General features: G+C 67.4%; 42 protein-coding genes, 1 tRNA gene and 2 pseudogenes (2 of these 45 running past the window's edge). 20 read left to right on the top strand and 25 right to left on the bottom strand.

Features of this window, described 5'->3' with window-relative positions:
- The 12 genes from ACFVT1_RS17030 to ACFVT1_RS16975 form a co-directional block, all read left to right on the top strand.
- On the top strand, positions 1 to 501 hold the 3' end of the coding sequence (locus ACFVT1_RS17030; RefSeq protein ID WP_389795897.1) for a D-alanyl-D-alanine carboxypeptidase family protein. Its footprint begins 2,226 nt before the window's first position; 501 of the gene's 2,727 nt are visible here — the last part of the coding sequence; the start codon falls outside the window, past its left edge; it ends in the stop codon at positions 499 to 501.
- A 473-nt stretch (positions 502 to 974) separates the two neighbouring features.
- Entirely contained in the window at positions 975 to 2,792 is a 1,818-nt protein-coding gene (locus ACFVT1_RS17025; protein ID WP_389795895.1) for an MFS transporter, read from the top strand.
- A 461-nt stretch (positions 2,793 to 3,253) separates the two neighbouring features.
- Positions 3,254 to 3,697 carry a hypothetical protein gene (locus tag ACFVT1_RS17020; RefSeq protein ID WP_389796204.1) on the top strand — a complete coding sequence of 148 codons (444 nt, stop codon included), beginning with the start codon at positions 3,254 to 3,256 and terminating at the stop codon, positions 3,695 to 3,697.
- 71 nt (positions 3,698 to 3,768) lie between these two features.
- Positions 3,769 to 4,707, top strand: coding sequence for an isocitrate lyase/phosphoenolpyruvate mutase family protein (locus tag ACFVT1_RS17015; protein ID WP_389795893.1), 939 nt, complete (start codon positions 3,769 to 3,771; stop codon positions 4,705 to 4,707).
- Positions 4,704 to 4,856: a hypothetical protein gene (locus ACFVT1_RS17010; protein ID WP_389795892.1), complete on the top strand. Its 153-nt coding sequence runs from the start codon at positions 4,704 to 4,706 to the stop codon at positions 4,854 to 4,856. Before ACFVT1_RS17015 ends, ACFVT1_RS17010 begins: the two co-directional genes overlap by 4 nt.
- Positions 4,853 to 5,728: a PaaX family transcriptional regulator C-terminal domain-containing protein gene (locus ACFVT1_RS17005; RefSeq protein ID WP_389795890.1), complete on the top strand. Its 876-nt coding sequence runs from the start codon at positions 4,853 to 4,855 to the stop codon at positions 5,726 to 5,728. Before ACFVT1_RS17010 ends, ACFVT1_RS17005 begins: the two co-directional genes overlap by 4 nt.
- A 568-nt stretch (positions 5,729 to 6,296) precedes the next feature.
- The gene (locus ACFVT1_RS17000) at positions 6,297 to 6,965 is read left to right on the top strand and encodes a Crp/Fnr family transcriptional regulator (protein ID WP_389795889.1); all 669 of its coding nucleotides are present in this window, start codon (positions 6,297 to 6,299) and stop codon (positions 6,963 to 6,965) included.
- Positions 6,966 to 7,099: 134 nt separating this feature from the next.
- Entirely contained in the window at positions 7,100 to 7,864 is a 765-nt protein-coding gene (locus ACFVT1_RS16995; RefSeq protein WP_389795888.1) for a hypothetical protein, read from the top strand.
- Positions 7,857 to 10,133 (top strand): hypothetical protein, encoded by a 2,277-nt coding sequence (locus ACFVT1_RS16990; protein ID WP_389795887.1) that lies wholly within the window; start codon positions 7,857 to 7,859, stop codon positions 10,131 to 10,133. The genes ACFVT1_RS16995 and ACFVT1_RS16990 overlap by 8 nt, the downstream gene beginning before the upstream one ends.
- Entirely contained in the window at positions 10,130 to 11,203 is a 1,074-nt protein-coding gene (locus ACFVT1_RS16985) for a hypothetical protein (protein WP_389795885.1), read from the top strand. The genes ACFVT1_RS16990 and ACFVT1_RS16985 overlap by 4 nt, the downstream gene beginning before the upstream one ends.
- Entirely contained in the window at positions 11,196 to 12,641 is a 1,446-nt protein-coding gene (locus ACFVT1_RS16980) for a DUF4407 domain-containing protein (protein WP_389795883.1), read from the top strand. The genes ACFVT1_RS16985 and ACFVT1_RS16980 overlap by 8 nt, the downstream gene beginning before the upstream one ends.
- Positions 12,642 to 12,727: 86 nt before the next feature.
- Positions 12,728 to 13,267, top strand: coding sequence for a Pycsar system effector family protein (locus ACFVT1_RS16975; RefSeq protein ID WP_389795881.1), 540 nt, complete (start codon positions 12,728 to 12,730; stop codon positions 13,265 to 13,267).
- A gap of 953 nt (positions 13,268 to 14,220) precedes the next feature.
- Here the strand turns inward: ACFVT1_RS16975 and ACFVT1_RS16970 are convergent.
- The 4 genes from ACFVT1_RS16970 to ACFVT1_RS16955 all read right to left on the bottom strand — a co-directional run bounded on the left by ACFVT1_RS16970 (position 14,221) and on the right by ACFVT1_RS16955 (position 18,082).
- Positions 14,221 to 14,296, bottom strand: a tRNA-Arg gene (locus ACFVT1_RS16970).
- A gap of 232 nt (positions 14,297 to 14,528) precedes the next feature.
- Entirely contained in the window at positions 14,529 to 15,974 is a 1,446-nt protein-coding gene (locus ACFVT1_RS16965) for a hypothetical protein (protein WP_389795879.1), read from the bottom strand.
- A gap of 83 nt (positions 15,975 to 16,057) precedes the next feature.
- Positions 16,058 to 16,972 carry a hypothetical protein gene (locus ACFVT1_RS16960; RefSeq protein ID WP_389795877.1) on the bottom strand — a complete coding sequence of 305 codons (915 nt, stop codon included), beginning with the start codon at positions 16,970 to 16,972 and terminating at the stop codon, positions 16,058 to 16,060.
- Between the two features lie 222 nt (positions 16,973 to 17,194).
- Positions 17,195 to 18,082, bottom strand: a complete 888-nt coding sequence (locus ACFVT1_RS16955; protein ID WP_389795876.1) for a hypothetical protein — start codon at positions 18,080 to 18,082, stop codon at positions 17,195 to 17,197.
- A 202-nt stretch (positions 18,083 to 18,284) separates the two neighbouring features.
- On the opposite strand from ACFVT1_RS16955, the gene ACFVT1_RS16950 reads away from it, so the two are divergent.
- On the top strand, positions 18,285 to 18,647 hold the full coding sequence (locus tag ACFVT1_RS16950; RefSeq protein ID WP_389795874.1) for a helix-turn-helix domain-containing protein: 363 nt from the start codon (positions 18,285 to 18,287) through the stop codon (positions 18,645 to 18,647).
- A 227-nt stretch (positions 18,648 to 18,874) separates the two neighbouring features.
- Here the strand turns inward: ACFVT1_RS16950 and ACFVT1_RS16945 are convergent, their stop codons facing one another.
- The 15 genes from ACFVT1_RS16945 to ACFVT1_RS16875 form a co-directional block, all read right to left on the bottom strand.
- A complete protein-coding gene (locus ACFVT1_RS16945; protein WP_389795873.1) occupies positions 18,875 to 19,534 on the bottom strand; it encodes a hypothetical protein in 660 nt (219 codons plus the stop codon).
- A 518-nt stretch (positions 19,535 to 20,052) separates the two neighbouring features.
- A complete protein-coding gene (locus ACFVT1_RS16940; protein WP_389795872.1) occupies positions 20,053 to 20,199 on the bottom strand; it encodes a hypothetical protein in 147 nt (48 codons plus the stop codon).
- A gap of 176 nt (positions 20,200 to 20,375) precedes the next feature.
- On the bottom strand, positions 20,376 to 20,831 hold the full coding sequence (locus ACFVT1_RS16935) for a hypothetical protein (RefSeq protein WP_389795870.1): 456 nt from the start codon (positions 20,829 to 20,831) through the stop codon (positions 20,376 to 20,378).
- A 95-nt stretch (positions 20,832 to 20,926) separates the two neighbouring features.
- Positions 20,927 to 22,750, bottom strand: a complete 1,824-nt coding sequence (locus tag ACFVT1_RS16930) for an alpha/beta hydrolase (protein ID WP_389795868.1) — start codon at positions 22,748 to 22,750, stop codon at positions 20,927 to 20,929.
- Positions 22,751 to 22,759: 9 nt separating this feature from the next.
- Positions 22,760 to 23,227: a hypothetical protein gene (locus ACFVT1_RS16925; RefSeq protein WP_389795867.1), complete on the bottom strand. Its 468-nt coding sequence runs from the start codon at positions 23,225 to 23,227 to the stop codon at positions 22,760 to 22,762.
- 147 nt (positions 23,228 to 23,374) lie between these two features.
- On the bottom strand, positions 23,375 to 24,748 hold the full coding sequence (gene mycP / locus ACFVT1_RS16920) for a type VII secretion-associated serine protease mycosin (protein ID WP_389795865.1): 1,374 nt from the start codon (positions 24,746 to 24,748) through the stop codon (positions 23,375 to 23,377).
- A gap of 1,733 nt (positions 24,749 to 26,481) precedes the next feature.
- Positions 26,482 to 27,063: a hypothetical protein gene (locus ACFVT1_RS16915; RefSeq protein WP_389795863.1), complete on the bottom strand. Its 582-nt coding sequence runs from the start codon at positions 27,061 to 27,063 to the stop codon at positions 26,482 to 26,484.
- A 1,391-nt stretch (positions 27,064 to 28,454) separates the two neighbouring features.
- Positions 28,455 to 28,928: a cyclophane-containing RiPP N-acetyltransferase HaaN gene (haaN, locus tag ACFVT1_RS16910; protein WP_389795861.1), complete on the bottom strand. Its 474-nt coding sequence runs from the start codon at positions 28,926 to 28,928 to the stop codon at positions 28,455 to 28,457.
- 78 nt (positions 28,929 to 29,006) lie between these two features.
- Entirely contained in the window at positions 29,007 to 30,158 is a 1,152-nt protein-coding gene (locus tag ACFVT1_RS16905) for an FxsB family cyclophane-forming radical SAM/SPASM peptide maturase (protein WP_389795860.1), read from the bottom strand.
- Between the two features lie 13 nt (positions 30,159 to 30,171).
- The gene (gene haaA, locus ACFVT1_RS16900) at positions 30,172 to 30,366 is read right to left on the bottom strand and encodes a HaaA family cyclophane-containing RiPP peptide (RefSeq protein WP_389795858.1); all 195 of its coding nucleotides are present in this window, start codon (positions 30,364 to 30,366) and stop codon (positions 30,172 to 30,174) included.
- Between the two features lie 107 nt (positions 30,367 to 30,473).
- Positions 30,474 to 33,248: a cyclophane-containing RiPP biosynthesis TPR protein HaaT gene (gene haaT / locus ACFVT1_RS16895; protein ID WP_389795857.1), complete on the bottom strand. Its 2,775-nt coding sequence runs from the start codon at positions 33,246 to 33,248 to the stop codon at positions 30,474 to 30,476.
- Between the two features lie 400 nt (positions 33,249 to 33,648).
- Positions 33,649 to 34,485, bottom strand: coding sequence for a phosphoadenosine phosphosulfate reductase family protein (locus ACFVT1_RS16890; RefSeq protein ID WP_072487352.1), 837 nt, complete (start codon positions 34,483 to 34,485; stop codon positions 33,649 to 33,651).
- Entirely contained in the window at positions 34,482 to 38,120 is a 3,639-nt protein-coding gene (locus tag ACFVT1_RS16885; protein WP_389795854.1) for an ATP-binding protein, read from the bottom strand. Before ACFVT1_RS16885 ends, ACFVT1_RS16890 begins: the two co-directional genes overlap by 4 nt.
- Complete coding sequence (locus ACFVT1_RS16880) at positions 38,117 to 39,229, bottom strand: DUF4007 family protein (RefSeq protein WP_072487354.1); 1,113 nt, start codon at positions 39,227 to 39,229, stop codon at positions 38,117 to 38,119. The genes ACFVT1_RS16885 and ACFVT1_RS16880 overlap by 4 nt, the downstream gene beginning before the upstream one ends.
- Before the next feature lie 52 nt (positions 39,230 to 39,281).
- Positions 39,282 to 40,457, bottom strand: a complete 1,176-nt coding sequence (locus tag ACFVT1_RS16875) for a cysteine desulfurase family protein (protein ID WP_256260194.1) — start codon at positions 40,455 to 40,457, stop codon at positions 39,282 to 39,284.
- A gap of 459 nt (positions 40,458 to 40,916) precedes the next feature.
- Between ACFVT1_RS16875 and ACFVT1_RS16870 the strand changes: the two genes are divergently transcribed.
- Positions 40,917 to 43,301, top strand: a complete 2,385-nt coding sequence (locus ACFVT1_RS16870) for a DUF262 domain-containing HNH endonuclease family protein (RefSeq protein ID WP_072487356.1) — start codon at positions 40,917 to 40,919, stop codon at positions 43,299 to 43,301.
- 1,593 nt (positions 43,302 to 44,894) lie between these two features.
- On the opposite strand, the gene ACFVT1_RS16865 is transcribed toward ACFVT1_RS16870, so the two are convergent.
- The 5 genes from ACFVT1_RS16865 to ACFVT1_RS16845 all read right to left on the bottom strand — a co-directional run bounded on the left by ACFVT1_RS16865 (position 44,895) and on the right by ACFVT1_RS16845 (position 51,743).
- Complete coding sequence (locus ACFVT1_RS16865; protein WP_389795853.1) at positions 44,895 to 45,536, bottom strand: hypothetical protein; 642 nt, start codon at positions 45,534 to 45,536, stop codon at positions 44,895 to 44,897.
- A gap of 249 nt (positions 45,537 to 45,785) precedes the next feature.
- Complete coding sequence (locus tag ACFVT1_RS16860; protein ID WP_389795851.1) at positions 45,786 to 46,865, bottom strand: serine hydrolase domain-containing protein; 1,080 nt, start codon at positions 46,863 to 46,865, stop codon at positions 45,786 to 45,788.
- 393 nt (positions 46,866 to 47,258) lie between these two features.
- Entirely contained in the window at positions 47,259 to 48,359 is a 1,101-nt protein-coding gene (locus ACFVT1_RS16855) for a serine hydrolase domain-containing protein (RefSeq protein WP_389796201.1), read from the bottom strand.
- Positions 48,360 to 48,606: 247 nt separating this feature from the next.
- Positions 48,607 to 51,024, bottom strand: a complete 2,418-nt coding sequence (locus ACFVT1_RS16850) for an FtsX-like permease family protein (protein ID WP_389795849.1) — start codon at positions 51,022 to 51,024, stop codon at positions 48,607 to 48,609.
- The gene (locus ACFVT1_RS16845; RefSeq protein ID WP_376286722.1) at positions 51,021 to 51,743 is read right to left on the bottom strand and encodes an ABC transporter ATP-binding protein; all 723 of its coding nucleotides are present in this window, start codon (positions 51,741 to 51,743) and stop codon (positions 51,021 to 51,023) included. Before ACFVT1_RS16845 ends, ACFVT1_RS16850 begins: the two co-directional genes overlap by 4 nt.
- A 178-nt stretch (positions 51,744 to 51,921) precedes the next feature.
- Here ACFVT1_RS16845 and ACFVT1_RS16840 point away from each other — a divergent pair, with 178 nt between their 5' ends.
- From ACFVT1_RS16840 to ACFVT1_RS16825, 4 genes are all read left to right on the top strand, one after another.
- Positions 51,922 to 53,154 (top strand): sensor histidine kinase, encoded by a 1,233-nt coding sequence (locus tag ACFVT1_RS16840; RefSeq protein ID WP_389795847.1) that lies wholly within the window; start codon positions 51,922 to 51,924, stop codon positions 53,152 to 53,154.
- A complete protein-coding gene (locus ACFVT1_RS16835) occupies positions 53,142 to 53,777 on the top strand; it encodes a LuxR C-terminal-related transcriptional regulator (protein ID WP_389795845.1) in 636 nt (211 codons plus the stop codon). Before ACFVT1_RS16840 ends, ACFVT1_RS16835 begins: the two co-directional genes overlap by 13 nt.
- A 155-nt stretch (positions 53,778 to 53,932) precedes the next feature.
- Positions 53,933 to 54,100 (top strand): hypothetical protein, encoded by a 168-nt coding sequence (locus ACFVT1_RS16830; protein ID WP_165484671.1) that lies wholly within the window; start codon positions 53,933 to 53,935, stop codon positions 54,098 to 54,100.
- A 203-nt stretch (positions 54,101 to 54,303) separates the two neighbouring features.
- Entirely contained in the window at positions 54,304 to 56,004 is a 1,701-nt protein-coding gene (locus tag ACFVT1_RS16825; RefSeq protein WP_389795843.1) for an amidase, read from the top strand.
- A gap of 15 nt (positions 56,005 to 56,019) precedes the next feature.
- Here ACFVT1_RS16825 and ACFVT1_RS16820 read toward each other — a convergent pair.
- Positions 56,020 to 56,214, bottom strand: a pseudogene (locus ACFVT1_RS16820) (IS5/IS1182 family transposase); the annotation flags it as partial.
- A gap of 223 nt (positions 56,215 to 56,437) precedes the next feature.
- Between ACFVT1_RS16820 and ACFVT1_RS16815 the strand changes: the two are divergent.
- Both ACFVT1_RS16815 and ACFVT1_RS16810 read left to right on the top strand, forming a co-directional pair.
- Positions 56,438 to 57,010: a hypothetical protein gene (locus tag ACFVT1_RS16815; protein ID WP_389795841.1), complete on the top strand. Its 573-nt coding sequence runs from the start codon at positions 56,438 to 56,440 to the stop codon at positions 57,008 to 57,010.
- Positions 57,011 to 57,631: 621 nt separating this feature from the next.
- A pseudogene (locus ACFVT1_RS16810) lies at positions 57,632 to 57,671 on the top strand (macrolide family glycosyltransferase); it runs 1,108 nt beyond the window's last position.

Here is a 57,671-nt window from a genome sequence, read left to right as displayed (position 1 = left end):
CCGGGTGTGAGCGGCATCAAGACCGGCTCGTCCACTCCGGCCGGCGGCAACCTGCTCTGGTCCGCGAACACCGTCGTCGACGGGAAGAAGCTCTGGATCTACGGCGCTGTCATGGGCCAGCAGGCAGGCACCGGCCAGCCGTACGACAGCCTCAAGATGTCGCTGGACAACAGCCTCAAGCTGATCAAGCGCGCCCAGAAGGCCGTCACCTCGGCCACGGTCGTGAAGAAGGGGGACGTGGTCGGGTACGTCGACGACGGACTCGGCGGCCGGACACCGGTGGTCGCGACCCGCGATCTGAAGGCGAAGGGCTGGTCGGGCCTCCAGGTCGAGCTGACCATGTCGGACAACGGCAAGCAGATCCCGCACAGCGCGGCGGCAGGCGCCGAGGTGGGTGTGGTGACCGTGGGTACGGGGCCCGGCAAGGTCAGCGCGCCGGTGGCGCTCCAACAGGATCTGAAGGCTCCGAGCTTTGATCAGAAACTGACCCGAATCGGTTGATCCGGCCCCTCGGCCCGTCGGCCCGTCGGCAGGGCGGCCTGGTGGTCCGGCGGCCTGGCGGTCCGGGCGATCGACTGAAGTACTGAAGACCTGTGCCCCGCAGCGCGACACATGCGCTGCGGGGCACAGGCGTTCCGGGGAAGCGGTCGGCTGGTCCGCCGGACGGCCTGACGGCTGGTCCGCCGGTCGGCCGCAGTGGCTCCCTCCGCTCGTCCACGACTCGTCGCTGCCGAACACGGCGCCGTCTGTGCAGGGGGATTCCACGGCCGTTCGCGAGCTGATGATCTGGAACGGTTCTTGCAGGTCGCTGTGGGGGACATCCCACTTCAAGGAACCTTTCCGGACAGAGAAAAAGGCCGCGTGCTAGCGTCCCGGAAGCAACGTGTGGACCCCGGAACGCGTCTTCCGGCAATGAGGCCCGTGCAGTAAATCGTCGGTTCCGACACGTCCGGGCGAGGACGGGGAGAGTCGCAGTGACCGCTGCTGAGCCCACACGGGCGAAGCCCAGTACAGCCCGTACGGACTCGGCCGAGGGCTCTGCGCGGGTTCCCACGCCGGGCGGCGGCGACCGGTTCGGCCGCTTCAAGGAACTCTGCCACCGCCACCCGGTCCTGTTGACGACCATGGTCGCCGCGGTCACCCACGTGCTCTGGTTCTTCTTCTTCGCGAACAGCGGCGGCGACCTCGCGGCCCAGGACGCCTGGGCCGAGTTCGTCGGCCGGCACCCCGGTACCGCGTACAACCTCGCCTGGTACGGGGGCATGCACCCCGTCTCGTACAGCGTCGTGTCGCCGTATCTGATGTCGGTGCTCGGCGTGCGTACGACGATGATGGTCGCCGGGACCGTGTCGGCGGCGCTGACCGCGCTGATCCTGGTCCGGGTCCGGGCCGTCCGCAATCCGCTCGCCTGCTCGCTCGCCGGGGCCTTCGCGTACTTGTGCAACGCACTGTCCGGGCGGGTGACGTTCGGGCTCGGCATGATGTTCGCGGTGGGCGCGGTGGCCGCGGTGTTCTGCTGGCCGCACCGGTGGCGGTACAAGCGCTGGGCGAAGGCGGCCGTCGCCGCCCCGCTCGCCGGGCTCGCGACGGCGAGCAGCCCCGTGGCCGGACTGTTCCTGGGCGTGGTCGCCGCCGCGCTCTTCCTGAACAAGCGGCGCCCCGGCGCGTACGCGCTGGGGCTGGCCCCGGTCGTGGTCGTGGCGCTGTCCGCGTGGCTGTTCCCGTTCTCCGGCACGCAGCCGATGTCGGTCGCGACGCTGTCGCTGCCGTTCCTCTTCGCGGTCCTCGTCTTCGTCCTTGTACCGCGCGACTGGAAGACGGTCCGTACCGCGGCCGCCGTGTACGGCGTCGGGACGCTGCTGACCTATGTGATCGACTCGCAGATCGGCTCGAACGTCACCCGGATGGCGATGCTGTTCGCCGGTGTGGTGCTGCTCGCCGCGCTGCCGTACACGAAGCCGCGCTCCCGGCGCTGGTACGCGCTGATCCTCGCCTTCGTCGGGCTGAACTTCTGGATCGGCTTCAAGGGCGTCGACGACATCGTCCGTACCGCCCCCGCCGCCTCCTGGACGCGTGAGCTGGCCCCGCTGGTCAATCAGCTCCAGCAGGTCGGCGCGGAGCGCGGCCGGGTCGAGGTCGTGCCCGCGAGCAGCCACCGCGAGGCGTCCGCGCTCGCGCCGTACGTCAACCTGGCCCGTGGCTGGAACCGGCAGGCGGACATGGAGCGCAACCCGCTCTTCTACGACGACACGCTGAACAGCGCCAACTACCGCGAGTGGCTCGACCGCTGGGCGGTGCACTACGTGGTGCTGCCCAGGGGAACACCGGACTCCACCGGCGCGGTGCAGGAGGCGGAGCTGATCGACGACGGGCTGCCGTATCTGAAGCTGGTCTGGTCCGACGCGAACTGGCGGCTCTTCGAGGTCGACGGCCCGATACCGATGGCCGACCCGCCGGCCACGGTGGACCGGGCGGGTGCGGGCGAGCTGACCATCCATGTGAAGAGGCCCGGCCGGATCCTGATCCGTATCCCGTACTCGCGCTGGCTCGCCCTGGTCGACGAGAAGGGCAAGAGCGTCGAGCGGCCGCAGGAGACCGAGGAGTCCAAGCGGCGGGAGGACGAGAACACCCCCCGGACCTTCGTCAACACCAACGGCTGCCTGATCAAGGTCGAGGAGGACGCGGACGGCGACGAGTGGACGGAACTGCTCGCGCCGCGGCCGGGCGTGTACCGGCTGGCCGCGCCCTACCAGCTGTCACCCGGCACACCGTGCCCGGAGGAACTGCGCTGAGCGCCCACCGGCGAGGTACGTGCACGACGCGGACACGTCGCCCGAGGCCTAGGCGGGGCCGGAACGGTTCGGCGGGGACCGAAGCGTTTCGGGCCTAGCGTCGAGCCATGACGGAAACGAAGCACGCACCCGGGGTGGTGGCCGACATGCCCGAGGCGGTCGTAGACGCGGGCGAGGTATGTGGCGAGGTACGTGGCGAGGCGCGTGGCGAGGTACGTGACGTGCCTGATGCAACCGTTGCAACCGATGTGCCTGGCGTGCCTGGCGGTGCTTCGGCAGCCGGTGCTGGCGACGTGCTCGGTGCGCTTGAGGGCGCTCCGGTGACTGATGCCTACGGCGCATTCGACGACGCCTGTGACGTACGTGACGCCAGTGACACCCGTGGCGCCCCCGACGTACTCGATGTACTCGACGACGTCCCGGTGACCGATGCCCGCGACCCCGCGCGGATCCTGGCGGCCATGGTCGACCACGTCCTGGCCCTCGCCGTGACCTGGACCGCTTGGGACGGCCGGCCCGTCGCCGCCGATGACCGCGTCTACACCCCGCACAAGGCGATCCGCCGCGTCGCCGACCACATGGTCGACCATCTCGCGGAGATGGAGGCCCGGCTCGCCGGCGAGGAGACGCAGCCCGACCACTGGCACGCTTCGGCGACCACCACCGCGGCGGATCTCGCCCCGTTCACCGGGGCCGACCTCGACGAGGCGCGCAGCCGGCTCACCCGACTGGGCAGGATCTGGGTGAACCGTCTGGACGCCCTGACGCCGGACCAGCTCGACCGTTCGCCCGGAAAGGGGTGGACGTTCCGCCAACTCGCCTTCCACCTGGAGGAGTCGGTGTACTACGCGGACTCCGTGGGGGATCTGGGAGCGAACGGCCCGACCGGGAGCCCGAAGCCATGAAGCCCGAAGCCATGACGCCCGAAGCTGTGACGCCCGCTGCCGTGACGCCTGAAGCTGCGACGCCCGGTGTCATGGCGCCCGAAGCTGCGACGCCCGACGCAAGGACGCCCGCTGCCGTAACCCCCGATGCCCTGACGACCACTCCCGCCGCCGCCTTCGCCGCCTTCGCCGACCTGCATCGCGCGGGCGCCTCGCCGTTCCTGATCCCCAACGCGTGGGACCACGCCTCGGCGTCCGCCCTCGCCGCGCAGGGCTTCCCGGCCATCGGCACGACCAGCCTCGGCGTGGCGGCCGCGGTGGGGCTGCCGGACGGTGCGGGAGCGACCCGGGCGGAGACGCTGCTGCTGGCCCGGCGGCTCGGGCCGGGCCCGTACCTGCTCTCCGTGGACGCCGAGTCCGGGTTCAGCGACGACCCCGACGAGGTGGCCGGACTGGCCCGCGAGCTGGCGGACGCCGGGGCGGTCGGCATCAACCTGGAGGACGGCCGCCACGACGGCACCCTCGCTCCGGTGGCCCTGCACGCGGCGAAGGTCGCGGCGGTGAAGGCTGCCGTACCGGACCTCTTCGTCAACGCCCGCACGGACACGTACTGGCTGGGCGGCGGCCGGGCGGGGGAGGAGACGGCGCACCGGCTCCACGCGTACGAACAGGCGGGCGCGGACGGTGTGTTCGTGCCGGGGCTGGCCGATCCGGCCGTGATCGCCGCCCTGGTGAAGCGGCTCGCGACACCGCTCAACATTCTCTACACACCGTCCGGCCCCACGGTCCCCCAGCTCGGTGACCTGGGTGTGCGCCGGGTGAGTCTCGGCTCGCTGCTGTTCCGGACGGCACTCGGCGCCGCGACGGAGGCAGCGGCGGACATCCGGGCGGGCCGCCCGGTAGCCGGTCGGGGGCCTACGTACGCGCAGGTGCAGGCTCTGTCCGGTCCGGCGCACGCGGTGCGAAGGCCGCCAGGGAACGGGGTGGCGGCGACTGACACGGCCGCCGGAGGAATCGACGCCGGTCGATGAGGAAGCCGCCGGCGAACAGGGCCCCGGGGCACGGTTTCACCGCGGCGTGCACCGAGCGGACGCCCTACCTGCGCGACCTGCTGGGCTTCTCGGCGGTCACGACCATGTACCGTCCGGTCACGGTGGCGGACGGCCGGGAGGAACGATGAACGCCGGAAGAAGAATCAGGGTGGAGGTTCCGACCCGTCTGCTGGTGCACGCCCTCGTGCGCGAGGACGGAACGGTGGACGCCGGAGAGCTCTACACGGTCGCCGGCCTGCTCGGCATGACCGACCAGCAGGTGAGGCTGTGCGTCAAACGCCTCGCGGCCGAGGGCCGGTTCACCCACGAGGGCCGCGGACGCAAGGCCGTACTGCGGGCCGTCGAGGACGCCACGGGCTCTCTCGCCCCGGACGCCGACTACGTACGTCACGCCTATCGCCAGGACCGGGGACTCGCCCCGTGGGACGGCACCTGGCACCTGTTCGCCTTCGCCGTCCCCGAGGCCAGACGAGCCGCCCGCGACGCCCTCCGCGACCACCTCCTCCGGCTGGGCGCCGCACCCGTCCAGGGCGGCTTCTACGCGAGCGCCAACCCCGTCGAGCCGCTCGTCGAGGCCGCGGCGCGACGCCTTGGCGTCCTGGCCGCCGTCACCTTCCTCACCAGCTCCGACCTGCGCCTGGGTACCGTCCACGAGCCGGGCGACCTGGCGGCGGCCCTCTGGCCGCTGAAGGAGATCGGAGACCGGTACGAACGGCTCGCCGACCTCGCCGAGTCCTGCCTCGCCGAGATCGGCGGCGGCCGGGCGCTGTCCGGCGCCGAGCAACTGACCATGGCCGTCGAACTCGCGGCGGAGTTCAGCCGCGCGATGGAGCCGGACCCCCTGCTGCCGCCCGAACTGCTCCCCCGGCCCTGGCCCGGCAGCCGGGCCCGGGAACTCACCGCCACCTGCTGGACCCGCCTTCTGGAGGCCCAGCTCGAAGGGGACACCTCCGCGCCCATGCCGCGCCTGTTCCGCCTGTACGGGAACGCCCTGGGCTGACCCGGAGAACGCGCACCCCCGCGCGCACAGCTCCCACGCCCTCGCGCGCACAGTTCCCGCGTCCCCGTACGCACAGCTCCCGTGCCTCTGCGCGCACAGCGCCCCCGCCGTCGGCGGGCGCCTGTGCGCGCAAGGCCGTTGGGGGTGCGAGTCCTCAGGACGGCGGACGGGGCGGAGCCGTAGCGTTGGATTGCTCGGCTTGTCAGCGCGGATGATGTCTGCCCTGGTCGGGAGCGTCGGGCTGTCGTGGCTTCGGGAGGTTTCAACAAAGGCCCAGGAAGCACGTCGGCTCCCGGGTGGCTCCCGGTGGCCTCGGTCACCGGCTGTCGAGTTCTCCAGTGTGTTGAGCGCGCGAAAGATCGCGGTGAGACCAATTCTTATTGGGAACGCGTGTTCGGTCAATTCTGGCTGAGAAGCAAGAAAACAGGCCACATCCCGTCCTGCCTGTTTGCCGGCACTCAGCTCGGCGGCAGCATGGTCAGGCTTGCACGGCGCGTTGCGCCGCGGAGTGAGATTATCGGGGGTATTGGTGAATCACGCGTGGCCACCGTCCACATTTCTCGGCCGGTTGAGGGACACGACGCGGGAAGAAATCCTGAGCCAGGGCACGCCGATGACCTATCCGCCGCATCGCGCCCTGCTCCAGCAGGGCGACGAGAGCCGGCATGTCCTGTTGATTACGAGCGGAGTCGTGAAGGTCGTCGCCAGTGCGGAGAGCGGGTACGACATGCTGCTCGCCGTCCGCATAGCGGGCGACCTGGTCGGTGAGATGGCGGCCTTCGAGGAGCGCCCCAGGTCCGGCACGGTGGTCGCGTGCGGTGACGTGACCGCGCGGATCATTCAGATGCGGGCCCTGGAGACCTTCCTCTCCCGCCACCCGGACGCCATGCGGGCCGTCCTCCACATGCTGTGCGCCCGGCTGCGCTGGGCCAACCGGCGCCGGATCGACTTCCAGGCGTACGACTCGCTGACTCGGCTGGCCAGGGTCCTGGCCGAGTTGTGCAAGGCCTACGCCCAGCCCGAGCCGGACAGCGACGGCAAGCGGCGCGACCTCGGCGTGACGCTCACGCAAAAGGAACTCGCCTCGCTGGCCGGCCTGAAGCTCAACACGGCCGAGAAGAACCTGGCCGCGCTGGCGGCTCAAGGGCTGGTGGAACGCAGTTACCGAAACATAACCATCTGTGATGTTCCGAAGTTGCTCGAATTCGCCAAAGTCATGGCTGACAACCCGTACTGATACGGGATCACTTCGCGCACCTTCTCCTAGCCTCTGGACAGCACTTCGTGGGCAGTTTCTGCCCATCACCTGCCCAGAGAGGAAATGATCGGGTGGCTGCGTGGCCTGATTTCTATCCCTGTACCTGCATCGCCGTGGACGCACAGGGCTACGGAAGCAACAACGACCGTAGACAGTCCGAAATCCAGCACGATCTGCCGCGGCTTCTCGACGGTGCCGCCAGGCGTGCCGGCCTGGACCGCGCGGAGTGGCAGATCCAGTACAAGGGCGACGAGCAGCTGGCGGTACGGCCCCTCGACGGCAAGGAACCGCGTCTGGTCGACGACTACATCCGCCAACTCGTCGCCGAGCTGCGCGAGTACAACGCCCAGCGAGTTCCCGAGGCCCGTATGCGGCTGCGGGCCGTCATCCACCAGGGACTGGTGGAGCTGGCCGACAACGGCTTCGCCGGTACGGCCGTAGTGGCCACGGCGCGCCTGCTGAACGCGCGTCCGCTCTACGACGCGCTGGCCGCACACCCCGGGGCCGACCTGGCGCTGCTGTTGTCCGACGAGGTCTTCCGTTCCACGGTGGCGGGGCGTCACACGACCCTGGCTCCCAGGGACTTCACCCGCGTCACCGTCCAGGTGAAGGAGTACGAGGCCACGGCCTGGCTGCGCGTGCCCGAGCCCGGCGCACCGGCCGCCTCACACGAGCCCAGGACCGCGGAGCCGGGGGGTGCCGAGAGCCCGGCGTCGGGGGAGCCCGCCGCGGCCCGGCCCGGTCCGGCCGCCGCGGGCGGAGCCGGCGGGGCGGGGATCAGCAACGAGTACCGGGCAGACGAGATCAACGTCACCAATGTCGCCGGTTCTGTGGACGCCCGAGGCGCCGTCTTCGGCTTCAGGAGTGCCGGTGGCTGACGAACCGGACCCGGGCGAAGGGTCCGCCGTACCGCCCGTACCCGCTCTCGACGAGGGCGTCGCGCCGCCCGCGCCGGACAACGTCGGTGGCGCGCCGGAATCCGGGGAGGACGACCTCGGCCCGGATGCTGGACCGGGTGCGGCTCCCGAGCGGTGTCCGGAGGCGGACGAACGAGAGGAGGACGACCGGGGCTACGACGATCTGCGCCGCGTCCACCAGCTCGTCAACAACAACTTCTACGGCGTCGTCGACGCCTCTGGAGCGGCGTTCGGCTTCGACTCCGTCTCGTCCCCCGGTCTCGCCCCCGGCACCATCGAGCCCCAGGAGGTGGACCGCGCCCTGCGGTTCTACATCCCGCCGCGGCTCTGCTTCGACGAGGCGCTCGGCAAACTCCGCGAAGACGCTTTCGTCGTGCTGACCGGTCAGGACAACTGCGGCCGGGGCGCAGGCTCCCTCGCCCTGCTCAGGGAGATCCTGGGCGAGGAGGCCGGGCTGCGCAGCCTGTCGCCCGCCAACTCCCTCGCCGAGCTGGCCGCGTCGAGGGACCTCAAGCCGGGTCGGGGGTACGTCATCCTCGACTACGTCGGCGAGCTGAATATCGAGGCCGTGCAGGCGTACTCGATCGGGCGGCTGAGCGAGGAACTGCGCCGCAAGGGGTCGTACCTGGTGATCACGGCGGGCGGCGCGACCCATCGGCGACTGGCGCTGCGGGACCACTGTGTGGCGTGGCGGGCCCCTGACCCCGTGGAGCTGTTCGAGCGCTGCAGGGAGCTGCTGCCGCACACCGCCCTGTCGCTGGACACCGAGCACGAGCTGCGGGAACGGGTCGGCGAACAGCGCCGCCCTGCGGACGTTGTCGCCGCAGCCGTGGTCCTGTCCCGGGAGGGCGCGGAAAGGGCGCTGGACACCCTGCGGGACCGGTGCCGGGAGCTGGTCCGGGAGCTGTTCCGCAAGCAGCCGTCCGCGGACGACCTGATCCCGCTCGCGGCCCTGGCCTTTCTGGAGGGTATTCCGGAGCGGACGTTCGAGAAGGAGTGCGCCGCACTCGCCGCCCACGTGCGCAACTGGGAACTCAGCGGTGAGACGCCGGCCGCGGAGCCGGACCACGAGGCCAGGGCGGCGTTGCACGGTGCGGTGGCCCACCAGTCCCGGGCCCGGTGGAAGGAGCGGGCGGTGGGGCTCGTGACCGTCGAGCACCGGTCCGGGCCGAGCCGGAACGCCGGGCGCAGCGAGCGTCATCTGGTCTTCACCGAACCCCGTGTCCGCGAGTTCGTCATCGCGGAACTGCACGACTTGTACGGCTACGAGCTCTGGTACCCGCTGCGCCGGTGGCTGGGTGAGCTGGCCCTGCTGGGCGACCTGGGTACCCGTACGGAGGTGGCCCGCGGAGTCGCGCTCCTGGCCCGGCACGCGCTCGTCGAGGTCGACGAGAACATGTTGAAGGTGTGGTCCGAAGGGCTTACCAATCAGCGAGTGACCGCCGCGCTGACGCTCCAGTTCATGTGCGACGTCGAGCATCTCGCGCCGCAGGCCCTGAACATCGCCCTGAGCTGGACGTTCAACAGCGGTCCGGGCCGGGCCGTGACGGCGGCCATGGCGTTGACGGGCCGCCTGGGCGCCCTCTACCGCCTGGAGGCCCTCAACTGGCTTTGGTTCCTGACGCAGCGCGGGGAGCGGATCGCGTCCTCGGCGCACCGCTCATTGGTCCTGCTGCTGCAGACCGCCGATCAGGACCCCGAGCGCGCGCTGTTCATCCTCCGGTACGTACGGACGGTGATCGCCAAGGCTGCGCCGGGGTCCCGGGAGCGGTCGATCGCGCTGCGGGCCGCCGTTCAGCTCCTGGAAGCCATCCGGCTGGAGGCTCCTGAACCCGTCACCGCGGCACTCCTGCGCTCCGTCCCGGACAGCGCCCGCCATCTCGGGTCCCTGTGGGCGGATGTCCTGCACAGCGGCAACCGGGGCCGGGCGGTCAGCGCGCTGTGCCGGACGCTGGTGCAACTGCGGGACGAACCGTCCGTCACCGACGCCGTACGCGAACTCGGCGAGGCGATACGGAAAGCCATGAGCGAGCGCCGGTGGGCCGCGCTGCGCCACCACCTGTCCATCGCCCTGAAGCACCCCGACTACGCGTCTCCCGGCGCCCTCCAACTGGCGCAGGTGCTCCTCGGATCGCTGCGCGGCCGAGCGCCGGCGGACTCCCGGCGCTCCACCGCGTCCCTCATATCCACCCCTCCCTTCACTTCCGCTCAAGGAGGCCGAAGCAAGTGAACTACCCCGTCATCGCCGAGCACATCCTGGCCACGGTCCAGGGCACCTGGTGGTCTCGGCGTCGCCGTCGCGACGACGTGCCGCAGCTGCCACCCGGTGCGGTCTACGTCTTCAGGGTCGGCGGGAACTACCGCCCGTTCCCCGAGGGCGTGGTGTTCGACCCGTCCCACCCCGACGTGCTCGACGCCTCCTCGGTCAGCATGGTCGACACCCGGGCGCGCCTGGTCGAGGTGGAGCGCACGCTCCCGTCTGTGAGCGAAGCGGACAACTTCACGGTGCGGGCGTCCTTCACCTGCCAGGTGACCGACCCGACCGTCATCGCCCGGCAGGGCATCATCGACGTCACCGTCCCGCTGCGCGCCTACCTGGTGGGCGACGGGGACCTGCCGAGGGTGAGCGCCGGGCACCGCGTGGAGGAGGTCAACGCGGTACGGACCGAAGTCAGTCACCGAATGACCGCCTACAGCGCGATCGTGCCGCCGCGGGTCGCGGGTATGAGCGTGGAGTTCGTCAGCGCCGAAGTGCACGCGTCGGACGACCTGCGGGACTGGGAGCAGAAGCTGCGCGACGAGCGGCGCTCGTGGGAACTGCAGCGGGGGCAGCGCGACTTCGAGACCCAGGACGCACTCCGGATCGCGGAACTGCTCTCCCAGGGATCCGACCACGTGGACGCCTTCGGCATCACACGGAAGGAGATCGACGTCACCGAGGCGGCGGCCCGTATCCATCGGATCACCGAGAAGGAGTCGGCCCGCCGTCACGAGGCCGAGACGTCGGACCGAGCCCACACGCAGGCGCGGGAGACGGCGGAGGCGCAGGTGCGCCGTGACATGCTGCTGACGCTGCTGCGGCAGATGGGCGGCAACGAGTACGTCGACTATCACCAGGTCTTGGAACAGGTCCTGCGGGAGACGGGCGGCCAGGCCGCGCCAGGCGTCGAGACCGCCGCCGGTACGACCCGCATGGTCGAGTCGGGGACGGCGCGCCCCGGCGGCACGGAAACGGGCCGGGCGAACTCGCGCGACCCGCAGGGTGGTTTCGTCAAGGACGAGGACGATCTCGTTGACTGACTTCCTGACGGACCATGTGACGGCCCCAGGCACGGCGGCGGGTGGCCGGGGCACTGGCGATGCTGCTGCTGCGCGTACTGCAAGCGGCCGGACCACCGCCCGCACTACCAAGGATGTGCCCGCCGCCCGCGCCACCGGTCACAGGGCCGTCGCCACGCGCCGCTCCGTCGACTTCGGCGCTGCGCGACGGCTGCGTGCCCTTACCGGCGTCAACGAGGAACTGCTGGCCAGGGTCAGGTACGAGCGGAGCAAGTACACAGCCCTCGGCGGGGTGGTGCTCGGCACCTCCGTCATCGCGGCGTTCTCCATGTGGAACTTCGCGACCGAGGCGCTCGGCAGGGTCTCCATAGTGGCCCTCGTCCCGACGGTCATCTGGATGCTGTTCGTGCTCAACCTCGACCGGTGGCTGGTCACTCCACAGCCCAACGCGCGGCGACGGGTCGGACCCCTCCTCACGCGCGTGCTGATCGCGCTGATGCTCGGCGCGGTGATCGCCGAGCCCCTGGTTCTGCGCATCTTCCAGACGGCCGTCGAACAACACGTCGCCGACGAACGTACGGACACGATCGACCAGTTGCGTACGAACCTGGTCCGCTGCAACCCCGTACCGTCCACGACGCAGACCGTCACGCCGGAGGGCTGCGACGAGACGTACGTCCTCTCCTTCGGCAAGACGCCCGGCGAACGGGTCGAGGAACTGACCGCCCTGCGCTCGGACGCCGCCGCCCTGCAGCAGCGGGTGGACCGGGATACCACCAGGCTGGAGGGCATCGACTCCGATGTACGGGGCGAGTGCCAGCGGCTGATCCGCACAGCGGCCACCGGCTTGTATCAGCGGACGTCCGAGTGCCTGCGTCTGCGCGACAAGGCACAGGACTATCGGACGACCCACCGCACCCATGAGAACGAGAAGCGACTGGCCCGCATGAACAGCCGCATCTCGGGGATCGAGGCCGAGCAGACCGTGTCACGCGGCGCCTTCCTCAAGGCCCGCGCCGACGGCATCGAGCGGCGGCTGGGCCAGGAGCGCGCCAAGCAGAAAGAGATCGGTGTCCTGGAACGGATGCGGGCGCTTGATCAACTCGCGGCCGGGAACCCCGTGCTGTTCGTGGGCATCTGGCTGGTCCGGCTGCTGTTCGTTCTCCTCGATGTACTCCCCGTTCTGGTGAAGTACCTGAGCGGCGAGTCCGCGTACGACCGGATGCTCACCAGCGCGAGCAACAGCGCGGTCAAGATTCACGACGAGGAGGTCCGGCTCGCCGAGCGTCGGGCCGTGGCGAACCTCGAGATCGCCCAGGACACCATCGAACAGGAGGTGCGGCGTCACCGCGCCGAGTCGGAGGCGGCGTTCCGGGAGCACAGGGCATCGATGAACATCCGCGTCCGGCAGGCGGTGAACGCGCTGGAGGACGAGATCCGCCGCTCGACGACGGTCTGACGCACCCGCCTGCACCAGGAACACAGCACCACGGCCGCCCCGCACGCCGGGGCGGCCGCCCGACACCGACGGAACGGAGGGGAAACATGACCACGCCCGGAGACGACGCCGACATGGACCCGGACATCGCCACCGCAGCGGACCGCGGCGCGGAACTCGCCCGGGTCCTGCTGTCCGAGGCCCGTGAGGAGCTCGCGAAGGCCGACAACAAGGCAGGCCTCATGCTGGCGTCCCTGGGCGCGGCCCTGACCGCCCTGCTCGGCGCGATCGGCAGCGGCGTCATCGACCTACGACAGTACGCCGTCGTCCCGCAGCTCCTCCTCTGGGCGGGCTGCGCCGCTTGCGTACCGGCACTCGTTCTGCTGGGCCTGGCCGTGACTCCACGGCTCGGAAGCCCCCGCCGCTCCCGCACTCACTACTTCGGCGACGCGAGGCTCGCGATGTCGGTCGTTCACCTGGAGCGGACAGTCCGCCGCACCGACCTCGTGTCCCGGGACCTGAGCCAACTGGCGATCCTGTCCCAGATCGCCTGGACCAAATACCGCTGCATACGCCACGCACTGGCCTGGGGCACGGCCTTCGTCGCGTTCGCACTGCTGGGCATCGTGACGGAAGCGCTGATCTAGCAGCCCAGCGGATGAGAAATGACGGGCCATCCGATCGCAACGCGCTCGGCGAGATCAGCACGCTGATGACCGCTGAGGTGCTGCCCGACCAGTCGTCCTGTGTGTCGACGAGAAGGACCCGGTCCAGGCACCGGACCGATCCCAGCCTGTGCTGCCGATGATGCCCGGGATGCCCGAGCGGCGCCGCAGACTGACGAGAAGGCGTAGGGCACGCTGGACCTACGTCCAGCGTGCCCTACGCCTCGGTGCCCCAGCTGTATTGCCCTGTGAGGTTGGGGACGCAACCCGCGTCGAAGGACTCACCGACGGCACCGGTCGACAAGTTCTTCGCCGCCACCCCGGTCGGCACGCCCGAGCCGGTGTCGTCCCACTGACCGAGAGCGCTCCACAGCGTGTTGTCCCCACGCGCTTGCGGGTGACGGCGCAGTCCGCGGCGGGGGTGAAGAGGTAGTGCCCCAGGCGAGTGCGCCGTAGGTGGTGTCCTCCTCCGCGCCGGCCACCAGGAGCGGGCCGTCAAGGGATCGGCGTACGCGCCGCGGGTACCGGCGACAGCCGTCCCCGCAGCGGTGTTGATTCCGGCGGTCACGACAAGCGTGACGGTGAGAGCGATACGGCCGAGCGCGCGCTGCCGGCGCGTGCCCGTCTGTTCGGCGGACGAATCACGAAAGAGCTCCTCCCCAAGGTAGGCGACGCAGGGGGGGCGCCCACGGAACTGCCGCTCGTCCCCGTGCGCGGGGGTGGCGGTACCAGGAGGGACCATCACACGACATCCGGTTTCGAACCTGTTCAAAGGCTGACCGCAGTCCGTCCGCGTCGGGCCACTTGCCGGACCCGCGTCGGAGTTACTCGCCGGCGGCGCGGACTTGTCAAGGATGCCGAGGCAGGGCGCTCGTCGAACGCGCGGTGGGTGAAGGTAAAGGCCCCGGACCGTGATCGGTCCGGGGCCTTTCGCCTGGTGCCCCCGGCAGGATTCGAACCTGCGACACCCGCTTTAGGAGAGCGGTGCTCTATCCCCTGAGCTACGAAGGCGGGGATCTGTAGGAAAACGTGTCCAAAACCCGGCCCGAGTGGGCGAAGGGCTTCAGGTCGGTTTGCCGACAGGGTTGCGGTGGCCTGGCCCGTGAAGGCTGGGCCACCGCCGACAGTGTAGCGGGTGGGGTGAGGTCGACACCTCGGGTTCATGACCGCGCGCCTGTGGTGTGCGAGCTGGGGTGCTGCCAGTGGATGAGGTGCAGGGGGTTGGGGCCGGGGATCCGCGGTTTCAGGCGCCGAGGGTCAGGCCGTTTCTGGCGCGGGTGATGGAGTTGTTTAGCCAGGCGTAGCCGATGTAGATGAGGAGAGCTGCTTTGGCTCCGTACGCGGGGACCCTTTCGAGGGGATAGCTCTGGTCGAATCGGGAGTGCGCCGATTCGCTGTCCTGGCGGAATCCCTTGAGACGGCGGCCGGCGGGTGTGTCGGGTGGAACCTGCCGGAGGTGTTCGGTGCGGTTGAAGCGCTTCTTTCGTGTGGTGGGGTCAACCTGGCGGTCGTCTTCGGTCTCGTCGACCCGAATGCGCACTTTGTGCTGTTTAGTGCTGCAGGGGATGGTGATGCGGTGGTAGAAGCGGGTCCGCTCGCCCTTTCGGTATTCGAGTTCCTCGACGGGGAGCGGGGTGTAGTGGGTCTGTCCGTCGACGGTGATGCGGCGTTCGCAAACCCGGGCCTCGGCGACGTAGAGGTCGTGGGTGCAGGGCCCGTCCTGGTAGCGCTCCAGGGATTGGGGTGGGAGTCTCGCGTACTGGGGGGTGAAGACGAGGAGGCCTTCGGCGATAAGCGGGGCTCGGTGGACACCTCGGAGGGCCTTGTCGTAGGTGACGGCCCGCAGACCGGGAGCGTGCTTGAGCAGGTGCTTGATCATCTTGACGAAGGCGTGGCCCTCGGCCCCGCGTTCCGGGTCTTCTTCCTCTGACTTGTGACGGATGGACTCCAGAGCCAGGATCACGCGGCTATGCGGCGTGTTCGCGAGGCGGACGGCGATGGAGAGCAGTTTGTTGCCGTAGACCACCTTGTCGCCGCCTTCGGTGGTGAGTCCCGCGTCCGGGTCGACACGGTGACTGCGGATCTCTCCGGTCTTCTCGTCCACGGTTTCGTGCTCGGTGTGGGAGGAGGGAGGCTCCGCGACGGTGGCATCGCCGTGCACTACGTGGTGACGCTCGGGGTGGATGCGGCTCACCCGCGTGGCTGGCTCTTGCATCATTCCGTGGTCGAGGGCCTGCTGGATCCACAGATCGCGGCTGACGTCTCGTACATGTTCCCAGACGGGCTTGAGGCGCTGATGGAAGTAGTAGTTCCAGTTGGCGCGGGAAGGGCCGATGGGTTTGAGATTGTCGGCGGCTTCCTCCCCCATATGGGTGCGGATGGCGAGCCGTACCTGGTCCCACCACACGGGGTCCTGCAGGTGGCTGGCGGTGGATCTAGCGGATCGGAACAGTGAGATCGAGCAGAGGAAGATCAGGTACACGACTGGCGGGTAGTGGGCGGGTCTGCCGACCTCGCTCGGGCCGGGTAGTAAGGCGGCTGCGGTGTAGAGGTCGGGGTTGTTCAGCAGGTACTCGAACCGCTTGTTCCAGGTGAGCGCGGGTGCTTCGGGGCCTCGTGGCGGCGGTCGGTCGGTCTTTGCTCCGAAGACGTCGTCGGGGATGGCGCCGTAAACGTACCCGGGAGTCATGCCCGAGGGTTTCCCTTTGGCCTTCCGGGGCCTTTTCTGTGGCGCGGGCTTGCAGCCATTCGTGGACTTGTTCGAATTGCCGCTCATTTCGCGCCCTCGCCGTTCTGCCACGCGAGCCCGGCAAGGGCTGCCGCGGAGTCGAGAGACGACAGGCCCAGGCGGCGGGCGACCTCGGATAGTTGTCCGGTTTCGCGAAGGATCTGCCCGGCGACGTAGCGGGTGATGTCCCGCGGTTCGACCTTCCGGCTGTGGGTGGCAAGCCCGGCATTGCGGGCGATGTCGTTGAACCCGGCGCCGACACTGGCTTGGGCGCCGTTCCGTGAGGATCTGGTGCTGGTGACCAGCCGGTGGGGGCCGTTTCCGCCGCACTCCAGGCGGGCGGCGCGCAGGCCCAGGACGTGGACGGCCCACTCGGTGAGTGGGCAGGTCCGGGCGTGAGTGTGGGTTCCGCCGAGGGTGTTCACCTCGGCGGCGGACAGATCGAGATCGGTGGTGTCGGCGGCGGCGGTCTCCGCACTGTTCAAACCAGCCAGCAGCAGTGCGAGGAGGGCGGCGTGCCGTGTTGCGGGCATGCCGCGCTCGGCGTGGAACTGCAGGTTCTCGACGTCCCGCTCCGTCAGGCCGGCTCCCGGCTTGCGGGGGCTGCGCTTGATCGGAGGGGAGTCGAGAAGAGGTGCTGCTTTGGTCAGCCCCAGGGATCGGGCGTGTGCGAACAGCGAGGTGATCGCGGAGCGTCGTTGTCGGCGGGTACTGCCTGCCGGGATCAGCGTGATGGTGTTGCGCCGGTTGAGTCCGGGAGCGGCGATGAACGCCTCGGTCAAGCCCGACGTCACACCGTCCATACGACTGACGCAATGGGCGTCCGCGTAGCGTTCGAATCGCTCGCTGACCTGGATGTAGAGATCGACTGTCTCGATGCTCAACTCACCGGCCGCAGCCTCGTGCAGCCACACGCGGCTGACCTCCAGTAGGGCTTCCCTGATCGACGCCCTAGCCACGGTGGCCTGCCAGGGTGAGCGGGTATCGGGCGGGTGAATCATCAGCATGGGTGTGCGCGATCGCGCTACCGTTGGCAGCGTTCCTCGCATTGTGTGAGGGCATGCCGAAGCCCCTTCCTGCACGGCTGCGCCGCGCGGGTCGATGGGTGACGGTGGGGGTCCGGCGGCGCCAACCCGGGCAAGGGATGAAGGCGCTGCCGGACCGTTCTATGTCCGGGGGTTCTAGACGACAGGGCGGCTCCGGAGTTTCGCGGTGAGTGTGGCCACGGCTCGCAAGTGGCCGTGCAGGGCGAGTACTTCCTCCGCGGTGAGGCGTGTCAGATCCGCCAGCAGTACGGGCGGGAGAAGGAGTGAGAGGAGGTCATCGTCACCGAAGCCGCTCCCGGCCTGTGAGTTGCCAGCAGCCTCGCGGCGCGGAGGTGGGACTCTTGCCTCCTCCGGCCCGTCCCCGTTGCCTGCTCCGCTCGCCGACTCGGAGCCGGACTCGCAGTCGTCCTCCTCCTGCTCGGTCGGCGGTGGCCTGTGGGGCTGGGGATCGCCTTCCGCTCGGTCATCGAAGAGGGTGTCCTGGGGCTGACGTTCGGCTTCTGTCTCCTCCGGAGCAGTGTCGCCCGCATGAGGGGCCGACTTCGCGTTGTGCGCGTAGCAGGGGCCTTCGTACCAGTTCAGGCATCCGTTCCCATCCGGGACGACCATGCCCACAGCCACCAGAAGATCCAGAAGAATATGGGCCTGCGGAATGCGGTTCTCCTTAGCCCGCGCGGCCAGAAGCAGCTTGGCAACCAGACCCTCGCGTGGCATGGGCCCATGTCCCAGCCGCTCGCGCATGGCGCGCCCGAACCACTGCCCTCTCCAACTGCTACGCAGGGCTCCCAGCCCCGCTTCGTCGCTCTTCTTGAACGCCCGGGCAACCGCGCGGCCTTTCGGGCTCGGCAGGTACATCGTTTGTTTGTGCGCCGTGACGAACAGGCCAGTCTTGACCGCGAAGACCGGAACGAGTCCACAGTTCTTCGGGGAGAAACCGGTGGCCTCCGCCAACTGGGCGGCACCCACGGGCACCGTCGACAAACACCCCGCTCTGATCACGGCCACCTGCTGGTCGGCGCGCATCTTGCGGGTAGGCATCAACTTCTCGTCGGGCGCCAGCAGGGAACGTCCCGTACTCACAGCACCTCACCTCCATTTTGCTGAGCAGTCACCTGCGGAACTTTCTGAATGCGGACATAGCTATGACTCGACAACCCTCTTGCTGTTTTAATAGCAGCCCTGGTCGGGGTACGCATGTCGCTGCCCCGTCCGCCACACTGGTCGCGTGGCTGGAGGAACGAGACGTGGAAAGAAGCCGTGGGAGTACGCCATGGCCGGCGACTGGCCGTACGCGGTGATGGACGGCTACCGTCCTGCGCAGGTTGGCCAGGCGATTGCCCGTGCGCTCGCGGAAGCCATGGAGCGCAAGGGGCTGAGCGCGAACGCGCTTGCAGCGGCTTCGGGGGTCAACCGGCAGGTCATTTCCAACGTTCTCGCCGGCTCCACATGGCCCGACCTGCTGACGGTGGCCAGCCTTGAGGACACCCTGGGCGAGATGCTCTGGCCCCGTCACGTGGACTGGCCGCACGACGAGAACGGGGTCCGCCAGCAGCCCCTGCCGCCCCAACTGAACCGCGACGCGGAATAGCCCTCTTCCGCCCTGTGCGTTCCGTGTCGAAGACGAGTATGAAATGAGCATGCCTGTCCGATCTCCCGATAGGGGGAATCTGGCCGGACAGCCCTCATGCGGGCAGGTGTGACCCGCTAACGTGAGGGAAGGCGGCTCAGCCGCGCTGGAGACCGCCGCCCTCACCTAGGCGTTGGCCGCGAATCCTTGGCCGGGTGTGGGGCGGCGGTCGCTCATGTGGGCGCCGTCTAGGCGGCCTCCCATTCGGCAGCCAGCAGGAACGCACAACGTTGGCCACCACCGTCACGCGTCTTGTGCAGAACGTTCCGCTTGGCCAGGGAGTCGAGCAGGGCCCGGGCGCGGTTGTGAGAGTCCTGTTCCTGCGCCTGGTCCAAACCCTCCAGCCGCACAGCGATGTCCTTCGGCGTCCAGCGCCGATCGGGTTCGAGTGTGACGATCCGCATCACCGCGACAGATCGCTCTCCGTGGATACGGATCGGTGCCGTGTCTGGTTCTGGCTCAGTGGCAGCCTGCGGAGCCGCATCATCTGTCGGGTCCTTTGGCGCAGAGGGACACTCCGAGGGAGGGTCTTCCTCGTGATCCGCGGCAGTGCAGGCGTCGTGCGGCCCTGCCTGCGACTCCTCGGATGCCTGGCGCAGGCCGGTTCCCGCTTCCACGGCGGTGCGGAGTGCCTCGAGAACGCGTTCTGCGCCTTCGCGCTTGCCGGCGGCTTCAGCGCGTTCAGCCCTGGTCTGTTCGATCTGCGCCTGGAGCGCTGCGATGCCTGCCGTAAGCCGGGCCAGGTGCTCGTCCTTCGAGGCGACGAGAGCATCGCACTCGCGGAGCATCGCCTCCATGTCCAGGGCGACCCAGTCTGCGGACGGCGTGGGACCGTCGATCAGGCTCATGGCATCACATTAGGGGTGCCGCTATCGTCCCGGCTGACTGTTAGGGGCAGGAGCACACCATCGAGTGGATCCTGATCTCTCCCTGACGACAGCTGACCGGGCTGAAGCATCTGAAGCACCCAGGCCAGCTGGCTCAAGTCGGTTGAGTCAGCTACTCAATGGGGTCCGTGCCAACAACTGTGACAGTCCTCCAGAGCGGATGTGGATGGGGGGGCTTGGAGCACGCCCGTGAGGGCTGCGAAGTCGTATTCAGGTGACGCTTATAGCTTGACGTTCTGCGTAGGAGAGATGGGCTGGATCCCGACTTGGCAACTACAGCAGCTCCTGCAGGGCATCGTATTGCGCACTCACCCGATGGCCATTTGCTGTGGTGCAGCACCGTCCGTACCGTCTTGCCCGCGAGGAACCTGATGACGAACCGGAGTGCTGAGTCGGGCCAGTTCCGGAAGACGATCGACCAGTTCCAATCTGCGTGGCCTTGACGCTGCGAGTGTGTACCCCCACGGCGTGCACGTGGCTCAGATCACGCGCCGCCACTCCTCGTCGCCCTGGAGCAGGACATCCTGGACGGCCACCGGCGAGCTGTTGACTGAACCTTCGCGTTCATCGAACTGCTGCCGGACGGTGCGGCTCGCGTCGGCTCGCGAACGCCTCCTCCCGGTCATCGACCGCACCCGCACTCAGGTCGATCAGTGTCTGAAGCAGGAGATCAGCTACTGGTACGCCCAGGCGGCAAGTTGGAGCAGGACTCGGCTGAGGGTAAGCGGATCTGGCACCAGCCGGAGCACGCGCGGTCGTGGGCTGAGGAACTTGAGATCTGCCGCATATGCCGCGTGCCGCGTCAGTTCGAGAGGGGCGCGTCGCTCGACCAGAACGTCGACTTCACGTTCGGCGCCGGCAACTCCTGCTTCGAGTAGTCGGGACCGTTCGGCTTGCTGGTCGGCGGAGCAACCTCGGACTTCTCCACACACGGGGTGGTGACGCTCACGTGGGCCTGGCCGGTGGTCCCGATCAGAACTTCGAGTTGGAAGCCGTCCTGGGTCTCGAAGTTGGCCGCTAGCCCGTTCGGACTCGTGGCGAGGAGCTTGTAGCCCTTTCCTTTCCAGTGGCGTTCCAGCACGCCGAGGAAGCCCCCACGCCGTTCAGCAGAGATGATCGTCATGACGGAACGCTCGCGGTCCACGTAGCAGTCACCCGGCATGGAGTACCTGTGTGTCCACTGAACGGGGGGCTTGATGGACGCAAACGTCTCGTCCAGAATCGTGTCCGCCCTGTCGGCCGCCTCTTGCATGTTCATCTTTGATTGGCCTCCCTTGGTTGAGGACGCGGTACCTGTCGCGCCGCATCCGGAAAGAAGCAGAGTCAGTACTGCGGCTACTGCAAACCTTTTCCTCATCGCGGCGTCTCCCTCGTGACGTATCCCGGCTGTCCTGCGACAATGGCAGCGATGTTTCGCGCAGAGACCCTGTCCTTCCCTTCTTCTGGAGAGAAGTAATTGCTATGGGCTTCGATATCCAACTTCGAGTCCAGCACGTTGGGGAAGGAAGGCTGAACCACCTCCGGTCCAGGCAAGGTCTCGAATCTGTTGGCGCCGAACGCCTTGCTTGCCGGATCCTTGCCGAACCAGATGTCGTCGTCACCCTGGTCGGCAATTTCTGCCATGAGGTACGCGCCAGGCGGCCCTCCTCCGAGGAGCCCCATGGTTCCGGCCAAAGCTTCCATTTTCGAAGGGAGTTTGGTGACGATGTCGTTCTCGGCCGCTCCCACCCAGACGTGCTCCTTGCCTACGCCCAGGTCTTCCGCCCTGTCGACGCCAACGCCGGGACTTCCGACGAGGATGATGTCGTCAGCCCCCGGAATCCCTCCTGGCTCCTGTGCGGCGGCCCCCACCAGTCGAGAGCCATAGGAATGTCCAATGGCGGTGATATGGGAATCGGTGTTCTCATTGGTTGCCGAAATTCCACTCATGAAACTGTTGTACGCGGGAGCGCCGCGCTCGGCGTCGACCGTAGTCATCACATCGATCGATTGGGGGGCATCGTAACCTAGCCATACGATCGCGGATGAGGAGGGGTCAATATCCTGGGCGCCCGTTGCTGTTTCGAAGGCGCGTTTCACTGTGCCGTCGGCAAAATCGGCGTTGAATTTAGTGCCCAAGCCGGGCACATAAGCCGAGACGTTCTTTGAGGTGTCAGGGTTTCCGAAGGCGACGATCGCCCTCCCGTTTCCTTCGAGACCAATTCCGAGGAGGAACATCGGCGGCTGGCTTCCCGAGTTGAGCTTGTTCTGGATACCTTTCAGTCCGCCGAGCTTGTCTATGGAAGCCTCGTCGTGCCGGCCTTCCAACTGTGCGATGAGAAGGTGGATGTTCTCCCGGTTCACCTCGTCCCGGACCGCTGACGGGATGCCGTCCAAGTTGCCGATGACTTCCGGAAAGGCCGTCCTGTACTCCTCGCGCTCCTCGTTGCTGAGGCTGTCCCACCACTCCTTGCGGTCGGCCGGCGACTTGTCCAACGGGATCTGATCCTGAAGGTATTTGCTGGCGGCCGAACTGACAGCGTCGACATCGTCTGCCACATTTGCCCACGTCTTGGTGTCGACGTTCAGCCCCGGTGCCGCCTTGAGCTTGCGCAGTGCCTTGCTGTACCGATCGTCGATCTCCTGGGCTTCCCGTACGGCGTGGGCGATGCGGTCGGCGATGTCCACGGCTTTGGCGTGGTGTGGGTTCGGGTTCTTGAGCCGAGCGTCGCTCGGTAGCAGTCCCGGCGATTGGAAATTTGTGTTGTTGCCCGTGATTACGTAGGTGTTGCCCAGGACCGTGCCGCCAGCGATCGGCTCACCGGTGAGCTCGCTCTTACCGCCGGCGGGATACGTGACGGTGCCGTCTTCGTTCACGGAGTATGCCAGCGTGGCCGCATCGTCCAGTGCCTCAGTCAGGCGCCGCTTTGGAGCAGTGATTTCGGACGAGAAGCCGTCGAGAGCTCCGTTGATCAGACTGCACTCGACCTGGGTGTAGTGGAAGTTCTCCGACAGCTTCCGCAACTGCTTGAGCGCCGCGTCCGCAGCCTCGCCCGCGTTGGCCTTCCGCATGGCCGCGGTAATCTGGTTGTCGATGCGGTCCTTGGCCGAGTCGGCCATGGCGCTGATCGCACGGTACCCGTCCGCTGCTTCCGCGTACTCGGTCGGTTTGAGGGCCTTGAGCGTCAGGTGGTCCATTCTTGCGGGTCACCGCTCCTTGGGCTGGCCGCCGGCGGGCGTATCCTGGTAGTACTCGGTCTTCAACTTGGCGATCTCGGCCTTGATGGCCTCGTCGGTCCGTAGCTGGTCATTTCCCGATTTCTCGAGCACGTTGGCAAGCCCGTCGCATACCTTGCTGACATCCTTGACGTAGCGCCTCCAGGAATCGTAGACATCCTGCTGGGCTGCCGAGGTCAGGCACCCCGACTCCTTCCCGAGTCCCTTCTGGCCCAACTCCGCCTTCATCCAGGCCTTGTCAAGGTCTTCCCGCAACGAGCCGACGCCTTCCCCCGCCTTGGTCCACGCCGTCTTGTCGGATCTCAGCTTGCCGGCACCGCCGCCGCTACCACCGGAAGTGGAATCTCCGGGGTCGGCGGGTAGTTGGTTGAGCTGCATCTGCGTGGTGTGCCGCTCGACCGCCGCGGTCTTGAGCTGCTCCCACTCATCCCACGCCATGCGTGGCCCCCTCCCTGTGCCTCGTCGTACACCGACGAGCGGATATGAACGTGCGACAGCAACGTTTTGCTGATCGAGAAGTACCGTAGCGCCCGTTCATCACGTGTCCCATCTGCACCGGTAACCATCGCGCCTGAGTATCTGTACTCATGCGGAACCAGGGCCTCGGTCGGAAGAGTCGACGCTGCCTGGTGCGCTCGGGGCCGAATGCGGAGGATGCGTGAACCCTGTATCTGTGCAAGGCAATTGGCGCGGATAGATCCAGGCCGCATGGAATGACGCTGCAGGGGCCCGACGCTTGCGTATGGCTGCGGAAACCGTGATCGCCGCTCCGAGGAGTACCGCCGTCCCGATACCCAGAGTGATCCAGAGGGTGCTGTCGTCGTCCTTCGGCGCGGAGGCCGTCGTGGCGGAGTGATCATCCTTTGCCGACGCATCAGTGCCGTTGGATCTGGAGGCGTCGGGAGACGGCGACTGCGACGCTGCGGCTGCGAGGTCCGGGAGGGGGTACTCGTCGGCGGGGCCCGGATCGCCAGGGTTCTGCAGAGCGATGCGGGGGCGTACGGCACCGTAGCCAAGGTAGTCGGTGCGCTCCTTGCTGCTCTTGGGCTTGCTTGCCGTGTTGAGCATGACCCTGAGTACCTGGTTGTTCGTCCAGTCGGGGTGCTTGGACCAGATCAGTGCTGCGGAGGCGGAGGCGAGGGCGGTGGCGTCGCTGGTGCCGTGCGTCTTGCACAGTTCCGTGCCGCCGAGACAGGCAGCGAACATGTCCTCGCCCGGCGCGACCAGGTCGACTTGGGGGCCGTGCTGAGATTCCTTCGTCGCCTTGACGTTTCTGTCGATTGCCCCGACGCCCACCACGCCAGGAGTCGCTGCCGGATATTCCAGTTCGTTGAGAGCATCGCCGGTGTTGCCCACTCCCGCGAAGATCAGCTTGCCCTTGGACAGCGCGTAGGCGACGGACTCGGTCAGCTCCCGCGAGTGCTCGGTGCTGCCCTGCGAGATGTTGATGACTTGGGCGTTCGAATCCGCTGCGTACCGGATGGCCTTGGCCATGTAGGTGGGGTAGTCGTCCGGATTACCGTCACTACGGCTGCGCTCGATGAAGTCCGGGATGCGGATCGGCAGGATCTTCGCGCCCGGGGCTAGGCCGTAGGTGCCCGTGGTGGAGCCTTTGGCTCCGGTTCCGGCGATGAGGACGGCCAAGGTAGTGCCGTGGCCGTCGTAGTCTGTGCGTTCGTTGCCCGGGTGCTTGGAGAAGTCCTTCCCAGCCCCTACTTGGCCGCGTAGGTCGGCGATGTCGGCCTGGACGCCGGTGTCGATCACGGCGACAGTGACGCCCTTGCCCGTGGTGGTTTCCCACATCTGCTCGGCCCGCATGGCGTCGAGATGCCACTGCCGGTCGCGCATGGTGTCAGCGTGCGCGGGCCACACGGCAACGCTCGCCAACAGGGCCCCGGTGACGGCCGACACGGCCTGGCCGCGCCGTCTGGCCTGCGTCCTGCGAGTGCGCATGGTCATCCTTCTCGTCGTGCGAGTCCGTCAGGCCCACCCGGCAGGTGCGGCATGCTCGGTCGGTCGTCTCCGTCCGCCGCCCGGCGACTCGCGTGGCTGCGAGGGCGCTCATCGTTGGTCGGGCGGTCACCACGGTTCGGATCAGCGGCGGATGCGCCGCGGGCTGTTCCGCCGCTGTGCGGCAGTGCACTGTCTGCGGTCGCTCCACGTACGAGTCCGGCCCCTCCCGAGGTGAACCCTGACCGTCCACGCTGTCGCGACGGCTTGGGCTGCCCGCCGACGATCCCACCGGACTGCGCAGGCGTTCGGGGTCCGTTCAAGGTGCTTTTGCGGTTCGCCGTTCGGCCTTCGCCACGGAGCGGCGTGGCGCCAGGGCCCGCACCACCCGACGCAGCGCCACGGCCCATGGGTGTCTGCGGCTGGCTTGGAGTACCGCCGATAATGGTGCCGCGTGGAATTGCACCAGTCGGCTGTCCGAAAGGCGGCGAGACGGGACGGCCGCCGGTGATTCCGTTGGTACTCCTGGCCGGGCTGGGGCCGACTGGCCCGCGACCGGGGAAGGGCTGGTTACCGGACATACTGGGGCCGAAGGGGTCGGAGAGTCCGAGCCCCGGTGTGCGCGGACTGGCGGACGTAACCGGTCCGGACGGCGTAGACAGTGGGCCCCGGCTTCCGTACACGGGTCGCTCTCCACCTCCCCGGGCGCCCGGCGGAAGCCCTGCCCCGCCTCCGAACGCAGGCGGAAGCAAGCCGGTGGACGAGGGGGGCCTGCCTTCCGGGCCGCCCGGTCCTGACGGCGGCACCGAGGCGGCCGAATGAATCGTCGGAGCGGATGGAAGCGTTTCTACGCTGTCGATCGCCGTGTTCGTCGTGTCCGAGTGAGGTCTCGGCGGCGTATCCGGTGCAACGGCCAGGTCCGTCAGGTGGCGCGGCGTGGACCCCGTCGGCATTGAACTTGTCCCGCTCACGCCGGGGTCTGCGCCTATTTCCCGACCTGGCGTCTCCGCTCGCGCGACCGTCTCCTGGTATGTCCCGCCACCAGCAGTGGGGGCGGAAACGTGGGTTCCGCTATCGATCTTGGTCGGCACGAACCGCTCCGGCAGTTCCGGAAATTCAGGCGCCTCCAGCGCGTCGATCTGCTCCGTCGAGGCCGTGTACGACTGGGCCAGCTTGATGATCAGGCCGGCGGCGTCGGCGCTGTCGTTGGTGTACTGGGTCTTGGCCGTGTCCACTTCGGTGTCCGAGGGGCCGTCGTCGTGGTTGCCGACGTCCGTCGCCTTCGCAGCGTGAGCGTCGAGCACCGACCGCGCGGTGGCGCTCTGCTTTCGCAGGATCTCCAGCTGGGGCTTGACCTCGTGGAGCGTGTCCGCGGCGTGGCCGAGCCACTTGCCCGCGGTCTCGCTGTAGTCCCCCAGGCCCAGAGCGGCCAGCGCGGCCTTGTGGCACCACGTCCGGAACGCCTCGCCGCCCTCACCGTCCCACTCGACCGCCATGCTGTGCGTGTGCAGGTCGCCGCCGATGTCCTTGATTGTCTTGGCGGCCTGGGTCAGCAGTTCGCCAAGCTCCGTGGCTGTCGCACCGTCCGCGGGCTCGACCATGGCCCATAGCTGTTCCGGGTCGTGGGCCAGGAATCGGGTCTCCCTGACCATCTGCCAAGCACGGCTGCCCCAGTCAGACATGGAGTTGTCCCGCCTTCCCCGCCGCGGTCACCGTGCTGCCGCTCTTCGCCGACACCGACATCACAGGCCGCCAGCTTCCTCATCCGCCGGCTGGGATCCCTGCTGGTCACGGGCCGATCCGTTCGACCCGCCGCTGGTGCGTGCCCTCGCCCCCGGACCCATCTCGTCGGCAATCAACTTGTCTGTCTCGACCCGGATCCGTCTCAAGCGGTCGCGGATGTCGTCGTCAAGGTTGTGATAACCGCTCTTCGACGCGTCGACCGTGGCGACCAGCCCCTCGATCTGCAGCGCCAGCATCTTGGACAGCTGCTCCAGACGGGAGTGCACACGGGTATAGGAGGCGTGCAGCGCGTCGGCCTCGTCGAAGCTTCCCAGCCGTCCTTTCGGCAGGCCACCATCAGCGATTCTGTGCGGGGCTGCCTTCGACTCCTCCAGCTGGGTCAGGAGATCATCGACCCGCTTCTTGAAGGTCGTCAGCGTCTCGCCCTCGACACGCAGCGCCTGCGCCACGGCGGCACCGATACCGGCGAGGGGCCCGGGACCCGACGCGGTAATCGCGCCGCCAGCCGCTTCCAGCGCAGCGGCAGTTGCCTGCGGATCCCCCGTGCTGTCGACCGCCACCGCTTCCTCCCCGTACAGCACGTCGCCCAGCGAATACCTCAGCCGCTCACTGACAGTGCCCCATTCGTAACAGATGCAACTCAGCAAGATAGCTGTGATCTTGCATCTCAGTGGAATCCTGCTGCCACCAAGGCGTGAAGCTGGCTGAAAGCCAATCCCGCCGAGGCCTGGTGTCGCTCCGCCGCTGCCCCGTGAGACCTCCTGCACCGCGCCGGTTGAGCGAGAGCCAGCTGTTCGACTGGACGAAGAGAGTGTGCCGCGAATGGCCGATGCGAGACGTAGCCGACTGCCCGTTCAACGAAGCTGTACTGAAGGACCCCGCTGTGGCCACTGTGGCAGCAGGGCACCTGCGGGGGCATGAGCACGAGTACTCAGTTTGGGGTGTCGGATCGCACGGATACAGCGGGTTGAGGGTGACCGGTGACCAGGATGTGGAGGAGTTAGAGCACGATGGCGGAAGCGTGTTCTCCGCGGTTTCAGGGCCGCCGTGCAGTACGCGAGCGCTGCCGGGGCCGCGCAGTCCGCGAGTACCACCTGCGCCTACCGGCGCGGCGAGTTCTCCGCCACGCCCGCCGTGATCGTCCGCTCCGTCGAGGCGGCGGTGTGCCGCGTCATCTTCGACACGCCAAGCGCGACTATGCGCTTGGTGAGGCCGCCACCTCGGAGGGCTGGGGTGCAACCGCGCGTATCTCCATCTCGATGCGCAGATCACCCTCTCTGTGAGTCTTGGGGGAGACCCGAGTCCTGCACCTGGAAGCCGTGAAGGTCATGCACAGCTCGACCAGCACTTGCAGCCGCCGCGCGGCCGTCCCCACTCCTGGAGTTTGACCTGGGCGCAGGCGGTCGACCAAGTCGCTGTCCTGGCCACGATGGGGGAGCGGGGCCGCCGTAAGCAAAGGCGGCTGCGCGACATGGACCACCGACCGGAAAGCAAAGGCCTGTCCACACCCAAACCCGCAGGGCTGCAGCGACCGGCTGCAGCCCTGTGCGCGGTCACATGGCGAGCCCAGGTCGGTCACGCGCGACCGTGCCTACGGCGGCTTACATCACGACAATGCCGACTGGCACTCCTCGCACCGTCGTACCGCCTGCCGTGTGGTGTTCCCCTCTGTCGCGGTCGCCGGGTGGCTACTGCTCAACCGGTCCCAGAGCCCGTGCGGCGGTTCGGGGATCCAGCCACAGCGCGGGGCCGTTACCAACTCCTCGGTCAGGTGGGCGCAGGCCCCGGGCCGGTGCGCGTACCGCGTCGGCGAGATCAGGATCGTGTCCGCGGGGAAGCGCCGCCACTCCTGCCTGTGCTGCGGTACAGCACGTCTTTCCGATACGACCCCGTTTGGCAAGCAGGCGCATCCCAACCCGACGATGCATTCACACCGGTCGCACCGCTCTTCCTTCACAGCCGCACCCCGCCCTCAGCCCGTATTGGTGTCCACCCGGTAGACGATCTTCCCATCGAACTCCGCGAATCCCAGCGACTTGTAGAAGGCCCGCGCGTTCGGGTTGTCGCGGTCCGTCATCCACTCGACCCGGCTGCACCCGGGGCGTGCGGCGGCCAGGGCACGGAGCTCGTCCATGAGGCGGGCGCCAACGCCCTGGCGGCGGAGGGTGTCGCGGACGTAGAGCTCCTTCAGAAACAAGGAGTGGGAGGAGCCGGCCGCTGGCCAGAGGAACGAGTAGGCGGCGAGCCCGACGAGGTTGCCAGCCCCGTCCTCGACCAGGAGCGCGGACGCCAGCGGTGGCGAGCCGAAGAGCGCCTCCTCCACCTGGGAGTGGCGTTCGTCGAGCGGCTGGATCTCGGTCGATCCGTAGAACCGCTCGATCTCCTCGATCAGTTCGGCTACGGCCACGATGTCCCGCCTGTCAGCGGGGCGGATCGTCACGGTCATCGACATCTCCTGTCGCTCTTCCATCGCTTCACTCGTTCATTCCAACGCGTGATCCTGCCGTGGCGGCACGGCTCATGGCTACAGGGGCGGGGCCGCCGGATCCCAGCCATGCCGACGTAGGGAGCCCTGGACATGCCGGATGAGGTACTCCAGGTCCGCGCAGTAAACGGACGGATTCTGGTAGCCGCGGGCGGTGCTGAAGCGATGCGGGAGGTAGCCTCCGCCGCACACCTCCACCAGAGGGCAGTCCTGGCATTCCTCAGCGAGCGTGGCCTTCCCGTACTGCCGGTGCAGGAGCTTTGGATGGTGAAGGACCTCGTCGAAGGACTGCCTGAAGACGTCGATCCCCAGCCAGGAGGCGCCTTCCTCGACGGACCGCAGGGTGTCCACGCCCTCGACCGTGCCGTCGGACTCGATCACGACACTCGTCGGCGGGGCCAGACCCAGGGATTCCACCGAGCCGCGCACGCCGGAGCTGAGCGCCACGATGTCCTCCAGCATCCGTATGCCGTGCCTGTCTTCGGGCCGGGCAAGCCAGGCGTCGTAGACGCGGCTCATCCACACCCCGTACTCGGGCACGCTCGGATCGCCGCGGTGCGGTGGCTCGTCGTGCGTCCCGTGCGGCAGACCGAAGTCGATCACCGGAGGCTCGAACGACGCCAGGTAGTCGTGGATCTCGATCGGGTCGTTGGCCAGGTCCACAACGGCGAGCACTCCTGCGAACAGGTGGGGTCGGGACCGCAGGAGGTCGATGCCGCGTACGGCCGAGGCGGCGCTCGACCGGGAGGCATGGGTCAGCCGATGCCGATCGTTCGCGGACGCCGGCCCGTCGAGGCTGACGCCCACGACAACCTCGTACCGCTCGAAGAGGTCCAGCCACGGCTCCGTGAGAAGCGTCCCGTTGGTCTGCAGCTCGAAACGTACCTCCACACCGGCCGTAACACCCTCCCGTACGGCGCCGAGCAGGTCAGCCATGTGCCGGGGGCCGGCGAGTAGGGGCTCTTCACCGTGCAGAACGACATGCACGCCCGGCAGGCCGTGCGCCGCGGCGTGCTCACCGATCCTCCGCCCGGCCGCCCGTGCAATATCCACACTCATTCGGGCGGGTAGACGCTGCCACGCCTGGTCCGCGGAGTTGAAGACGTAGCAGTAGTCGCAGTTGATGTTGCAGCGATTGGCAACCTTGAGAATGAAGGACCGAAAGGGAGCGATGTTCTCGCGCGGCGTCATCGAGCGGGAGAGCTCACAGGGGCCAGGTCCAGATCAGTGAAGCCTGGTGACCACCTTCGCCTGTACGGTTCGCCGCAGTCCGCTCGGCTGCCAGTCGCTGCCGTACACGGGCGGCGACGCGGTCCAGGACAACCGAGCCCTGCGTGGGTTCCGGGGCCACGGGCGTCACCGGGGCCAGCGGCGTGGGAACGGACGTGCGTGACAGCATTCAACGCTCCTCGTGACGGTGCGCCGGCGGTTGAGTCGGCAGATCGACCCGCAACGTAGCAGTCCCACTACCTACGATGGCATGCCCAATCCGGCCACAAGCTCGGCTCAACCCGCCTGCGACACAAGCAGCCGCTCGACAGAGTCGGCCGCCCCGTTCGCGCCCAATCGCCGGTACACGGCGAGTGCTTCGCTCAGCGAGCCCTCAGCCTGCGCGGGTCCGTCTGCCATCCAGTCGCAGCGTCCGATCCCTTCCAGCGCCCGCGCCTGCTCCAACGGACAGCGGATGTCCCGAGCCAACCCCAGCGCCTGCTCGAAATATCCCCGCGAGGCGGCCCAGTCACCAGAAGCGTGCAGCAGCATCCCCCAGTGGTTCAGGACCTCAGCCTCCCCGCACCGGTCGCCGAGCTCCCGCAAAATCTCCAGGCTCTGCTGGAACGCCTCGAAAGCATGGTCCTGCTCCGCGACGATTCCGTGCGCCACACCCAACTCGCTTAGCGTGGCGGCCTCTCCGCCACGGCTACCGAGAACACGGTACGAACCCAGGGCATCCTCCAACACACGGATCGCCTCGGTGACGTTCCCTTCCATGCGGTCCAGCACCCCGAGGTGGCGGACGCTGTTCGCGCGCCCGAACCGCTCGCCGAGCTCGGTGTAGTGCTCCAGCGCCTGGGCATGGGCCTCCCGTGCCCCGGGCAGGTCGCCGGTCAGCCGCCGTACGACGCCAAGCTCGTTGAGGGCGTACGCCTGGTGGACCCGGTCGTCGAGCTCCTGATAGATGTCGAACGCCTGACGGTGCCGCAGCGTGGCCAGCTCATACTCACCCATGAGGCAGTGCACGATGCCCAGGTCCCGCAGCGAGTTGGCCTCTCCGTAGCGGTCACCCAGCTCGCGATAGATCGACAGAGCCTCGGCCTGCTCCTCCACCGCCACGTCGAACTGGCTTGTCTGCCGACGCACCATGCCGAGGTCCGCGAGCGCGTTCGCCTGGCCGAGCCGGTCGCCGATGTCGCGGTAGAGGGCGAGGGCCTCGGTCTGGGCGCGGGCCGCGGCGTCGTTGTCCGCGATCATGTACGAGACGATGCCCGCCTGGTTCAGAGCGTCTGCCTTGCCGCGTCGCTCGCCGACTGCCTCGTACTCCGTAACCGCCTCGTTCAGGGCCTCGATCGCCTCAGGGTAGGCGGCCATGAAGCGCCGTACGACTCCGACCTCGGCGAGCGCGCAGGCCAGCGCGCGCCGGTCGCCGGTGTGCCGGGCGGCCTCGGCGGCCGTGCGGTGAAGGCTGACGGCCTGGTCCCACGGGCCGGCCTGCCGCAGGAAGGGGGCCATGGCCGCGGCCATACGGATGACCAGCTCATGCAGCGCGAGATTGTTCGCTCGCCGGATGCAGGCAAGGACGTTCGCCCGCTCGTTCTCCAGCCAGCCCAGGGCCGCCGTACGCGACTCCATGGGCGGCGTCTCCACCTGCGCGGCGACGCCTGGTGGCGCCGGTGTGGCAGCGCCACCGCGAAGGATGTGTCCGTTCGCGACAGAGAGGGCGGCCAAGTAGTAGGTGCACACGCGCTGAACGGCCTGAACTTGTTCCATGGTGCCTCCCTCGTCGGCGAGACCGCGGGCGTAGTCGCGTAAGAGGTCATGAAGCCGGTAACGGCTTCCAGGGTGTTCGTCGATCAGATGGGCGTCGTAGAGCGCGTCGAGTTGTTCGTGCGCCGCGGCCACCGAGACTGAGCCGAGCGCGGCACCGGCGTAGGTGTCGAGGTCGGTACCAGGGTAGAAGCCGAGACGCTGGAAGAAGCGCTGCCGCTCCGGCGCGAGGTCCCGGTAGGACAGGTCGAACGTCGCGGCGACCGCGCGCTCCCCGGCCCGGAGTTCTCCCAGCCGGTCCCGTGCCGCCACCAGCCGCGCCCGCAGGTCCTCGGCGCTCCACGACGGGTGATGGCGCAGCCGCGCTGCAAGCAACGAAACCCCCAGCGGCAAATATCCGCACAGCCCCACCAGCTCCGCGAGCACGGCATGGTCGAGCGAGTCCGCCGGCCGCCCGCTGAGGCGTACGAAGAGGTCGACCGAGTGCTCCGGCGGCAATGCCGCCACCGGCAGGACCACCTCCTCGTACGCCGCCAGTCGCTTCCGGCTGGTCACCAGCACGAGACAGCCGCTCCCGCCCGGGAGCAGAGGCTCAAACTGGCGATAGCTGGCCGCGTTGTCGAGGATGAGGAGCGCCTTCTTGTCCGCGAGCCGACTCCGCCACATGGCCGCCCGCGCCTCGGCGACCGCGCCCACGTCGTTGCCGACGGGAATCCGCTGTACAGGCACCCCGGTCGCGGCCAGCAACGAAGCCAGCGCCTCGGTGGCCTGCACCGGCGCGCGTCCAGTCGTGTGCCCGTTGAGGTTCACGAACAGCTGCCCGTCCGGGAATCGTTCCGACAGCACATGACCGGCGTGCACGGCGAACGTTGTTTTGCCGACCCCCGGCATTCCGTCGATCACATGCACGGGCAGCGCCGAGCCGCTTTCCTGCGAGATCCTCACGGACCGGACCAGCGCCTCGAGTTCAGCGCTCCGGTCGGTGAACGCCGCGGTGTCGCATGGCAGCGACCGCAGCACCAGGGCGGCCCCTGGAGGTTCCGACCCGTTCCCCGGCTGATGCGGCTCAGGGGACCGCAGGGGCGTGCGGGTCTCCGACAGCGCGGCGAGCAGCATGGTCAGCCCGACCGTGGCCCCGCCCAGCACTGCGAACGAGAACCAGGCATGCCGCTGCAACCACCCCAACCAGCCTGGCCACTCCGACTCGGACACCGCGTTCGTGACGAGTCCCACGAGCATCGTTGTAACGGCACCCCCGGCTGCCACGACGCCGATCGTGATCCCCCGCCGGAGTCTCATGCGCGGGCCGCCCGTCCACCGAGCGGAAAGACCGAATCCGTCTTGCTACCGAGGGCACGACACATCGAACCGAGAATAGCCCTGACCACGAAGCCCCCCGAGTCCGACACCCCAACTCCCCAAGCGCATCAGCTATGGAGGACCTTGGCAAGGCCACCTCTACGCCAATAAACGCCCTGCTTCAGGCCGCTTGCCTCAGAGGAGGAAGGCGCCCGGGCTTTCCCCGGCTCGGATTTCTAAGGTGGCTCCGTCCCACCCGGCCCGTTCGGCGGTCGATGCGCCTAGATTCCGGGCTGGACGACATGACTCTGGAGGTCCTTAGAGAGGTCAGTGGCCTGCTGCACCAATAAGCCAGCGTGCCCGGTTGCGAAGCCGCAGACCGGGCACTGGCTGTTACCTATCAGAGATGGCAAACCGCGCAGGCGGCATCGTCGTCGTCATCGTCTAGTGCGTTGGACAGGATTTCCAGCAACGGACGGTTCGGCTTCTGCCGCTTAGCCGCACGCTCAAGTGCCACCTGATGCTTAGCCTCGATGTCCTCTCGCCGCTCTATCAATTCGTCGAGAGACTCCCCCTGTGACCAGGTGTACTTGCGGTCCTGCATGGCCGTGTCCTGGTGTTTGACCTTGTTCTCGTAAGCTATGGCCTTCTCAAAGAGCTCCGGATGCCGGTCCTTCAGTCCAACCCACTCATGCTTACGCTGGAAGAAGCAGAAGTAGCAGCCGGATCGGGTGCGCCACTCGTAGTAGCCGGGGAGGCCGATGCCAGCCTCGTCGAGGATTCGATCCACTCCCGCGCGATCAATACCGTCCTCGCGGAAGGGGAAGACGGCGGTGATGTTCGGCTTGGTGCTGACGTAGCCGAGTCGGTTCTCGTCGGCCCGGATCGCCACGTACGAGATGGCCTCGTCGTCGCCGATCCATTCCTCAAGAGGCTTGATCTTCAGGTTCTTGGTGCACCAGCGCATCTGGGGGCTGGGCAGCGTCCCCTGGTAGACCTCAAGCCAGTGATCGAAGTCCCGGGACGAGTTGAGTCGCTCGATGGGCTTGCCGAGGGCGCCTTCGAGACGGTTGAGGTACTCATATGTCTCGGGCAGCTCGGCGCCGGTGTCGCAGAAGAAGTACTCCATCTCCGGTACGCGGTCTCGCATGTAGATCGCGAGAGATGAGGAGTCCTTGCCTCCCGAGATACCGAGTACGTGGCGCTTCTTGCTGTTGGAGCTGTCGGTGTCTGTCACAGCTGCTCCTTCTGCTCGGATGCGACGCTGTCCTGGCCGGACAGGTGCTCGGCCAGGGCGGCAAGCAGGATGCGTGCGCCGTCGGGGCCCAGTGCTTCCTCAGCTTGCCTGATGACACTGACAACGAGCTCGTCTGCGGCATTCCGCGACTTCTTCGGGACATGGATAAGCGTGCGCTCTTCCGTTCCCTGTGGGGTGGTGAGGGTCAGCAGGCGAGTGTCGATCTGGCGCTGCTTCGGCTTAGAGCGCTTGCTGACTTCCCTGACGGCCTCGTCGGCCGGCTCCTCCTCCACGGCGTTGTAGAGGTGGCTCACGCGGTCCAGCGCGCGCGCCCTGTCCCGTACTACTCGGGGGAAGACGTCCACGTCACGGTCTGTCCAGTCGCCGAGTGCCTGGTTGACGAGTTGGACCACAACCGTCCCGAGCCAGTCGTCATCGGGAAGCATCTCGTTGAGCACTCGAGTCACAAAGCCGTGGAGGCTGACTTCGAGCGAGGCGTCGGCGAAGCCGCGCATGCGCTCAGCCAGGCCAACCCGCAGTTCGCCGATACTCGACGCGGGGAGTCGAAATTCCTGCGCCAACGTATTCACCACGTGCTGGCACAAGCTCGCGCTGGCGTCGGTGAGCTCGTTTAGCGCAGCCGTGAGGCGTACGACGTATGCCTCCGCTGTCTCGGAGTCCTTCCGCGTGCTTGGGGTGACCTTCTCAAAGCCGAGTGCCTCGGGGAGTTCCTCGAAGACCAACTGGTCCGGGTCGGTCGCTTCGGATAGCACCTTGCGGACCACGAGGGTGTCTTCGCTGAGTCGGCGGGTCTTGCGCGAGTATTGGTCCAGGACCATCACTCGTTCCAGCATCCCGCGGGTGACCGCCAGCAGTGCCGGGTTCCGGTTGGCTCGGCTACGGGGGATGTCGACGCCAAGCGACGTGACGAGGCCATCGAGTACGAGTCGGCGCTGGCCGCGGTCGGCCGGAGTCGCCTTGAGCGCGAAACGCTCCGGATTGACGTTCAGGCGCTCCATGATCGGGGCGGTGAGACGAGGGCAGTAGTTGCCTTCCTCGAAGACCGCAACGTCGTTGCCGCGCAAGACGAGCGCTGCGACGACCAGGATCGGGACAACGCCAGCCTTCACGCCGTACGGAGGAGCCATGAGCCGCTCGTAGATCTCTACGAGGTTGGTTGGCTCCGTGGCTTCGCTCAGTGCCGCCTCGAGAGCCTCCCAGACAGGCATGATGCTCTCGTTCGTGGCAGCACTCGGGCGGGACATGCCGTGTGTGTGGATGCTGCCTTCAGAGTTCTGACCGCCGTTGACCTCGCCAGCGGCGCGATGCAGTCCGAGGTGCTCAACGACGCCGTCGTACAAGGCACGTTCTGCGGGGAACTTGTCGTGAGGCCAACCGAGCAGGGGCAGCCCTGTCTTCTCGATCATCGACGTGAGGACTTCGCGGCGCGTGCGGGCTGCGTTGCTGGTGAGCTGGTGGCGGCCCACCATCTCGTTCCGTACGTGAGGGGTCTGGTGATAGACCACGTTGCACGCTTCGGATACGAGCCCTGCGTAGCTGCGGGCCTTGAGCTGCTGGGCCGGTTGCCCGTCGGTCTCCTCGCCGCTCTTCCACAAGTACCAGCTCGACTCATCGCTTCCCGGGCGGAATGCTTCGGCGAGCATGGCGGTGATGCGCTGGGAGAACTCTCCGGCCCGTTCGTTGATCTCCCGCCGGGCGACGTGGTCGAGCTCCTCATCGCTCATAAGGTCCTGAAGCGCCACGAGGGTGTTGCCGACGTTCAGTACCGCCTGGGGGTTCTTGGTCACACCGATGACGACCGGGAGCGGTGAGTCGACCCGGGGGGTGCTCTTCAGATCACCGAAGTGGAAGACGAGCATCCCGTCGGCCGCATCCTGCACGACCTTGGGGCCTCGTAGCTTCTCGGTCTGGTGGCTGACGGCGGTCACGAAGTGCCGCTGCATGCCGGTGAGCTGGCTGTGCGCGCCCGCAGCAACCGCGTTCGGGAGGACATTTGTCCCGAGGTGCTTGTTGAAGTAGCGCACTACGTCGTCGGGTTGGAGCTGGATAGCGATCTCGCGCACCCGGGCATCGATGTCGACGTCGGTGCCTTGCCAGATCCGGTATTCGTCGCTGTATGAGCGGTGGACGACGAGCCCGTCCTCCACCAGCTTGTCGAGCCTCTTCTTCAGCTGGTCGAACCGCTTTGTGTCGGTCGCGTCGGTCGGGTCGTTCAGTGCGAACTGGATCATCGCCGGCGTGGCGCGCAGGAGTCCGTCGGCGTCGATGAGGTTGAGTACGCCGATCGCCTTGAGTAGTTCCTGATCGGCTTCGGGGAGCCCGTGGGCTTCCTCGAGGCGGGCGTTGATCTCCAGCCATCGGCTCGCCTTGGAGGAGGCGAGGATCGTGGTGCGCCCGGCGGAGAAGAAGAAGTCGTACAGCTGCGGGATCCGGATCGTCGAAGCGCGCTCCGGCGCCTCGTCCGCGCAGGTGTCGAGAGTGCGTCGCACCGTGTGGGGCTCGTCGTTGACGAGGAAGCCACTGAGGCTTCGGTCGTTCTGGCCGATCTGTGTCGCCATGAGTGGGGCTGCTACGGCGGTGAGCGGGTGCAGCGGGTACAGGTTGGCGAATGACTCCGCGGTGATATCGACGACGGAGTGCAGAGAATGCTGGCGCCAGATGCCGTGGGCCGCCTGCGCCTGCGCGGCTACGAGCTTCCTCCCCTGTTCCTGCACCGATGCGTGGGCCAGTTTCCTCTGTAGAAGGTAGACCGCGTCACCGAGGTTGGGGGCGAAGGTGACGTCCTCGAAGCGCCCTTGGATCTTGGCCCATTCCTGGGTCTGGACGGAGTTGGACTGAGAGGCGTAGTCCGTAAAAGCCAGGTGCTGCAGGGTGAACATGAAGAGCGGCAGCCCCTTGGCGCCGGCGCTCTTCTCCGCGAGGATTTGGAGCAAGTAGACATCGCTCTCGGCATGGCTGCCCTCGCCGCTGGAGACGAGATATTCCAGCGTCTTGCCGAACTCATCGATGATCAGGAGAAGCGGTGCCTTGCCGCACAGCGTGGTGACTGCGTGCAGCAGGCTGTCGGTCGTCGGGATGTCGGTCTCCGCGCAGGCAGCCATGGCCGTCGCGACGTCCTTCGGTACGCGCTTCCTCCACCTGCGGTCCACAGCGGTCTGAAGGGCCCGGTGGATGGTGTCGGCCAGTGGTTCTCTGCGTGCTGTGGTGACAGCTCCCAGGAAACCTTCTGCCGCGAGCGCCTCACGGTTCTCTGCGATCTCCTGCGCCAATGCGGCGTTGGTCGCAGCTACCGCCTCGTAAGCAGTGGTTCGACGCTCAGCGTCGTGACCCAGGAATGCGTCGATCAGGTTCGACAGAGTCGACTTGCCGGAGCCGTAGGGCCCGGTGAAGGACCAGGCGCGATTGCGCTTGAGATCTCCCAGGGCATTGCCAACGCGGTCCAGGACGTCGCCAGCGCGCACGCCGACGTACGGGGAGTGGAGGTCCTGGACTCGGACGTCGCGTTCCAGGTTGGTGGAACGGAACTCCGTTCCGACGAAGCTGATTCCTGTAGGGATCTGGATTCCCGCGCCTTTCCGCTTGGTGCGGGAAGTTGGCTTGGTGGCCGTGGTCACGCGAGCTCCTTGATCATGTCGGGCTGCTGGGGGATCTGCCCCTGTGCGGCCTCAGCGTCGTCGGCCGTGGTCTTATTCAGGCCGGGGTTCTGCTGTGCCCACTCCTCGGGAGAGGGGAAGCCTTCGCGGTCACGCACGCGGCCGTACTGCTCGTCGAGGATGTCCCAAGCGAGGGTCTCCGGGTTGTCCGCGAAGCGCAGGCTCCGCTGCCCGAGCGACTCCACGATCTCAAGCTGAGGGTGGCTCTCGACGAGGGCTTCGATCGACCTACCAAGCTCCGGCTCGCGCATGTGGAAAGCGCGGCCAGGCGCACCGGGCTCGCTGGCGAGACGGGCAAGCGAGATGGAGTCCGGCTTACGACTGAAGCGAGCCGCGTAGTCGAGACAAGCGTGCACGAGGACACGGGGCGGGAGGCTGGGGCGGATGCCGCTGGTAAAGCGGTACGTGCGCTCCTTGCCGCGGCCTCCTTGGAACTCCAGAAGTCCCAACTCACGGAAGGGGCACAGGAGGGAGTCCTCGAAGCTGCCGGGCGAGAGCGGGTTCGCGTCGGGGTCCGGCGCGTACATCTTGATGAAGCACTCGACGTCTCGGCTGATCGACTCAGGCGCCGGCCACTTGTCGCGGTCGAAGCTGTTGTGTACTTCACGCGTGATGAGGGTGGTCATTTCCTCGACCGTGACCCGAGCGAGCGGCGCGAGGTGGAACATCACGTACCAGCTTGGGGCGAGGCACTTGGCCTCCTTGCTTCCTGATACCAGCCACCAGTGCAACAACCAGAGGCTGCCCGTGTCCTCGAGGTAGGGGTCGGCGCCCTCTTCGTCCAGGAGCCATCGGGCACGCCATGTCGGGGTGGCTGCAAGCGCCCGCGCCTGTAGGTCGGCGCTGCGGTACTCGTGGCTGAGCTTGAACGCCTGCGACCAGTAACGCATGGAATAGACCATGTTCTTGCCCACCCCCAAGCGCACGAGCGCATCAGGGGAGTGGAAGAGCATCTCGTCCTTCTTGACCTGCAGGTATGCCTTGTGCAGCCAGCCGAAGCGCGGGGGGAAGCTCTCGTGCCTGTTGAATTTCAGTCCGACGATGTCGGAGGAGAGGCGGCCTTCTGGCATTACGGTCGAACCCTTCAGTTCAAGGTGAGAGTGCGAAGTCTTGGGGCGCCGGTCAAGGGCTGTCGGTGGGATACATAGCGGTGTGTACAGAGGTGACAGCCCCAACTGTGGCTTCAACGGCGCGGCGAATTTCCTGCTCTGTCGTGGCATAGCCCAACGAGAAGCGGATGGTGGAGTCGGCGTCCTCCCGGCTGAGACCCATGGCGACCAAGACATGGCTCGGGCTCGGTGCCCCGGCGGAGCACGCACTGCCATCGGATGCGGCTACGTCAGGCATCGCAGCGAGAAGCGCGTCGGCTGGGACACCCGGAAAGCTGATGCTCGTGACGCCGGGTAGCCGTGGTGCCGCTGCGCCATTGACGTGGCTTCCAGGGAGCTGCGCCAGGAGTTCGCCCTCCAGGAGATCGCGCAGCTTGGTGATGCGGGGTGCTTCATCGTCGAGCTGTCGGTGAACGGCCTCGGCTGCGGCTCCCATGCCGGCGATGCCAGGGACATTGAGCGTTCCAGCGCGCCAGCCGCGCTCATGGCCTCCGCCGAAGACCAGTGGGCGTTGAGTCAGAGGAGTGTTGCGACGAATGAACAGTGCGCCAACCCCCTGTGGCCCGCCGAACTTGTGGGCAGACAGTGAGAGTAGATCGACGTCGAGGTCACCCAGGTCGAGGGGAAGGCGGCCAACGTACTGTGTCGCGTCCGTGTGGACGAGCGCGCCTGCCAAGTGTGCGGCCTCGATCACGGGAACAAGATCGACGATCACTCCGGTCTCATTGTTCGCCAGCATGATGGAGACGAGGGCCACCCCGCCCTGTTGAAGCGCAGACCTGAAGGCATTCAGGCCGATCTGCCCCTCGCTGCCGACGGGCAAGATCGCGAGGCGCCCCGGAGCGTCCCCTGTGAGCGCTCGGGCGGTTTCCAGGACAGCCGGGTGCTCGACCGCCGAGGTGATGATGCAACCGCTCTGGGCATAAGCAGCCTGCAGCGCAAGGTTATTGGCTTCGGTTGCCCCCGAGGTGAAGATGAGCTCACCGGGGGAGCAGTTCAGCAGTTCAGCGACCTGACGACGTGCTTTGTCTACCCTGGTCGCAGCGTCACGGCCAGGGTGATGGATGCTGGAAGCATTGCCTACGGCGGTGAGGGCTTCGTATGTAGCCTTGAGTGCCGCCGGGCGCATTGGAGTGGTGGCGTTGTAGTCGAGGTACACCGACTGCACGCTGTATGCGTCTGATGCCATAGAGTGCCCCACCTGCCGCGATTCGCTCCTTACGTCACTCCTGGTGGCTGTTCTCGCCGGTAGCCCATGCTCCACCAGGAGCGCCCTGAGATCCTAACGGACGCACGTACCCCTTGAGGCAAGCTCGCTGGAACAACGCCTTTCAGCCACGCGGAGCATCGACATCGCTACGGTCCGAGCCGAAGATTTTCCGAGCGGCCCCCGAATGCCAGCACCCCGGTCTAGGCTTGATCGAGTGTTGCAGCTCATACGCGTCCGATGGTCATGGCGTGCGCCCTTGTCAAAGGGGGGTGGGTATGCGGTCGAGGTCGGGGGGCTCGCATCGCAGCACAAGCCGGATAGTGATGCATCCCTAGCGTGCGCGTCACAACACCGGTTTTCTCCCCGGCGGATGGTAAGGGTGCTGCGGCGGCTCTGCAGGTTCGCGGTGTCGTCAGACGAGATCACGGGAGATCATGGATGGAAGCGCGGGAGATCTTCGATGCTGCGCCGCGGGCAGTGGCAGAATTCCTCAGCGAAACGGGGCAGGGACTGTACATCCCGCCCTATCAGCGGGCGTATAGCTGGGAAAATGCGAAGGTCAAACGGTTGATCGCTGACGTCGCCCACGGACTTGAGCAGATCACGGAGTTTGAAGACTCGATCTGCTTCCTCGGAACCGTGATTGCGTTGCGAGATCTGCAGTACACGACAGTCGAGCCAATCGATCGCCCCATGGTGCCCCCCAAGGTCATGACCATCATCGACGGGCAGCAACGACTCACTACGCTGCTACTGCTGACCACGGTGTTGCACGAAGAGATCAGTGTCCGCGCCGGCAAGTTGCCCAAGACCGACGGTGAAGCGAGAGATTGGTGCTACAACCAGGCCATCGACGTTACGAGTCGATTGACCGACACCTTCGAAGAAGACATGCGGTACGGCAAGGGCGACTTTCGCTACTACCCCCGCATGGTTCGCTCGTACCACGACGTCTGGTCCCGAGATTCAGGTAGGGCAAAGTACGACTCCCCCATCGGGTACTACCTGCATCAGTACGGTCGGTACGCGCGCGACGAGTCAAACCCGAAGGACTACAAGCACGTCTCTTTTGTCGAGGGCGAAGCCGCGGACGCCAACTCTCAGGCCCACAAGACACTTGAGAGTATCCGGGCCTTCGTTCGCAGGACACTTCGCAGTGCTGTCTCTCCATCGAGAAACACGCGAGAAGACGAAACCGAGATTCCGTCGACCAGGGCAATTGGCGAGTCTCAGAAGCTGCAGGAAGCTCTGTTCAACAGCCCGTTCCCCGCAGCCGTGGTGGAGGCCGCGAACGGCGACGATCGTATTGGCTCACTCCTCCGCCTGATCGTGTTCGCCAACTACCTGTTGAACCGAGTGACTGTCGCCGTAGTGACTGCCAAGCGCGAAGACTACGGGTTCGATATGTTTGAAGCTCTCAATACGACGGGGCAGCCGCTCACTGCCATTGAAACGTTCAAGCCAAAGGCGATTCAGAACGAGGGCCTCAACGAGTGGAATGGATCTGATTCCTACACCTACTTCGACACCGTCGAAAAATACCTCGACGGGGCAACCTCGGCTGATCAGCGGCAGACTGCAACAAGTAACATCCTAATCCCCTTCGCCCTACTCCATGATGGCCAGCGACTGAGTAAGAGGCTCAGTGAGCAACGGCGGTACCTGCGAACTGCTTTCGACAAAGAGCCGGACAAGGTGGGGCGCCGAACTTTCCTGCACGCCTTGGCCGAGGTAACCCGCTTCGTATCAGGTCCCTGGGGCGCTCCAGAGAGCCTCCCGGAATATGCCGACGACGCGCTACGTCAACAAGCGGCGCTGTGCTTGCAGGTACTCGGCGAAGCGAAGCATGACATTGTGATTGCCCCGCTTACCCGGTACTTCGCTGCGCACCAGCTGAGCTCCGGTGAACACCTCGACCGGCAGGCCAGCGAGTATCTAACGGCCGTACGGGCCTGCGGAGCCTTCTTCGCCCTGTGGCGTGGTGCGTTCGGAGGCACACATGGCATTGACAACGTCTACCGCAAGCTCATGACGTACCACGCCACGAGTAGTGGTCCTCGATTCCCACGCTTCGGCCAGCAACTCACGACCGTCCCACCGGTTGAGGACATGCTGGGCTTCCTACGTCAACAGCTGCAAGCTGAGGGCATTGATGGCAAGAGCCAGTGGGTTGCCAAGGCAGCAGCCACACCGGTCTACACCAGCAATCGCCCCCTCTCCAGGCTGCTGCTGCTCGCAGCCTCAAGTGACTCCGCTCCAGACGAGGGAAGCCCTGGCCTGGTGACACAGGGAAGGAGGGGACTCCTCAGCACGCTGAACCTGAATCGCTGGAACAGCACTGACTTCGCCACCATCGAGCACATCGCGCCCCAGAATCCCGGAGCCAACGGCTGGGACATCAAGATCTACGATGACTCGACAACTGTGCATACCCTCGGAAACCTCACGCTTTTGCCGACAGTCGAGAACTCGTCAGCCAGCGACCGGTCGTGGGAGTTGAAGCGGCTGATGTTCCGCGCCCTTTCCGCCACCACGATGGAGGAGGCGGAGAAGACTCTCGCGATGGCGTCCCGTGAAGGGATCTCTTTGGGGCAAGGAGCAGAAGCAATCATCCACCGGGCACGCTACCTCCCCCTCGTGTCGTCTCTTGCTAGGCGAGACGAGGATTGGACCGAGGAGTTCATTCGTGAACGGTCTAATCGGCTTTGCGGCCTAGCATGGGATTCCCTTGCGCCATGGATTGGCCTTGAGGTGGAATCGCAAGGTTCTACTATTCCTGGACAGCGAGATTCGCTCCTTATCCCCGGTTCCGACCGCGCATAGCTTGCGTGGGGTCCGCCAGTAGTCTGGCGGACCCCACACAAGCCAGCGCGTAAAGTTGGGGCTTCGCCCAGGTGCTTTCCGCCTGTGCCAGACAATGCGATTCGTAGCACGTTGATGGGCCATGCGTCCCCGATTCGCTTCCAGATTTTCGGTATGACGCGCTGTTCGTCTCGCACGGTCGGCAGGGTTGCGAGACTGCTGTCGCCGCTGACCGAGCCAAGTTTCATTCCGATGGAGTCCTGCGCTGCCTTCAGCTCGATCGATTGAATGGTGCGAGTCAGGGTGATCTTGATGGCATATGGTGACATCTCTCTCTAGTTCGAAATAAGTAAAGAGAAATCGGCCCATCGGGGATCCAGCCCTCTACGTAACCGATGGTGAGTAGTACCACCCCCTCCGGATGAATTTGCCGCCTACGCCTCCTCAAGTCCGTGAGTTCCCACCGAGTGTGGGACGCGGATTTACGTGTGACTTCCCTGCTCTGCTCATCGCTGATGCGGACGATAAATGTGCGAGTTGCTGTGACGCGATCGAATTCCCAGTTGTCGCCGAACCGGGACTGTCGCAAGCCATATGTGGATTCGAAGCGGGGGTCCTTGAGTTGGAATCGCTCGGCGAGAAATTCGACAGCGGCCCTCCGGAAGTCCGAGCCTGCGTTGATGCGCACCTGTGGGACCGTCCAGCCACTACAGCACCCACCGCACAGCAGGAGCCGGTGCTGGTCGTCGAGGAGCAGCAGGTAGGCGCGACGGTCGAGCCGGGGCCACGGAATGAAGGGCGAGGGCGTAGGCACAGCTGTAACCCTGCATCCATGCTACTAGAGTAGCAACCTGCGGGATGGCACCTGGGTGACGACGCCGGTGCAGGATCCGCGACCGCACCTGTGGCGCTCGTGCACTGTCAGGCGAGGTGGGGGCGGTCGGTGGAGTTACCTCGTTGCAGCTGTCGTGACCCGCAGAAACTCTGGGGAGGCGTTTTGGAAACGTGCGATCGCGTTTGGTGGCGTCGCAGCTCGCCGGCTCTGACCTGGGACGACGGAGTTTTCGACAGATCCCACGAAGGCGAAGGCGGGGGCTTGTAGGAATCCTTGAAGAAAACCCAGAGAGTGGATCTTCCACTAGGCGTACAAGCCCGTTGGTCGGACGAGGTGTGGCACCTTCCGTGTTCTTGCCTGGACGGGCGGTGCGGCGTACCAGTGGCCAACCAGGGACAGCCTAGCGGATACGGGTTGATGGGGAGGTCCTGTATCGGGTTGGTTGGGCGGGGCGCTCCCGGCAGGCTTCTGACCTGCTGATTCTTTGGTGTGCGGGTGGCCGGAGGGAAAGGATGCGTGATCGGCGCTGGCGATTTATCCGTTCCGGGTGTTCTGTCAGTTGCTGGCGAGGGGCGATGGGTGCGGTGCGCGACCGTGTCCCGCCATGAGTCGAACGGGAGTATGGGCGCGAACGGGATGCCGCGAGGGCTTGCTTGCTGCTTCCTGGAGCCCATGGGCCGGGTTTCGCCAAGGGGCGCCCGGTTTGCCCGGGCGTCCCTCAGGTGCGGAGGCACGGAGCATTTGTCAGTAGGAGTTGCCGGTGGAGACCGCCTTCGCAGTTACTCCTTCTTGTCCTCGCCCTCGGCCTCTTCGTCAGGTTCGGTCGGGGTTTCGGGCCCGTCGGGTTCGTCAGCCGGTGTGCTGCCATCGGGCGTGACGCGGTCGTCGAGGGTGATGGTCACTGGCTGGCCTGCCACGGACAGTTCGGTCAGGCTTTCCTTGACGGGGTCGTAGAGAACGGTGGCCAGGTCCTGGTCGCCGTCTCCCTCGGATGCGGTTTCCTTGACCGAGTGCAGGGCGATCAGGAGCGCGATCAAGGAACGTCCGGACAGTGCAGCGCGGACCCGCATTTCGCCCTGGCCGAGGACCTGGGCCGGTGCCCGGAAGTGCGGCTGCCGCCCGGCATGGGCCGTGATGAACTCCCAGGCGTCCCGGTGGCACAGCACCGTCGCGGATGAGGCCCGGGCCGTTTCCCGCAGCAGCGCGCCGTGCCCCTTGCTCACCTCCACCGCGGTATTCGCGGCGGCGGCCTGTTCCGTCCCGGCCCGCAAGGAGGCGGTCTCCTTGCGCAGGGCGGTCAGCTCGGCGTGCAGTTCCTCCCTTGCTTTGTCCGCCTGCTCGCGCAATCCGCCGAGCACCTCGTCCATGTGTGCCAGCCGGCATCGCGGGCGCTTCTTGCCCAGCCACCCATCCTCGGACATGACGGGCGCGGAGTGGGCCGTGGTCCGGTCGCTGCTGCCGGGGCCTGGGATCCGGGCGCGGACAGAGCGGCGCGGCTCGATCACCCGGGGCTCCCCGCCAGGTCCGAGGGAGGCGTACATCTGGCGTACCGGCGTCCGCCCTGCGTGCTGGTCAGCACCTGAACATTTCCACGGAACGGGGCCGGGGCCGGGGCCGCCGGAACGCGTCGGCGACCCCGCGGGCCGTCATCCCGTCTGTCTCTGCCTGGATCAGCGGCACAGCGCCGTGTCGACGGCAGCCTCCACCCGCTGGGAGGCTGCACCCGTCGGGGCGGTGGTTACTGCGATGCCGGCGGCACGTCCGTCCTCTGTGACGCCTCCTCGGGTCCGGTATCCCAGGGCGGTTCCGCCGTGACCCCAGTAGACGCCGCCGCATGACAGCGGCGTGCTGGTCAGGCCCAGTCCGTAGCGGACGCCGGGCCCGCGTGCCTCTGCGGGGACGGTGGTGCGCATCTGGGTGAGCTGGGCCGGGGGCAGGAGTTTGCCGTCGAGGAGGGCGGTGTAGAAGCGATTGAGGTCGCTGTTGGTGGAGATCACCGCACCCGCAGCCCATCCCATGGACATGTCCATGGTGGTGTAGTCGATCAGAGGTCCGTCGGCCACTTCCTGTTCGTAGCCCTTGGGGTGGGGTTCGTGGATGGTCGTCTCTCCGGGAGTGGGGAAGTAGGTGTGGCGCAGTCCGATGCGGTCGATGATGCGCCGGTTGATCTCCTCGCCTATGGGGCGGCCGGTGACCTTCTGGATGATCAGGCCCGCGACCAGGTAGTTCGTGTTGCTGTACTCCCACTTCGCGCCCGGGGAGAAGTGGGCCTTCTGTGCAAGGGCGCCGTCAAGCAGGTCGCGTGGCTCGAAGTACCGGTACCGGACGGCGGGGAAGTCCGCGAAGACGGGGGACTCCATGTATTCGGGCAGGCCGCTGGTGTGCTGGAGGAGTTGGCGGACGGTGATGTGGCGTCCGTCGATCCCCTCACCGCGCAGCAGGCCGGGCAGGTAGGTGTCGACGGGGGCGTCCAGGGCGATCTTCTTCTCGGCGACCAGCTGCAGCGCGACCACGGCCGTGAAAGCCTTGGTGTTGCTGCCCGCGCGCACCTGCCCGTCCTTGGGTACCTTCGCCCCGGTCTTGAGGTCGCCGACGCCCGCGGTGTAGTTACGCATCCGGCCTTCGCGGTCCACGACGCTCGCCAGCGCAGCGGGCATCTTGTCGTCGGTCACCAGGGCGTTCAGGCTTTTTTGAACGGGGTCCGGCTTGGCGGCGGAGGCCGCGGACGGGAACAGTGCACTGGTGGTCATGACGGCCCCGGTGAGCACGGTCACGGCGAGCAAGGTCTTACGCCGGCCACCTCGCGAAAGAGTGGGGCGAAACCTCGGCGATACACGTGCGTGCATGGAACAACTCCTGTCGTGACAGTGGAGAGCAAGCGAAGAGCGAGTCGGTGCGCGCCCCGGTGGCCTGGCGACGCTCGTGAGCACGGGCCCGCCGGGGTATCGGTCGCCGTTCCCGCGAGCGGGAGCGGCGACCGATACCGTCAAGCGCCGATACCGTCAAGCGCCGATACCGTCAAGCGCCGATACCGTCAAGCGCCGATGGCGGCAGGGGCCCGCCCACCGGCCTGTCCCGCCCTCATCGGGCGTCTGCGGCCGCGGTGCGGGAGCGGCGGCTTTCCGGTTGGGTCAGTGAGGCTTTCAGCGGCACAGGGTCGTTTCGACGGCGGTCTGCGCGCGCTGCTCGGTGGCGCTGTCGCCCGGGATGGCGGTCAGTGCGATGTTGACCGCACGGCCGTCCTCCGTGACACCTCCCAAGGTGGCGTATCCCGGAATGGTGCCGCCATGGCCCCAGTAGACACCGCCGCACGGCAACGGCGTGCTGGTCAGGCCCAGTCCGTAACGGAAGCCCAGGTCGCCTGCGGGAACGGTGGTGCGCATCTGGGTGAGCTGGGCCGGGGGCAGGAGTTTGCCGTCGAGGAGGGCGGTGTAGAAGCGGTTGAGGTCGCTGTTGGTGGAGATCACCGCACCTGCGGCCCAGCCCCAGGACGGGTCGAGTTCGGTGACCTCGCGCCAGGGCGAGTCGGCCGTGTCCCGGTGGTAGCCCTTGGGGTGGGGCTCGCGGACGGCCATGTCTCCGGGGGTGGGGAAGTAGGTGTGGCGCAGTCCGATGCGGTCGACGATGCGCCGGTTGATCTCCTCGCCCAGCGGGCGGCCGGTGACCTTCTGGATGATCAGGCCCGCGACCAGGTAGTTCGTGTTGCTGTACTCCCACTTCGCGCCCGGGGAGAAGTGGGCCTTCTGCGCGAGTGCGCCGTCGAGGAGCTCGCGCGGCTCGTAGTACCGCTGCGGATCATCGAGGATCGCGCGCTGGTCCACGTAGTCGGGCAGGCCGCTGGTGTGCTGGAGGAGTTGGCGGACGGTGATGTGGCGTCCGTCGATCCCCTCACCGCGCAGCAGGCCGGGCAGGTAGGTGTCGACGGGGGCGTCCAGGGCGATCTTCTTCTCGGCGACCAGCTGCAGCGCGACCACGGCTGTGAATGCCTTGGTGTTGCTGCCCGCGCGCACCTGTCCGTCCTTGGGTACCTTCGCCCCGGTCTTGAGGTCGCCGACGCCCGCGGTGTAGTTACGCATCCGGCCTTCGCGGTCCGCGACGCTCGCCAGCGCAGCGGGCATCTGGTCGTCGGTCACCAGGGCGTTCAGGCTTTTTTGAACGGGGTCCGGCTTGGCGGCGGAGGCCGCGGACGGGAACAGCGCACCGGTGGTCATGACGGCCCCGGTGAGCACGGTCACGGCGAGCAAGGTCTTACGCCGGCCACCTCGCGAAAGAGTGGGACGGAACCTCGGCGATACACGTGCGTGCATGGAACAACTCCTGTCGGTAGGGGAACAACGTCAATGGGTCAGGGAGAGGTGGTCGTGGTGCGACGGGCCTGCCGGTGGATCGGCCTGGCCCTGTGATGGTCGCGGCGCATGCATGAAGGAACGGCCCTCCTCTCGTGCCCCCGCCCGAGGACGGGGAGCATGGGAGAGGCGGGACCTGGTTCCGCTACGTGATTCGAGGAGACCTGCGGCGGCGCAGCAGCCGGCGGGCGGGCAGCATGACGGCCGCCGTGCCCGACAGGAACACCGTGCCGAGTACGGCCGCGCAGACCGAGGGCGACACCGACAGCGCGGACAGACCGGTCACCGCGCCGCCGAAGGTCAGCAGCGTCACCGCCGCGACCAGGGAGCCGACGGCGGCCCCCGTGCCGAGTACGAGGCAGGTCTCCAGCCGCAGCATCGCCAGAACCTGGCCGCGGGTCGCGCCGATGAGCCGGAGCAGAGCCAGTTCACGACGGCGGGACGCGGTGGCGACGGCCAGCGTGGTCACCACGCCGATCAGGGTGAACAGGGAGATCGCCGCGACTGCGAGCAGTCCGGGCAGGCCCTGTTGGCGGGCTTTCTCGGTGAGGGCCGCACTGTACTGTCCGGCGGACGTGGCACGGGTCCCGGGGAAACGGTCGAGCACCGGTCGCAGGTCGGCCGCTCCCTTCACCAGGAGGTAGTCGTCGTGGCCCGCGTCGGTGACGTGGGCGGCGACCATGTCGTGAGGCAGCAGGACGTCCCCGAAGCCCTGTCCCCGGTCGTAGACGGCCACCACCTCGGGGCGGATCACGGTGCCGTCCCCGAGCCAGAGAGACACGGTCGAACCGACCTTGGCCGCGCTGGCCACGTTCGAACTGAGCGCGACTGTGTTCTTGCCGTGCAGACCCTTCAGCGAGCCCGCCTTCACGCCCGGGTCCAGATTGGACAGTGCGCCCTTCACGCCTTGGGTGGGCAGGGACTGGAGCTGGGCCGCGACCGACATCACCACGGTGGTGCGTTTCACCGCGGTCACGGTCCCCGGTCCGGCTGTCCTTTCCACCGCCCGGTACATGGCCCGGGGCACGCCCGGCCCGTTCGAGACGAGCACCTGGTCCGCGTGCAGCCCCGCGGCTGCCTGCGTCCGGGTGGCGTTGACCGCGGTGGTCTGCACGAACAGCTGGCTGGCGCCGAAGGAGAGCGCGAGCGCGATCGGCGTGATGACCGACGCGAGTCGCACGGCCGCGGCGGTGGCCGTGTCGGTGGCGAGCCGGCCCGGGACCGGGAACAGGAGGCGCATGACGGGGCTGAGGACGACGATTCCCCCTCGGGCGATCGAGGGACCCAGGAGGGCCGCCGCCCAGATGAGGGAGAGTACGAGTCCGCCCATGGCCGCGGTCGCCACCTGCCCGCCGAACGCGAACGCGGTGGCGGCCGAAGCGAGACCGACGACCAGGAGCACCAGGCCGGTGATCACGCGCCAGCGCGGTAGCCGAGTCGGTTCGGCGGAGGTCTCGCTCACGGCCTGGGCCGGCCGGATCCGGGATACGCGTCGTGCCGCGAGCCAGGCGGAACCGACCGCGGTGAGCACCGTGAGTGCCAGGGCGCCGACGACGGGAAACGGTCCCAGGGCGAGCCCCAGCCCCTGGGGCAGGACCCCCTGCTCGGCCATGAAGCGGTGCAGCAGGGTGCCGAGCCCGAGCGACAGCAGACCGCCCAGGAGCGACGCCGGTACCGCGACCTTGAGCGTCTCGCGGACGATCACCCTGCGGACCTGCCGGGGGGTGGCACCGATGGCGCGCAGGACAGCGAGCTCGCGGGTCCGGTCCCGTACGGACGTGTCCAGGAGACCGGTCACGATCAGCAGCACCACCAGGAGGGCGACTCCGCCGATCGACGCACACACGCCGATCAGGTCGAGCCGTGCCGCCGCCACCTCCGGGTTCTCGACGTCGCCGCGGCCCGCGCCGGTCGCGACGACGAGACCGGGGGCGGCTGCCCGCAGCGACTGGGCGGACGTCCCCTTCGTGCCGAGCACGACCAGCGCGTCCGCGCGCTCGGGACGGCCGCTGAGGACCTGTGCCGTGCGCTGGCCGAACCAGACATCGCGGCCTGCGCCGGACCCGTCGGCCACCAGACCGCTGACGCGGTAGGGTTCCGGCGCCTTGCCGCCGACCTGGAGACGGACGGTGTCCCCGACGGCCCTGCCGCTGCCGGAGTCCACCGCGACTTCGTGTTCCGCCTGCGGGGCCCGGCCGGCACGCAGTTCGACCTCGGTGAGCGCGGTCGCGTCCCAGCCGCGGCCGGTCCGCACGGCCCCGTCCGCGGTGACCACCGGCAAAGAGACGTCCGCGACCACCTCGGTGACCCCCGGTACTGTGCGTACCCGGTCCGCCACCGATACCGGTACCCGGGCCCGTTCCACCAGCGGCCTGACATCGGTCTGGTCGTCCTTGACGACCTCGACGCGCTGGCTCGCGGCGACGACGGCCACGGCGTGCTCATAGCGGTCGGCCGATCCGTGCGCCCGTAGTGCGGACTCCAGCAGGACCCCGAACGCGCCCGTCAACGCAGCCGCGCACAACAGTGCCACCGCCACTCCGGCGGCGATCCCGCGCCTCACAGCGTCCCCCAGTGGGCCAGGACGGTTGCGGCGGAGGGAGCCGTCAGCTCGTCGACGATCCTGCCCTCGCTCAGGAAGACGACACTGTCGGCCCAGGCAGCGGCCACCGGGTCGTGGGTGACCAGCACGACCGTCTGCCCCATCTCGTCGACCGCGTCACGCAGTAGCTTCAGGACGTGCTCGGCCGACCTCGGATCCAGCGCGGCCGTCGGCTCGTCGGCGAAGACGATCTCCGGGCGGGTGACGAGCGCTCGGGCGACCGCCACACGCTGCTGCTGGCCGCCGGACAGACGTGCCGGGAGCCGGTCCAGGTGGCCGGCCATCCCCACGCGGTGGACGACTTCGTCCAGCCAGCGCCTGTCCGCCTGGCGGCCGCCGAGGGACAGCGGGAGGGTGATGTTGCGCTCGACGTCCATCGAGGGCATGAGGTTGTAGCCCTGGAAGACGAACCCGATCCGTTCGCGGCGCAGCCGGGTCAGCTCCGTCTCGCTGAGCCCTCCCATGTCCAGATCACCGAGCCGTACCGTTCCGCTGCTGGGCCGGTCGAGACCGGAGGCGCAGTGCAGGAAGGTGCTCTTGCCCGATCCGGACGGACCCATGATCGCGGTGAGACTGCCCTTGCGGAACCCCCAGCTGACCCCGTCCAGCGCGGTCACCTCGCCATAGGACTGGGAGACCTCCTCCAGGGACACGGCGAACGGCGTGGCCCGGGTCGTCATCGGTTGCATGGTGGGTCCTTCGGTTCCTCGATCGGTCAGAACGAGTACCGAACGTAATCGCGCGAGCCGAGCGGACAGCAGCGGTCCCTCTCCCGAACCGGAGGTGTAGCGGGCTCCACCTGCCAGGTGTAGCGCGCACTTATGACAGGGGAACACCCGTGAAGTACCGTCTCGACCCATGGACCTGAAGGCAAGGGCACTCCACAGCCTACGATCCGCGAGGTATCTGCTGGGTGGGCTCACCACCGCTCTGCCTTCGCTGGCCGGTTACGTTCTGTTGCCGCTCGTCTGCTTCTCGCTGATCTTCGCCCCGGTCCTGCCGTGGGCGGTGCGGCCGTTGCGCGCCTTGACCGATGCCGAACGCCGACGCGCCGAACGCGTTCTCGGCCGCCCCGTGCGCCGGCCCTGTCCGACGCCCGAAGGCAACGCCTACCAGCGGACGCTGCAACTGCTGCGGTTCCCGGGTACCCGCAAGGACACGGCGTGGATGCTGGTTCACGGCGTCGTGGGGCTCGTCCTTCCCGTCCTCGTCCTGGGAGTGCTGCTCAGTCTGCTGCTGACGATCTCCATCCCGCTGTGGTGGTGGACCGTTCCCGGCGGAACCCTCACCCTCCTTGCGGCCCCCCTCACCACCTGGATGCAGGCGATCGTCCTGTCCGCGGTGTGTGCCTGGCTCTTCGCTGCCCTCTTCTTGTGGCTGGCCCCCGCCGCGGTGAAGCTGGAGACGTGGATCGCAGAGATCATGCTCGGCACTTGGACCGGCGCCGGCCGGCGGATCGAGGAACTGACCGCCTCGCGCGCGGGCGCCCTCCAGGCCCACGAGGCGGAACTCCGACGGATCGAACGCGACCTCCACGACGGCACCCAGGCGCAACTGGTGGCGGTGGCCATGCGCCTGGCCCTGGCCGAGCGCCGGTTCGACAAGGACCCGCAGAGTTCCAGGAGAATGATGCTCGACGCCAGGACCACCGTGGACGAAGCACTTGTCCAGCTGCGCACCGTCATCCGCGGTATCCACCCGCCGATCCTTTCCGACCGGGGACTGAACGGAGCCATCCGCTCCCTGGCCGCAGGCCGGCCGATCCCCACCACCCTGGATCTGCCCGAGACCGACCACCGCCCCCCGGCCGCCGTCGAGGCAGCCGCCTACTTCGTGGTTGCCGAGGCGCTGACCAACATCGCCCGGCACAGCGACGCGAGCCATGCCCAGGTGTCGCTCCGGTACGACGGGCCCACGCTGCGCGTCGTCGTGCGGGACGACGGGTGCGGCGGGGCCGCACCCGGCTCCGCCTCCGGCAGCGGACTCGCCGGGGTACGCCGACGGGTCGCCGCCCTGGACGGTACGACGAGAATCGACAGCCCTGTCGGTTCCGGAACGACGATTGAGGTGGTGCTGCCGTGCGGATCGTGATCGCGGAGGACAACGTCCTTCTCCGCGAGGGCCTGATTCTGCTCCTGGAGGATGTCGGGCACGAGATCGTGGCCGTCGTGGGAAGTGGGCCCGAGATTGTCCCCACCCTGCTCGAACACCGGCCGGACGTGGCCGTCCTGGACGTCCGGCTGCCGCCCGGCTTCCGCGACGAGGGGCTGCGAGCCGCCATCGAGGCCCGGAAGATCATGCCTGGCCAGCCGCTCCTGGTGCTCTCCCAGTACGTCGAGGAGAGCTACGCCGCCGAACTGCTCGGACAGGGCGCCTCGGGGATCGGCTACCTGCTCAAGGACCGTGTGGGGCACATCGAGGAATTCCAGGACGCGCTGGAGCGCGTCGCCGCGGGCGGAACGGCACTGGACCCCGAGGTCGTCTCCCAGCTGATGAGCCGCCGGGACCCGCTCGACGCACTGTCCCCCCGGGAACGTGAGGTTCTCGGGCTGATGGCGCAGGGCCTGGACAATCCCACGATCGCCACGACCCTGTTCATCACCGAACGTTCCGTCAGCAAGCACATCGGCAGCATCCTCGCCAAGCTGAACCTGCCGCCGAGCGACAGCGGCCACCGCCGGGTCCTCGCGGTGCTCGCCTACCTGAACGCCTGACCTGCGTACCGCACGGGTGTAGCGGGCTACACCTCCGGTTCGGGGGAACGGTCCGATGCGTCGACCTGGGGCACGGGGAGAAGGTGGACGACGTAAGAGATCCCGCCCCTGCCGCCCACCGGGCCGCCGGGGGCGCACAACAGGAGGAACCCCTGATGAAGCCCGTGCTCTGGCTGCTGCTCTTCGTCTCCACGGTGGCGGCGGTCTACGTCAGCACCTTCGCCCACTACACCGGCACCATGAGGGTCCTGGCCGGAGTCGGCACCGGCGTCGTCTTCGTCGGATCGGCGCTGGGACTGTGGCTGACCAGCGGCAAGAAGTGACCCGTAGCGGCGAGAGCACCTGAGGAGGGGGTGTCCGGCAGCGAGCCGGACACCCCCTTCTCATGCGTGATGCGGAAAACGGACACCCCCTCAGGAGGTGTAGTCCGCACCACTCCCGAACGGGTAGCCATCCCTGTCGTTCCGAAAAGACGCCGTTCATAGGCTCTTTTGTACGGACACAGGGCCTTCCTTCCCTCGCCTCTATGGAGAAGCAACTGATGCGCTCACTCACTCGAACCACGCGACGGCACACGGTGATCGCAGTATCAGCTGCCTGCCTGCTCGTTCCCCTGGCGGCCTGCACACCGGACGACGGACCGCGACCGGCCGCTTCCGCGACCTCGACTGGCAAAGCAGCCCCGTACGCTCCGAAGAACGACGGGAAGCGCGACGGACGATTGGACGAGCGGCTGGACCGCGCCACGATCCCGGAACTTCAGGCGGACATGAAGGGCAAGCGGCTGACGTCCAAAGAACTGACCCAGGCATACCTGGACCGGATCCATCGCCTCAACCCCCGCCTCAATGCCGTCGTCACCGTGAACCCAGACGCACTGGACCTTGCACGCAAGAGCGACGAGCTGCGCCGCACCGGTGAAGTGCGGGGGCCACTGGAAGGCATCCCCGTTCTCATCAAGGACAACATCGACACCGCGGACCGCCAGCCCACCACCGCCGGCTCCACGGCCCTGTTGCACTCCAAGCCGGCACAGGACGCCTTCCTGGTAAAGAAACTGCGCGACGCGGGTGCGGTGATCCTGGGCAAGGCCAACATGTCGGAATGGGCCAACTTCAGGTCCCCCGAGCAGACGGCCGGATGGAGTGCCACTGGCGGCCAGACCCGTAACCCTTACGTACTCGACCGGAGCCCCTGCGGATCGTCCAGCGGCTCCGCAGTCGCCACCGCAGCCGCCTTGGCCGCTGTGACCATAGGCTCCGAGACCGACGGCTCCATCGTGTGCCCCGCGAGTGTCACCTCCACCGTCGGCATCAAGCCCACCCTCGGCATGGTCAGCCGCAGCGGCATGATCCCTATCACCAGCCGCCACGACACCGCCGGCCCGATCGCCCGCAACACGACGGACGCCGCCCTGGCGCTCTGGGCCATCCATGGATCGGACACCGCCGACACGGCTACCTCCGACGCCGACACTGCCCTCCCCACCGACTACCGCGAGGTGCTCGACCCAAACGCCCTGCGCGGCAAGCGCATCGGTGTGTGGCGCAAGGGACACATTGGCATCGACCCGGACGTGGACCGGGCCTTCGACGCGGCTGTCCAGCGGCTCCGAGCGCTCGGCGCAATCGTCGTCGAGGGCGCGGACGTGGCCGACTCCAAAGACATGATGCAGAAGGACATGCTTCCCGCCGTGCTGACCGAGTTCAAGCACGACCTCAACGCCTACCTGGCCGCCACCCCAGGCCCCCACCCCAAGAACCTCACCGAACTCATCGCGTTCAACAAGCGGAACTCCACCGTCGAGATGCCGAAGTTCGGCCAGGAACTCTTCGAGATGGCCGACAAGACCGACGGAGATGTCAACGCCCCGGTCTACCGTGAGCACCGCAGCGCCGCGACCCGTCAGGCCCGTCAGGCCATCGACGGCGTTCTCGCCGAGCACCGGCTCGATGCCATCGTCACCCCGACCGGCATCCCCGCTCCTACCGTCGAAGCGCTCGACCCCACCCCCTTCGAAAGTTCCACCCGCAACTCCGCAGTGGCCGGCTACCCCCACATCACCGTGCCCGCCGGCTACGCACGGGACAAGCTGCCGCTGGGCGTCTCTTTCCTCGGAACGCGCTACAGCGACGCGAACCTGCTCAGCTACGCGTACGCCTTCGAGAGGGCCACCCCGGTCCGCAAGGCGCCCACCTACCTGCCCACCCTGCCCGGCCGGTCCTAGGGTCTGTTTCTTGGTTCATGTTCGGAGCCAGATTGCGAGGGCCGCGAGGGTGACGGTGCCGAGGTAGATGTAGGCGCGTTTCTCGTAGCGGGTGGCGACCGCTCGGAAGCCCTTCAGCCGGTTGATGGTCCGTTCGACGATGTCGCGCTTCTTGTAGCGCTCGTTGTCGAAGCCGGTGGGCCGGCCGCCTCGGGAGCCCCGGCTCTGCCGGTGTTCTTTTCGGGCCGGGCCGACAGGGCCTGCGTTGTCTGGCGTCATGCATCGCGAGGCGGAGAGACACCCGATAACTGGACGTCCTCGGGCGTTCCTGAGACTCGGCGCGGTGCCGGGCGCAGCGGGCCATCCGGGCGGGACGCCCGGCCCCTGCGGCATGGCACCCAGGGCCCCGACGTTCCGCAGGGGATGCTGATGGCTTCCCGCGCAGGAGAGGTCCGTGAGCGATCCCAGCCCCCGAGTGCCCCCGAGGCCGGCATCCGCGGTAGCAGGCGATGGCATTCCCGCTCCCGGGGTCATCGGTATCGGGCTTGCCGCGGTGCTGACGTTCGCGCTCGCCCAGGGCTCGTGGCAGTGGTTCGCCACGTTCATCGGGGTGACGCTCCTGGCGGTGATGCTCGCCTTCCAGCGACGCGCGGAGTGGACGCCGGACATCCGCTCGGCATACATGCGCGGCCTGGTCGCGTACGCGCTGGTCGTCGGCCTGTGCGTGGCAGTCGCACTCGCCCCCCTGCTGCAGCGCCAGGCCTGGCTGTTTCCGATGCCGGGCACACGCGGCGACTGCGAGTTGATGGGCAGGTACCAGGTCCTCCAGGCAGAGGCCGCGCTGGGGAACCTGTCCGGCAGTGACGGCCCGGCCCTGGCGTTCGTGCAGGAGAGCCAGGCCCGTAAGGCCGTCGCCGAGTGCCTGGCGGCCACAACGACCCTGTGGCTACCCCTGTACGGGGTGGGGGTGGCGGTGCTGGTGGGGACGGGTGCCTGGTTCCGCGACCGGGCCCGGGCCCGGGGGTGAGGCCGGTTCTGGCACGGGTGATGGAGTTGTTCAGCCAGGCGTAGCCGATGCAGATGAGGCGAGCTGCTTCGGCTCCGTACACGGGGAGCCTTCCGCGGGTGTTGTCGTCGCTCTTCGACGCAGAGGCCATCGTGTTTGCGGAGTGGTCATCCTTTGCCCACGCATCGGTGCCGTTGGATCTGGAGGCGTCGGGAGACGGCCGCGTCCGGATGCAGGTCGTTGCAATTCGGGTGCCCCGGAGAAAGGAAGCGGGCTAAGGGCTGTCCCGTAATCCCTGGTGGATCAGCGTGCGGCGTCAGATGCGGTGCATCGCAAGGCGGAGGGACGCCCTCATACTGGATGTATTCGGGCGTTCCGACAACGCGGCGAGGTGCCGTAGCTGTCGTCGCACGCCCGCCAGGGATTACGGGACAGCCCTTAGGGTTCCGGGTATGCATTTCCATCAGATCTACGGCTGACACGGCGGGGCAGCGTCCCACTTCCCCCGCATACCCATGTGCGCCGCCACGCCGCGACAGGGCCTTCCCGTCGGAGCTGGCCGGGGCACCTGTTTGCCGTGTCCTTTCGCCGTAGACCTGAAATGAGTGATCTTCCGTGTCCCGTCGCCGTACCCACATCGCGATGGTCGGTATTCCCCTCGTCAGCCACGTCCTGCCCAGCC

Origin of the sequence: Streptomyces sp. NPDC057963 (genome assembly GCF_042887155.1) — a bacterium.
Lineage (GTDB): Bacteria > Actinomycetota > Actinomycetes > Streptomycetales > Streptomycetaceae > Streptomyces.
This window is presented reverse-complemented; position numbering and strand designations above follow the sequence as displayed.

What these genes read in the sequence shown, in the direction of transcription:
- ACFVT1_RS17020 (WP_389796204.1), top strand. Translation starts at nt 3,254, where the DNA reads ATGGTCGACCACGTCCTGGCCCTCGCCGTGACCTGGACCGCTTGGGAC.
- ACFVT1_RS17015 (WP_389795893.1), top strand. Translation starts at nt 3,769, where the DNA reads ATGGCGCCCGAAGCTGCGACGCCCGACGCAAGGACGCCCGCTGCCGTA.
- ACFVT1_RS17010 (WP_389795892.1), top strand. Translation starts at nt 4,704, where the DNA reads ATGAGGAAGCCGCCGGCGAACAGGGCCCCGGGGCACGGTTTCACCGCG.
- ACFVT1_RS17005 (WP_389795890.1), top strand. Translation starts at nt 4,853, where the DNA reads ATGAACGCCGGAAGAAGAATCAGGGTGGAGGTTCCGACCCGTCTGCTG.
- ACFVT1_RS16975 (WP_389795881.1), top strand. Translation starts at nt 12,728, where the DNA reads ATGACCACGCCCGGAGACGACGCCGACATGGACCCGGACATCGCCACC.
- ACFVT1_RS16965 (WP_389795879.1), bottom strand. Translation starts at nt 15,974, where the DNA reads ATGACTCCCGGGTACGTTTACGGCGCCATCCCCGACGACGTCTTCGGA.
- ACFVT1_RS16955 (WP_389795876.1), bottom strand. Translation starts at nt 18,082, where the DNA reads ATGCGCGCCGACCAGCAGGTGGCCGTGATCAGAGCGGGGTGTTTGTCG.
- ACFVT1_RS16945 (WP_389795873.1), bottom strand. Translation starts at nt 19,534, where the DNA reads ATGAGCCTGATCGACGGTCCCACGCCGTCCGCAGACTGGGTCGCCCTG.
- ACFVT1_RS16940 (WP_389795872.1), bottom strand. Translation starts at nt 20,199, where the DNA reads ATGACCGGGAGGAGGCGTTCGCGAGCCGACGCGAGCCGCACCGTCCGG.
- ACFVT1_RS16935 (WP_389795870.1), bottom strand. Translation starts at nt 20,831, where the DNA reads ATGAACATGCAAGAGGCGGCCGACAGGGCGGACACGATTCTGGACGAG.
- ACFVT1_RS16930 (WP_389795868.1), bottom strand. Translation starts at nt 22,750, where the DNA reads ATGGACCACCTGACGCTCAAGGCCCTCAAACCGACCGAGTACGCGGAA.
- ACFVT1_RS16925 (WP_389795867.1), bottom strand. Translation starts at nt 23,227, where the DNA reads ATGGCGTGGGATGAGTGGGAGCAGCTCAAGACCGCGGCGGTCGAGCGG.
- mycP (WP_389795865.1), bottom strand. Translation starts at nt 24,748, where the DNA reads ATGACCATGCGCACTCGCAGGACGCAGGCCAGACGGCGCGGCCAGGCC.
- haaN (WP_389795861.1), bottom strand. Translation starts at nt 28,928, where the DNA reads ATGACCGTGACGATCCGCCCCGCTGACAGGCGGGACATCGTGGCCGTA.
- ACFVT1_RS16905 (WP_389795860.1), bottom strand. Translation starts at nt 30,158, where the DNA reads ATGACGCCGCGCGAGAACATCGCTCCCTTTCGGTCCTTCATTCTCAAG.
- haaA (WP_389795858.1), bottom strand. Translation starts at nt 30,366, where the DNA reads ATGCTGTCACGCACGTCCGTTCCCACGCCGCTGGCCCCGGTGACGCCC.
- haaT (WP_389795857.1), bottom strand. Translation starts at nt 33,248, where the DNA reads ATGAGACTCCGGCGGGGGATCACGATCGGCGTCGTGGCAGCCGGGGGT.
- ACFVT1_RS16880 (WP_072487354.1), bottom strand. Translation starts at nt 39,229, where the DNA reads ATGCCAGAAGGCCGCCTCTCCTCCGACATCGTCGGACTGAAATTCAAC.
- ACFVT1_RS16875 (WP_256260194.1), bottom strand. Translation starts at nt 40,457, where the DNA reads ATGGCATCAGACGCATACAGCGTGCAGTCGGTGTACCTCGACTACAAC.
- ACFVT1_RS16870 (WP_072487356.1), top strand. Translation starts at nt 40,917, where the DNA reads ATGGAAGCGCGGGAGATCTTCGATGCTGCGCCGCGGGCAGTGGCAGAA.
- ACFVT1_RS16865 (WP_389795853.1), bottom strand. Translation starts at nt 45,536, where the DNA reads ATGTCCGAGGATGGGTGGCTGGGCAAGAAGCGCCCGCGATGCCGGCTG.
- ACFVT1_RS16860 (WP_389795851.1), bottom strand. Translation starts at nt 46,865, where the DNA reads ATGACCACCAGTGCACTGTTCCCGTCCGCGGCCTCCGCCGCCAAGCCG.
- ACFVT1_RS16845 (WP_376286722.1), bottom strand. Translation starts at nt 51,743, where the DNA reads ATGACGACCCGGGCCACGCCGTTCGCCGTGTCCCTGGAGGAGGTCTCC.
- ACFVT1_RS16840 (WP_389795847.1), top strand. Translation starts at nt 51,922, where the DNA reads ATGGACCTGAAGGCAAGGGCACTCCACAGCCTACGATCCGCGAGGTAT.
- ACFVT1_RS16830 (WP_165484671.1), top strand. Translation starts at nt 53,933, where the DNA reads ATGAAGCCCGTGCTCTGGCTGCTGCTCTTCGTCTCCACGGTGGCGGCG.
- ACFVT1_RS16825 (WP_389795843.1), top strand. Translation starts at nt 54,304, where the DNA reads ATGGAGAAGCAACTGATGCGCTCACTCACTCGAACCACGCGACGGCAC.